This window comes from Tengunoibacter tsumagoiensis, assembly GCF_003967535.1.
GTDB lineage: Bacteria > Chloroflexota > Ktedonobacteria > Ktedonobacterales > Ktedonobacteraceae > Tengunoibacter > Tengunoibacter tsumagoiensis.
In genome coordinates, this window is record NZ_BIFR01000002.1 from 288,358 (window position 1) to 346,028 (window position 57,671).

Sequence of the window (57,671 nt, forward strand, 5' to 3'; positions counted from 1 at the left end):
CCATCATTATCTCTGCCCGTGAATGGCCGCATTGGTATGCTCATCTCAGGCAGTATCCGCGCCCAACCGCATTACGGACTATCTTGCTGTATGGGAGAGCGGAGACACAGATTGCTCTCCATACAACGAAGCTACCGGAGCTCTCACTGGTGGCGGCATTTCGTCCACAGAAGCCAGGCTTGACAACATTGCTGGCAACGGTACATGAGAATGGTCTTCATCCTCATCTCCTGGCCAATGTCAATCTAGCAATTCTTGATCAGCAAGGTGGCCCCGTCCCCATCGGAGTCATTGGAGAGCTTGCAGTGAATGGGAACTGGCTTGAACGGCAAGCCGCTAGCGATAGCAAAGATTCGCCGATCTTTCCCGCATCTGCGGAGGGGCTCTATCGAACAGGAGAGTGGGGCAAGTTCACGCAGGAGGGTCAGCTTCAGCTCTTTGGCACGACCAGCACACGCGTGCGTCTGCAAGAGAGCATGATCGACCTGATAGTGATTGAACAGATGCTGTCTGAACAAGTTGGAGTCTTGCAAGCCGCCGTGAGTGTTGACGCTGAAGGATCGCTGATGGCACTGATTGCATATATTCTCCCCTATGCGGGTCAACAGCCCGATCCCTTGCAGATCAAAAAAGCCTTACAACAACAGCTCCCAGGTTATATGGTGCCTGAGCACATACTGATCGTCCCCGAGCTCATCTTTCTGCCTGATGGTCAGCTTGATCGTCGTATGCTTCCGCAGCCATCGCGTACCAGACAACAGGTCTTTGCAGCTACAGCTAACGAGCAGCTTTTGCTTCAGATCTGGCGTAAAGTCTTGCAGAAAGAGCAGATCAGCATGCAGGATAATTTCTTTGAGCAGGGAGGGCACTCGCTCCTTTTACTCCAGGTTCATAGCCAGTTGCCGCCAGAGATCAAAGAGGTCGTCAGCGTCGTAAATTTGTTTCAATATCCAACCATTCTAGCCCTTAGCACATTTATCTCTGCCCAACGGCAAACAAAAGGAGTGAAAGACCAGGGAAAGAAAGCGGCCCAATCTCGTTTACAAGCGCTACAACGCAAGCAGCCTTTGAGAAAGCGTCCCTAAGTTGAGCACTGGAAGGAGATACTTGATGCAACCGAGTGAAATGCCTGAAAATGCTATTGCCATCATTGGAATGAGCGGACATTTTCCACAAGCAAAGAATCTAGCAGAGTTCTGGCAAAAATTGCGAGCGGGTGAAGAGCTGATCACCTTTTTTACTGCCGACGACCTCGTTGCCGAAGGTTTTGCCATCGAGACAGTCAAACGAGACGACTTTGTCGGGGCCGCCGGTATTTTAGAGGATCATGCAAGCTTTGATGCAGCCTTCTTTGGCTATAGTCCGCGTGAAGCAGAGGTGATTGATCCACAGCAGCGCCTTTTTTTGATGGATGCCTATCAGGCCTTGGAAAGTTCTGGCTATCTTTCGGATACATACGAGGGGCGTATTGGCGTCTTTGCGGCTTCAAGCATGAACACCTATATTCTGTATAACCTCTTTAGCAATCGAGATTTCATGGCTCACGCCAACTCATTTCAGATTCTTATCAGCAATGACAAAGATTTTCTGGCGACCCGCGTCTCCTATAAGCTGGATCTGCATGGTCCTAGCATGAATATTCAGACAGCCTGTTCAAGCTCGCTTGTCGCAGTGCATGTTGCCTGCCAGAATCTACTCTATGGAGAATGCGATATCGCCATTGCAGGGGCCTCCTCCATCAATTTTCCGCATAAAGGTGGCTATATTTATCAAGATGGTGAGATACTTTCGCCTGATGGTCATTGCCGAACCTTCGATGCCGATGCCCAGGGCACAGTGGGCAGCAATGGAGTTGGCGCAGTTATCTTAAAAAAATTAGAACATGCCCTCGACGATGGGGATACTATTTATGCAATTATTCGTGGCACTGCAATTAATAACGATGGTGCTGGCAAAGTCGGGTATACCGCGCCCAGCGTTGATGGGCAGGCCGAAGTAATCTCTGAGGCGTTAGCAATTGCTGATGTGCCAGCAGATACGATTACCTATATCGAGGCGCATGGAACCGCAACCCCCCTGGGCGATCCCATTGAGCTTGCCGCCTTGCAGCAGGTCTACCAGGAAGCAACGGATAAAGTTGGGTATTGTGCCATTGGATCTTTGAAGTCAAATGTGGGGCATATGGATGCTGCGGCTGGAATTGGTGGCTTGATTAAGACCGTTCTGGCCCTTCAGCATCAAGAGATCCCGCCCAGTCTCCACTATTCGCGACCCAATCCGCGCATTGATTTTACCAATAGCCCGTTCTTTGTGAATACAACCTTGCGTGAGTGGAAGAGCGAGACGAGCCCTCGTCGTGCCGGTGTCAGCTCCTTTGGTATTGGGGGCACCAATGCTCATATTATTCTTGAAGAAGCTCCTCCCCAGCCCGAAGCCGCTCCCGGCCTGCCATATCAGTTGTTGCTCCTTTCGGCAAAGACTTCGTCGGCACTGGAACAGGCCACAAGCAATTTGCAGAGCTATCTTGCAAACTATATGGCAAACTATACGGCAGAGCATCCCAATGGCGAATTAGCGGATGTGGCCGATCTTGCAAACTATACGGCAGAGCATCCCAACGGTGACTTAGCGGATGTGGCCGATCTTGCAAACTACACGGCAGAGCATCCCAATGGCGAATTAGCGGATGTGGCCTATACCTTGCAGGTTGGGCGCAAGCATTATGCCTATCGGCGAACCATTGTGGCCCGTGATCTGCAAGAGGCGCAGCAGGTGCTGGCAACGCAAGATCGCGAGCATCTCCATAGCAGTCTGCAAGAACAGCGCAAGCGGCCTCTTATCTGGCTTTTTTCAGGCCAGGGCTCGCAATATCAGCAGATGGGCTACGATCTCTATGCGACAGAGCCGAACTTCCGCGAGACCGTTGATCGGTGTGCACAGCTTCTCCTGCCACATATTGGGAGAGACCTACGCGAATTACTCTATCCAGCTACGATAGAACAGAAGCAAGAGGCGGCTGCTCAATTGCAGCAGACGCGTTATGCGCAGCCAGCTCTATTTGTGATTGAATATGCATTGAGCCAGCTCTGGTCTGCACTGGGATTGGAGCCGTATGCATTGATTGGACATAGCATTGGCGAATATGTTGCAGCCTGTCTGGCGGGAGTCTTTAGCCTTGAGGATGCGCTCTTCCTTGTGGCTGCGCGTGGACGATTGATGCAAGAGACCGCCCCTGGCACGATGATTAGTATCCCACGATCGGGTGCTGAGATTCAGCCATACCTTCATGGTACCTTGAGCCTGGCGGCCATCAACGCGCCTGGACTGTGTGTGGTCTCTGGCAGCAAAGAGGAGATCGAGCAGCTTCAGAGCAATCTGCAAGATCAGGGGATCGAGACACGCCCTCTTCATACCTCTCATGCCTTTCATTCTGTACTGATGGAACCGATCTTGTCAGCGTTTGAGCAACATGTACGCCGGGTAACGCTGCATCCACCTGCGCTCCTCTATCTCTCCAATGTTACTGGAGATTGGATTCAGCCCTATGAAGCGACCGATCCGCTCTATTGGGTTAAGCAGTTGCGCCAGCCAGTACAATTTGCAGCCGGGATCGAGAGACTGGCTCAGGAACAGGATGCGATCTTCCTTGAAGTCGGACCCGGACGGACGCTCAATACACTGGTGCGACAGAACCTTGCCAGACAGACAACACAGGTAGTTCTTTCTTCCCTTCGCCATCCACAGGATCAGCAGTCCGATCGCGCCTTCTTCCTGGATACGATAGGCCGTCTCTGGCTTGCAGGACTATCTCTGCAATGGAAAGCACTGTGGACGCAAGAAACACGTCGTTTTATTCCCTTGCCCACCTATCCATTTGAGCTGCAAAGCTACTATATTGCACCACAGGCAGGCTCGTTTATGCAAGGATTGCACCAGAGCAAAGAAGCAGCAACCTCCGTAGAGCCTGGTACGATAGAGGCCTCCACCGCCAATAGCAATCTTTATGCGCGACCGCAATTGCAGAGCGATTACGTCCCGGCTGAGACCGTCATCGAGCTTCGCCTGGCAGAGATCTGGCAAGAACATCTGGGCATTGAACAGGTAGGCATTTACGACAACTTCTTTGAATTAGGAGGACATTCGCTGCTCGCTACGCAGATGGTATCTGAGATTCAGCAGAGCTTTCCCATTGATTTCTCACTGAGAAACCTGTTTGAGAACGCGACCATCGCCAAAGCAGCCGTTTTAATTGAAGAGCAACTGCTCGCTAAACTTGAATCTCTACCCGATGACGAATTACCTCTGACACTGTAGCCGTTTTTACCATGAAGATAGCAGAAGATAGCAGTACATTGAGAGAGGAGAGCGGGCTATGTCTTTGTCAGACGGACAAACACAACCACAGACAGATCGTCGCAGTGCCTTATCTGAGCAACAGCAGGCGCGCCTTAGCCAGCTGCTGAGCAAACAGCCGATCAAGAAAGAGGCGACGATTAGTGCGCGGACGGCACAGGGGCCGGTTCCCGCGACATTTGTGCAACAGCGTTTATGGTTTATTGAGCAGATGAATCCAGGGAATACTGCTTACAACCTGTACAATGTATTGCGCATTCGAGGACCGGTGAACGCTGATCTGCTTGAGCGTAGCATCGCCAGGATTATTGCTCGCCACGAAAGTTTGCGCACAACTTTTCAGATTGATGAGAAGGGCAATCCCCTTCAGCATCTTGCTCCAACGCTTGATTGGTTACTTGAGCGGAAAGATCTCAGCCTGGATGAAGAGAGGGAGCAGAGCCTTCAGACAATCTTAGAGCAGGCCACGCGATACCGCTTTGATCTCCAGCGGGGGCCTTTGCTCTATGGGTGTGTGGTTCGCCTGGATGCTCATGAGCATGTGCTGGTGCTGGTCATTCATCATATAGTCTTTGACGGATGGTCCTTTCGCGTCTTTATTCACGAGCTGAAAAGCTTCTACGAGGCCGAGCAAGCTGGTGGATCGCCAACGTTGCCTGCATTGGCGATCCAGTATGCCGATTATGCTCTCTGGCAGCAAGAATGGTTGAAAAGCGAGCAGGTCGCTACACATCTGGCCTACTGGCAGGAGCACCTGAGTGGAACATCGTTTATCTTAGATCTTCCAACAGATCGTCCTCGTCCACAGATCCAGACGTTGCGGGGGACCAGCCTGACCTTTGCCCTGCCTTCCGAGCTTACCGCACAGGTTAAGGCGTTCTGTATTCAACAGGGATGCACACTATTTCAGGCCTTATTAGCCGCCTTTCAGATTGTGCTCTCGCGGTACAGTGGGCAGACTGATTTTCTCATTGGAACGCCGATGGCCAACCGGACCCCACGCGAGACCGAGCCGCTCATTGGCCTGTTTGTGAATACCCTGGTCTTTCGAGCGCAGTTGACCGGTGAACCAGGTTTTCAGGCTATTGTTGCAAAGGTGCGTGAGGAGACATTGGATGCCTCATCGCATCAAGAGCTCCCCTTTGAAAAACTGGTTGAAACCCTACAAAGCGAACGCGATCTGAGCCGTAATCCCCTCTTTCAAGTTATGTTTGCCTTTCAGAATAACCAGCAAGTCTCCTACACGATTGCCGATCTACAGATCCACTCAATACGCCTGCCAAATCCTGCCGCCCAATTTGAGCTCAATCTCTCTATGGCCGATACAAGCGAGGGGATTAAAGGGGCCATTGAATATAATACTGACCTGTTTGACGAGGCCACCATTCAGCGTTTGAGTGGGCATTTTCAGAGCGTGCTTCAGGCAGGCATTGAGCATCCAACGGCATCATTTAAGACGCTGCCTTTGCTGACTGCTTCTGAAAAACAGCAGCTTGCTACCTGGAATGCAACGCACCGGGCATTTCCGCTGGAGAAAGCCTTTCATGAGCTTTTTACTGAGCAGGTCTGGCGCTCACCCCGGCAGATTGCCTTTCGTTATCAACAGAGATCCATGACATATGAAGAGCTCAATCAGCGTGCCAATCAGCTTGCGCATGCACTGCTTGCCCAGAACATCCCCGCTGAAGCTCCGATTGGTCTGTTTATGGAGCGTTCGCTGCCAATGGTGGTTGCGATACTTGCAATCTGGAAAGCTGGTGCAGCCTATATTCCACTTGATCCCGTCTATCCTCGAGAGCGCATCACCCAGATTTTAGAGAATGCCCACCCCGTTCTTCTCTTGACGCAGATGCCGATCGCTTCAGCCTTTCAGGAGATACCGCAGATAGCCATCGCGGATGATTGGCAGGGGTTAGATGAATGGAGCAGTGAAGAGCCTCCAGGCCGAACTTTACCAGATTCGCTTGCTTATACTATCTATACGTCTGGCTCAACTGGTATTCCAAAAGGAGCAATGGTCACTCATCGCGGGATGCTGAATCATCTGTTTGCCAAAGTCTCAGATTTACAGATCAGTGCCGAAGATCATCTTGCTCAGACGGCTTCTCATTGTTTTGATATCTCGGTCTGGCAGTTTTTTAGTGCGCTCCTGGTTGGTGGAACCGTGACCATTTTTCCCGATGAGGTTACGCACAATCCAGAACGTTTGCTGACAGAGACAGTGCACTCGCAGATTACCATTTTAGAGATTGTTCCATCTTTATTGCGAGCGATCCTGGACACAGGCGCTCAGACGTCGATTATTCAACATTTGCGTTACCTTGTTGTCACTGGTGAGGCGCTTCCGACAGAATTGTGTCAGCGCTGGTTTCGCGATGGCTCCACTATCCCGCTGGTGAATGCCTATGGACCCACTGAATGTTCGGACGATGTCACGCATGGGTTTATCGAACCAGCTACCACCATTGCAGGACCGAGCGCACCTATTGGACGTACCATCGCCAATACGCAATTGTATCTTGTCGATGAGCGCTTCCTTCCAGTTCCAATTGGTGTTACTGGTGAGTTATATGTTGGTGGAACCGGGGTGGGACGAGGCTACCTGTCCGATCCCGAGCGCACTGCCACGGCTTTTCTGCCTGATCCATTCAGCGGGGAAGCAGGTGCGCGGCTCTATAAGACAGGTGATCTTGCCCGCTATCTTCACGATGGCACCATTGAATTCCTCGGACGTATCGATCACCAGATCAAATTACGCGGGTACCGCATTGAATTGGGAGAGATCGAAGCCGTCCTCAACTCGCTTGAAGGAGTGCAGAGCAGCGTCATTGTACTCCATACGGAGACAGCGGGCGTTCAGGCTGGACAACAGCGACTCATCGCCTATGTGGTTAATCATGCTGAGTCAGGTCCAACCGCCAGCCAACTTCGGCAAGCGCTCAAAGAGCGGCTACCAGAGTATATGGTTCCAGCTGCCTTTATTTTTCTGGCTGCACTTCCTCTGACCACAAATGGGAAGATTGATCGAAAAGCATTGCCAGCGCCTCAGGAGAACGAACTGGCCCGCATCGTCGAGTATCGACCGCCCCAGTCCGCCCTGGAGCAAGCGGTTGCCCGGGCCTGGCAAGAAATTTTACATATTGAGCATGTAGGAGTGCAGGATAACTTCTTTGATCTTGGAGGTCATTCATTACTCTTAATTCAAGTGCAGCAGAAGCTCAAAGACGTTTTCACAACGAGAAAAGTAACGTTACTTGAACTTTTTCAATATCCAACCATCAGCGCACTCGTCGACGCACTTGCACCTGCCCAGGGAGTAGCGCAGAACCATCGCGCCTCCTCGCAAGGTCAGAATCGCGCTCAGAGCCGGCGTGCAGCCTTGAAACGACTGCGGCAAGAGGAAAGATGAAAACAGAAAGGTGAGGGTTAAAAAGATGTCTACCTCCTCCTCCGATAACTCACAACGACTGGCCAGCCTGTCACCGGCCAAGAAAGCATTGCTTGAGCAGTTGCTCCAGAAGCCCAGACCAGCGACTACCAGTAGACATATCCAGCGAAGAACAGAGTCAGGCCCGGCACCACTGTCTTATATTCAAGAGCATCTCTGGGTTACGCCTACGATTGAGCCAATTGCCGTGTTGATTGACGGAGACATCCAACTTGCCTGGTTGGAGCAAGCTTTTCATGAACTGATTCAGCGGCACGCGACCTTACGCACCACCTATACCAGAGGCAGCGATGGAAGACCGGTTCAGATCATTCAGGAGAAGATGGCCTTTGAACTTCCGCTTGAAGATGTCGAAGCGTGGCCGGAAGCAGAGCGTTTTGAGCGAGCGATGGAGCAACTTAATCAAGAGTCGCGCAGCCTGACCATCGATCTTGAGAAGGGGCCGGTACTCCTGGCAAAGATCTTCCGTTTTACAGAACAGCAGCATCTTCTCTTTGTGGTCATCCCAGGCTTAATTACAGATGGTTGGGCTCAGGTTGTCTTTTTTCGTGATCTGGCAGCTCTCTACACTGCTCAGGCCGAGGGAAAACCTGCAACAATCCAGGATTTAAGTATTCAATATGCAGATTTCGCAAGCTGGCAGCGTCAAACATTGCCATTTGAGCGCTATCACACCTTCTGGAAAGCCAGATTGGAGGACCGTCCACGACTGATCTTGCCAACGGATCTGCCGCGAGAGAGCGTAACCTCCTATCGTGAGAGCCGGGTAAGCGTTGAGGTCCATCCACAGACGGTCGAGCAGATCCGTGAGTTCTGTCGTGCCCAGAATGTCACGCTTTTTCTCTTCTTCTTCACCCTGTTTCACCTCTTAATGCATCACTTCACCGGTCAATCGGAGATCGTCATAGGAATTGAGATCAGTAGCCGTAATCGGCCAGAGACGGAAGATCTGATCGGCATTTTCACCCATATCTTGCCCGTACGGATCTCTCTTGTTGGGGAACACCTAACTTTTCTGGACCTGTTGCAGCGCGTGCGTGCCGAAGCTGCCGACGTCTACGCTCATCAAGGTATCCCCGTTGGACGCCTGATCGAACTGTGTGATCCTGAGCGCGATCTCCAGCGAGAGCCCATCATCTCTGCCACCGTTGCCTATCTTAACGAGCAGACCTTACTCTCCGCTCGTCAGACAACCGCTATCTCATTCAAGCCCTATCGGCTCGCAGACGAAGAAGAACAGGAAGATCTGAATCTCCAGATTTTTGATATTCCCCGTGGCCTGGGTCTCGTGCTGGTCTATAATATCGGCCTGTTCCATCGATCAACTATTGAAGACCTGTTAGGAAGATATACAAGTTTGCTGCAAAAAGTTTTAGCTCAACCACACGTAGAGGTAAAGGATCTGCTTCAATCTGTGGTAGAGGGTGGAACAATGTGGAGTGGGTCGCCACGGCCATCATGAATGATGGGCCCGACATGTTTATGCGATAAATCGCACGTTATAAGTGATTTATCGCATGAGTAGTGTAGGGTTTATTTGGTATCGCGTGGTGGTGATGAGAGTGCCACCATGTGGATTGGGTCGCCACGGCCATCATGAATGATGGGCCCTACGTCATTTATGCGATAAATCGCACGTTATAAGTGATTTATCGCATGAGTGGTGTAGAGTTTGTTTGGTATCGCGTGGTGGTGATGAGAGTGCCACCATGTGGATTGGGTCGCCACAGCCATCATGAATGATGGGCCCTACGTCATTTATGCGATAAATCGCACGTTATAAGTGATTTATCGCATGAGTGGTGTAGGGTTTATTTGGTAAGGCCGGCATCGCGGTCGATCCCGCGCGTCATCTCCATCCAATCGCGTTCACCATTTCCGTTGGCGATCTCGCCCACAAAGCGATTATGAAGCTGGCTGGCAAAAGGCATTGGAACCTGCGACTGTTTGGCCTGATCGAGCACCAGGTCCACATCTTTGAGCCCCAATTTGAGCAGAAAGCCAATCTCATTAAAATCGCGTTCAGCAATCTTTGTGCCATAGTTTTTATAGATTGGACTGGCAAACAATGTCTGGCTGAACATATCAATGACTGCACGACGCGAGATATCATTTTTCTCAACGAGTGCAAAGACCTCGCCCAACGACTCCATTGCCGAAGCGATCAGAAAGTTGCCAGAAATCTTCACAATATTGGCTTTATAAGGCTCTTCCCCAAAATCAAAGATTCCTTGCCCTAACGTATTCAGGATCGCGTGAACTCGCTCTTTCGCAGCTTTTTCACCGGCCACCGCCAGCCACAGTTGGCGTGCGGCAGCAGCTTCAGGGCGACCAAAGACAGGCGATGCTAGATACGTACTCTGATGCTGGGCATGGAGTTTTGTGAGCTTCTGTGCCAGAGCTGGCGAGATGGTGCTCATTGATAGATGGATACCTCCTGGCTCGAGCGACTCCAACAGCCCATTCTCCCCTAACGTTACCGCCTCTAACGCCTCATCATTGGCGACCATGGATAGGACAATCTTGCCTCCTCGTGCCACCTCTCCTGGTTGATCGGCACGTGTTGCGCCAGCGTGTACAAGCGCCTCAGCCTTCTTCGCATCTCGATTATAGACCGTCACCTGGTAACCGGACTGGACCAGATTTGAGGCCATGGCCTGGCCCATATTCCCTAATCCAACAAAGCCTACACGTTCTTGACTCATAGAAATATCCTCTCCTGAAAAAAAATCCTCACTCATCTATCACGTTTCGCTTGTGAGAAGGAAAGACAGGAAAGGTTAGCGATCAAAAGAAAACAGGGCTCTTGATCCAATCTTTGACCTTCTTCTGCACATATTGAACGTGGAATGGCGCTGAAACTCCAGAGAAAACTTTGAAGTTTCAGCGACCGTCTCCCCTACCTATGAGAGTAGGGAACTGAAGATGCTCCTATTCTTAATCTAGCTCGAAGACCGGAAGGCCGTGGACACCAAGAGTCGTGAAGATCTCGCTGCCGTGATGGATATCATGTTCGAGCACATGCCAGATGACAGACTGGAGCGAGACTGAGGGCCTCACGATATGAGCCTGACGCGCCGCCTCTATCCACATTTGAGCGTATGGTTGGAGTGCAGGTTCCACCAGTTCCGCATGCTGAACTCGTTCCGCATCACCCAGGGGCGGGATGACCTGTTCAAGATCAGCAGGAGTCAGGCGGATAAGCGTCTGTTTAATACCCTGCCAGGTCTTCTCAAGTCCGGCAACCAGTTCTGCGGCAGAGTGGCATGGGTCCACGCCCGCCTCACAGACCCCGAGCGCCCATAATTCGTAGGAAGTCAGATCAACGCTCTTCTCACCCATCCGTGCGTGGAACCACCAGGCGCGGCTCGCGACAATATGCGTCACATACATACCAATTGACCAGTGTTGAGGCGTCAGGCGTAAGGCAAGCTGCTCTTCTGTAAGAAGTGTTATGGCCGCAACAAGACGCTGCTGATATCTGTCCCAACCTGCGTAGAAGGGGAGGAGTGAATGTTGATGTTCTATCATGATAGGTATTCCTTGTTTTTTTTGAGAGAAGAAACAACACGATCAGATCAACACAACAAGGAAAAAAGGAGAAGAGAGAAAAGGTGTATCGCTTGCACAATGATTGAACATGCGACGCCGCAAAAGAGGAAAAGATAGCCTCCACCTGCTAATGGCATGATTGATGGGGCACAGTGGTGATATATTCACCTGAAGTTCCAGGCCTGACACCTCTTTGCAGCACGCTTCTCCATCTCTCTTGTCCCATTTCGCTGCTTGTGTGATAACTATCTACCGTCTCGAGCAGGGATCAGACGCAAAACGGCTGATCGCTCATGTCTGCTAAGAGACACGCGATAGTTGAAAGCAAGCATGGGAATATCTGTTTCACTGTTTGAATAGGAAACAGGATGGAGTTAGTTGCACACTGGCATAGATGTCGAAACCTCCCAAAAAAATGAATGAATACTTTAGTAGTATATAAGGAGAGAGATGACGCTGTCAAGGATGGATGGAGTAGCTTAATTCTTTCCTGGTTATAAAAAAATTAAAAGCAGTATCAAGACACCACAGGACCCTTCAATTATAATTTTATCCAGCATGAATTGCTCATCACTTGCTTGTTGTTGATTTTTTAAATATGTGACAAGATCGTTCATCGGAACGAAAAACCGTTGGCCATGCAATAAAATGTTCTCAAATTGGATAGGAGTTACGACATTGTTGGGATGGTCGGCAAGGATCTGTATATTCTGGACCAGGGCTTGATAATCTGCTTGTGTGGTTTGCAGATAACGCTGGACAGCAGGGTCAGGGTTTGTGAACAGGACAGACTGTTCCTGTCGAAACAAGATTAAGGTCGTCTGAAGATCACTGATCGCCTGTATATTATCAGACGTGGAGCGATAGCGGAGTGAATAAGCTGAATTTTCAAATATTCGTTCGCGCTCACGTTGAAAACCAGTATTCACAATATACTGTTCATCTCTTTGCGAACTGGTGGGGACAATCTCAAACCAGATAAGGAACAGGAGAGAACAAAGAGCAAGAACACTAAAAAAACGGTTCAAAAGAAAGACCAGTTCGCCCGTTTTCCCCGCTTGAAAGAAGCTGGCATAAAACACTGCCCATAACTTTCTGCTCGTCGGAAGGGTTTCAATGAATGGCAGGTGAACCTCTTTCATTGCATAGATATACCGATCAAGCAAGATAAGAAAGATACAAACAATGAAGCAAAGAACGATAATGATAATTCGAATAGAAAGAAGCTGAACCATTCGTGCGCTCGCATGTTGTTGCAAAATAGTCACAAGATTTGTAATCGAGGCGAAAAAGGGGCGATCGTGCAACAAAATGATGTTGAACTCGATAGAATTGGCTGGATCATCGGGATGATCTAATAATGCCTGTGAGGCGACAATAAGAGCAAAATAATCCACTTGTGAGCCTTGTAAGTTGCCCTGAACATCTGGATCTGTATTTTTTTGCAACAGATTCATCTCCTGCTGAAGTGCATTCAGGGCCTCTTGAAGCTCATAGTGTGCCTGGACGCGTTCTTCTTGTGGACGATAGAGTAGAATATAGCCTGCCTTTTCAATCTGCTGACTGCGAGCTCGTTGAAATCCAGCCTCAACAATATACTGCTGTGTATCGCGTTCTGAACTTGTTGGTGCAATATCAAAGGCAATGAGAAATAGCAGCAAAACGATAACTATAATCTTGATAATTCGGGAAATTGTGGAGAGAGCAGTTGTTGTGTGCATAGTGTTTCCTTATAGTTAATGTTATAGATGTTATTCAGTATGGTGCTAATTATTAAATGCATGAAATAATCAAGTTAATATAAAAAATCTTTACGATATATAAAAAGACGAATTTTTTGTCATGATGTTAATTACTGATTGCTCTTCTCGCGATTATATGTTCTTCATACAAATTTTCAAAATATTATATGATATGTTATTGATGCTCTATGGCATATAATAATAGATTTGACTCGAAAAAGAAGAAAAAAAGTTTGAAATGGATTAACTGATCCATTTCAAATTGGATATTGTTTGTTTATAGCTGTTATGTTATATTTTTATTATGTTCGATGTGAACAGGAATTAAAAAACATAAAGAAGCATTGGATTGCTTCATATGTGTTTTATTGTTTGAGGAGAAAGACGCAGGAGGCGTAAAAGTGAACATTTTGATTTTAGGAGATCTCTACACCCACGTAGATCGTATTCTGGCCTTATCTGAGATGGGGCATACAGTAGTTTACTGCTACACTTATTTTCCAAAATCACTCAAGAAGATTGAAGGAACGATCCCCTGTTATCCTCTTGCACGGTACAGTTTCCTGGAGCAGATCCATCATCTGGTCGACAAATATGAAATCAATGTTATTTATAGTGGGCTGCATTTCTTTGATGGCTCATTAGAGGCCACCATTGAGTTACTTGATGGTGGGATTACAGTGCCAATTGTGAGACATTATAAAGAGCATCGATGTTCTCCAACGATGAAAGAGCGCCGTACATTAATGGAGACTGCCGGACAGATTTATATCAATGATGAGTCCGTGGAGTACTTTCGAGACGTTTATGGGATCAACCTCTGGAGCACCCATGTCATGGATGCAGAACTGATCTCCCGAGAGTACATGAAAGAGACGCTCACGCCAAAGCTGAGCAGAGTAACGGGGGAACCCCACATTCTGATTGCCGGAAATATCAGTATGGCAAACGATCATCAAGATGTTCGTGAACTTTGCCTGGCGATGAATAAACATCGTATTCATGTTCATCTTTATGGGATCTATCATCATCAAGATGAGGAACACAATATTTTTATTCGCCCTTATGCACCTACATTGCAGGTATACAAGCGCCTTGCGGACCTCTATCCCTACGTCCACATTCATGATTACATTACTCCAGAAGAATTTACGCAGGAGTGGTCTGGTTACGATGCCGGTTTCCTTCATGTTCCCGTACCTCGAGAGCATTATTACGGTCGTTTTGAGCAGCTGAATATGCCCTGTCGCTATGCTGCCTATCTGGCTGCTGCATTGCCATTAGCTGCGCATGAAGGCCAGACAGCCATGGCGAGGTTTGTCAAAAAGAATCACCTTGGGCTTGTTTATCAAAGTTACGATGAACTGGCAGAGCAGCTTCATGATACGCAGCATATGGAGAGCCTTACCAGAAGTGTTGAAGATAAACGCTATAATTTCTCTTTTGAAGCCCAGGCACCTCATCTAATCCATATTTTGAGCCAGTATGCTCGTCTCTAGTATCTTTCATTCTATGTGAAGCATTCAGCGAGAGGACGGCCCTTTCACAAGGGTCGTCCTCTCTGATTTTGCCTTTTCGCTGTTCTACCATCCATCCAATCACAGAATGAAGCGCTTTGTTTCCAGATGCCAGGCCTCTTTACGAGAGATGAGAAAGCATACTTAGCTCTTCCAGAACGGTAATCATCTCTTGCCCAAATGCTTCAATTGTTGTTTCCTGGTATAGCTCTATCCCATATTGCCATGTAATATGGAGCTTCCCAAATAAAATCATGACCACGACCTTCATGGTATTGGCACTTTTATATTCTGAGAAACCAGGTGGATAGGGTAGGACTTCAGGTGCGCTCTTCATTCCTTGCAGCCCCAGGCCGGCAGTTTCAACCTCCTCGTTGTACTGGCCCCGGTAATTGATCTCAACCTTGGCATCATACGGCTGGATAATATCCAGGCTGGCATCGATGTCCTCCGAACCTTTATAGAAGGAGAGGACCAGGCTGGCAATATCTCTTTCTGGCAGTTTACGCCAGTAGGTGAGAACAGATTGTAATGCCACTGCAGGAGATGACTCTTCAGGTATCTGGAAGACCTCATTGAGATAGAAGGCAAAGTTCCCAACGGTATGTGAGAGGTCCATATCTGAAAATGGTGTATTGCGGCCAAAAGAAGGGATACGTAAAGGAAAAACAGTCTCTTTTGTCCTGCGTTGAAGCGCAACAATATATGCCGTGAAGAGTAACTCATTCATTTGAATATGATGTTTTGCTTGCATCGCGACTAAACGCTCTGTTGTCTCCGCGCTCACCTCCTGAGTGATCTGGCCAAATTTGACCCAGGAAAAATCCCCATCAGGATTGTCTGGCGGAAGAATAGTCAGAGTCCCAGGAGCGGGCCATGTTTTTCTCAGCTCATTGAGGGCATGAATATGTTGCAGGCCCTCCTGTGAATGAGCAAACGCAGACATGCGACTGCCATATTCTTGCATCGAAGTCGTTTTAGGTGCCAGGCGCGGTGTGTTTCCCTCACTGTAGGCGCGATAAAACGTGCTCAAGTCATCAATGAGCGTTTCCAACGATAGCATATCTGCAATCAGACGAGATGTAATAAAGAGCAGGCGGCCAGTCTCCTGCTCGCCCCGATAGAAAAAGGCCACATGGATCAGCTTTCCATGAAAGAGGTCCAGCAGCCCCATTGCCTGATGATAGTACTGTTGAATATATTCCCACTGTCCTTCCGCATCGAGATGCGATATATCGATTCTTATGGTCCAGGGGGCACCGTTCAACTCAGATGATGGCAAGATATTTTGCCCCCACTCCCACTGGGTCGCTCCTTCAACGAAGCAGGCTCTTAACTCATCATGATAGGAGATAAGCAATTTCACTGCATCCTCTAAATGTTGGGGATGAATATCTGTCTGCATCTCCCAGAAAGAAGGCATCACATGCATGAGTGGAAGATGTTTGCCCGTATACCACATATGACCTTGCTGATTGGCATTGAGAATGACCGGTCCGGTTACCTCTTCGGGCGATTGCTGGGTTCGGCGTTCCATGAGTTTCGATAAAAACGCTTTTTGCTGCTCTGGAGAGAGCGCAGCCAGACGCTGAGTGAGTTTTTCACCCATTCCTACTACTCCTTTCCTACTGACGCTTAACGCAATTGCCAGCGTACACCACGAACAATGACCACAAACGACACAATGGTACAGATAATCAGCACGCCGATATCAAGAGGCATCGGAATCTCGTTGGAGCCTGATAGGGAGCCCCGAAGAGCATCTGCCACATAGGTGGGTGGAAGAAGAAGGCCGATCCACCGGAGTGCGACAGGGAAATTGTGCAACGGGATCAGGACTGGCGAACCAAAGAGCACACCAAAGAGCACAATTGATGCCAGGGTAGGAACAATCTGTGGGTCTAAGGCCAGCCCAATCACACCACCAACGCCAGACAATGAAAAGAGAGCCAGAAATATAATGATAAAGGTCCAGATACTTGTATTAAAACCGAGATGATAGAGGAAATTTCCTCCAAACAAGATGACCAGGATGCCAGGGAGCTGGATCAAGAGGCGCGAAATGAGCACTGCAATAAGCAAGCTCATTTTTGAAATGGGGAGTGAGGCATAATAAAGAAACTGGCCCTGGATCTTCATCTGCGCCATCTCCTGGGAGAGTGAGACGATTCCAAGCGTCACTAAACTCACAACGGTTGATCCCGTTACGATATAGAGGAGCCCAGAATGGTTTTGTCCGCTTCCCATGGAACCCAGTCCAAGCACCATCACAATGGGAACAATCAGAGAAAAAAGTACCGTAACAATCCAGAATACTCTCATCTCAAGCATCTGAATCAGAAAAAGTAAGGAAAATTCTTTCCAATAGCGTGTGATCATACGTGTTATGCTCCTCTATACATGGGCTTCTATCTGTTTGTTGGTGTGATGAATATACACATCTTCTAAGGAAGGTGGAACGACACGAAAATCGTCAATAAACGAGCTACATTCCAGAACAAGATGGTTCACGATGTTGCCGAGAGCGGTTTTTTCGGTAAAGAGAGAATAGTGCCTCGGTTTTGTGAGGACAAAAGAGCTGATGGATTGAAGTGTCTCCTCAATGATGGATATACCCTGTCGCTCGACCTCCTCTGCTTTCACCACAATATCAATACGCATGTCATGTTTGATACTCCGCTTGAGCTCTTCGGGGCTGCCACTGGCAATAACCCGTCCATGGTCAACGATTGCAACCTGTTCCACAACCTGTTCAGCCTCTAAGACATTGTGTGTGACCAATAGAAAGGTGATGCCATCAGTAGCATTAATCTGCTGAATCGTCGACCAGATCATTCTGCGGCGGACTGGATCAAGCTCATTGGTGGGTTCATCTAAGATGAGGATTCGTGGATGACCCATTAATGCCATCCCTAAAGAGACAGCACGCAGCATGCCTCCTGATAAGCGGTCTAAGTACTGGGTTCTATGTTCGCCCAGATCTAACCGCTCAATCATCTCTTTTGTCTGGATCGTAGCATCGCGTTTTGACATCCCTCGAAGTTGACCTGTAATAGTCAGCGCCCGATAGACTTCCAGATTTTTCATTGCGACGCGCGATTGGGGCATGTACCCGGTGATTTTTTTTACCTGGTCGGGAGATTTTACAACGTTTATCCCTTCGATCTGAATATCCCCTGAATCAGGGACAAGCAGGCCAAGAAGCTGAAGTAAGAGCGTGGTTTTCCCGGCACCATTCGGGCCAAGTAGTCCGAAGATTTCTCCCTGGGCGACATTTAGTGAAAGATTATCGTTTGCCAGAATAATCTCATTCTGTGGCTTCTTCTTGTATGTTTTTGTAACATTCTGTGCGCGGATAGAAAAAGTATCGCGTTCCATTGGAATGTATCCTTATGAGAAGGGAAAGCACATTGCGAGTGTTTGTCGGTGAGGGCCAGTCCTCTGTAACATCCAGTCAATGTGCTTCCCACCCTCTCGCAGAGAGGGACTAGAGGCTCAATAAGAGGTAAGGGCCTTTGCTATTCAAGTTCCTGTAAAAGTTCTGTTAAGAACTCTTCTCCAACCTGTTCTGACAGAGCCTGTAAGATGACTTCAGTGATATGAGCAACCGTTGGTTGTGCATAGAATTGGCGTAATGTAATGGTAACCTGAAATGTTTCCCGTAAGCGTGTGACGATTCTTGTTGCCAGAATGGAATCTCCTCCTAAATCGAAAAAGTTATCAAACACACCAATCTGTGACTTATTTAAGAGTTGGAGCATTATTTCAGCAACCAGAGCCTCTATAGGTGTGCGAGGAGCGACATACGCTTCTGATAAGTCTGGCCGTTCCATGTCCGGGATGGGTAAGGCATCGCGATTCAGTTTGCCATTTGGCATTAACGGCAATTGTTCAAGTTTCACAAAGGTTGAAGGGATCATATATTGAGGCAGCTTTTCGCTTAGGTATGCACGTAGAGCTGTGACTGTAGTCGTTGTTTCATTGGTCACTACCAGGTACGAGACCAGATATTTTTCACCTGGTTGATCTTCACGTGCGATAGTGACCACATCCTTAATATCTGGATGTTGGGCGAGGGTAATTTCAATCTCCTCCAGCTCAATACGAAAACCGCGAATCTTGACTTGACGATCCATTCGCTCAATGAACTCTAATTGACCATTGGCCAGATAGCGGACCTTATCACCGGTCTTATAAAGGCGAGAGGCTGGATCAGTGCTGAAGGGATTGCTGATGAAACGTTCTCTGGTTAATACCTCATCCAGATATCCTCGTGCCAGACCGTCACCACCAATATACAATTCGCCCGGAATACCGATTGGCAGTGGTTGCCTCTGCTCATCGAGGACGTACAGGTCAGTCGTCGGAATTGGGCCTCCCAGCGGCAGCGTTGTTTTTTGCAGATCGACACTATCAATGGGATGGCACGTGGTATAGACAGTATTCTCGGTAGGACCATAGCAATGAATAAAGCGGCAGCCTGGCAGATCCTGGAGCGTCTGTGCTACTTTTGTGGCCGAGACGATGTCCCCTCCTGTAAACAGATAACGCAGACCTTGTAACCGTTGTAAGTAGCCGTTCGCAAGTTGATGATAGAGACCAACCGCAATCCAGAGAACGGTGACATGATTATGCTCGATAATATCGCAGATCTCATCCAATGAAGGCTGTTCAATTGGACAGACTATGAGTTGTCCACCTGTTAAGAGAGGAGACCAGATTTCAAAGGTTGAGGCATCAAATGAGAATGGAGCCATCAACAGAAAAACCTGACTGCTATCCAGGGTGACATAATCTGCGGTGGTTACCAGTCGCACCACGCCGCGCTGCTCAATTAAGACGCCTTTAGGCACACCTGTCGAGCCCGATGTATAGATGATGTAGGCCAGATTATGTGGCCCAACTGGAACAAGCGGATTCGTTGTCGCTTCCTGCGCGATCGCATCGGCATCTCGATCCAGTAGCGTCAGTGGTGCAAACGCTTCAACTCTGTGTGCAAAAACTTGCCTGGTAACGATATGAGAGATATTTGCACTTTGAATGAGTATCTCCAGACGCGTTTCTGGATACTGGGGGTCCAGTGGTACATAGGCTCCTCCAGCTTTTAAGACAGCTAGCAACGTAATAACTGTCTCCAGTTCGCGTTCCAGCGCGATGCCGACAGGACTCTCGATCTGGACACCAGATGCGATTAACCAGTGAGCCAGCTGATTCGCACGCTCATTGAGTTGCCGATAACTCAATGTTGTTTCTCGATAGGTAACTGCGGGAGCCTCTGGCGTACGTTCTACCTGATCTTCAAAGAGAGAGGCAATAGACTGCTGTGGGTAGGATGGCCGGGAGCCCTGCCCCAACTGTAGCAGCTGTTGTTCTTCGACAAGATCAATGAGTGGTAGATTCCAGACAACCTGTTCAGTATCGCGGCAGATCGCTTCCAGGATATGTTGATAGTGTCTAATCATATCTTTGATGAAGCGCTGCGTAAAGAGATCCGTACTGTATTCTACTATTCCTCGTAATGTGCCTTCAAACTCATTCAACGAGAGAGAGAGATCAAACTTCGCTCCGTGTGAATCGAGCTCAAATGCATTCAAGGTTAAGTTTGGCAGATGAAGGACCGGGAGTGGTGCATTCTGAAGGGCAAACACCACCTGGACGAGTGGTTGTCGGCTCAGATCACGGACTGGTTGGAGCTCCTCGACAAGTTGTTCAAATGGGAAATCTTGATGCGCATACGCCCCGACGCATACGGCCTGCATGCGCTTGAGAACATCATGGAATGTTGGTCTGCCGCGCAGATCAGATTTGAGGGCAAGAGTATTGACAAAGAAGCCAATGAGCTCTTCAATCTCCGAATGGGTGCGGTTGGCGATAGGTGTGCCGATCAAGAACTCCTCTTGCCTTGTATACCGCAGCAAAAGAACCTGAAACGCTGATAGGAGCGTGACAAAAAGTGTCACCCCTTCTCGTTTACTTAAATCAAGTAAAGCTGTATGAAGATGGGCAGGAAAAGAAAATGTTTCCAATGAACCACGGAAGGTCTGGACCGAAGGTCGTGGGTAGTCTGTTGGGAGATCGATGATAGTCGGTATGCCTTGCAACTGTTCTTTCCAGTATATGGATTGTTCCTGTAGCACAGCTCCTTGTAACCATTCACGTTGCCAGAGGGCGAAATCCACATATTGAATTGGCAGATGATGTAAAGGCGACGGCTTTTCTTCTCGATAAGCTGAATAGAGTGCAATCAACTCTCGGAAGAGCACTCCCATAGACCAGCCATCCGAGATGCTATGGTGAATATTGATCACTAACAGATGTCTCTCTTCCTCAAGCTTGAGCAAGAGAATCCGTATCAGCGGTCCCTGTGTCAGATCAAAGGGGGTTTCAGCCTCAGCCTGGGCCTCCTTCATTGCCACCTGATCTCGATTAGATGAGGGCTGCGAGCGCAGATCAATAAAACGTAATGGTAAAGGGATACTGGCAGCAATAACCTGAGCAGGTTGCTCATCAAATATTTGAAACGTTGTGCGCAGCGTTTCATGACGTGCAATAATTTCACTCAGTGCTCGCTCAAGAGCCGATTGTTGTAAAACCCCTTTGAGCTCTAGAGCCAAGAGAACATTATAGAAAGGGAGATCAGGAGCCAATTGATCAAGGAACCACAGACGTTGTTGTGCAAAGGAAAGAGGGAATGGTTCTTTCCTCTCCTGTTTAATTAAAGGAGGATAAGTACTGGCGTTTCCTTGCATCAAGAGATGATCCACGTTGCGTGCCAGACCTTCTACCGTTGGAGATGCAAAGAACGTTTGTAAAGGGAGCTCTGCCTGTAAGAGAGTGCGGAGCCGTGAGATGACCTGGGTTGCTAATAATGAATGTCCGCCTAACTCAAAGAAGTTATCATAGATCCCAATCTGTTCAATTCCAAGAAGGTCAGTCCAGATCTTACTGATGGTAAACTCCGTCATGGTACGCGGTGGGACATAGGCATCTTCTAACTCTGGACGGACACGATTCAGGTCTGGGAGCGCCCGACGATCGACTTTACCATTCTCCGTCAGAGGAATAGCGTCCAGGATGATAAAAGCCGCTGGTATCATATATTCAGGCACATACTGCTCCAAATAGTGTCTGAATTGCAGAAATAGAGCACGCGAGCGTGCAGCTTTAAACAGATCGTTCGTGTACTCATGCCAGGGGACTGCTCTTTGCTCAGGCTGTGGAAAATCGGGGATGCTACGAGGAAGCGTCTCCTTTTGAAAGAAGACATCGAAGCGCCCTTCACGTGTATGGTTAGCCCAGCTCATCTGTAGCCTGTATCCGAGTGACTCAGCCAGAGGGAAGAGCTCTTCAGGATCGATACCGGTTATTGGCGTAGTTTCCAGATAGGTACGCAGCTCCGTGACTGTTTGTCCTTCAGTCTGCCCCTGGAGCACCTGCGTGAGAAGAAGATCTTGCGCAAGGCGTCGATTGGCGATATTAACCAGACCGATAGCGTCTGGCCTGTCCGCCTCGAGGATCTGTCGAAGCTGTTCAAGAGCAGGCTGCTCTTTCTGCCAATCCTGCCAGGAGATAGATTGCCGAGACTCTGCGAGGGTATCTAGATGTAAGACAACCTGATAGCGGAAACGCGTTAATTCATTCTGGAAAGAGCCACGTTTGGGGGTAATTTCTACTGCGGAAACGCGTTTCATCGTCTCTTGCAAGGCAAAGAAAAAAGCAGGATCAAGCAAGAGCTCTTTCTCCTGGGCCAAACGTCGCTGAATCTGTCTTTGTACCTGTTCAACAGAAGCGGTTGACGAGGCCTGATAGAATGCAACAGAGGTATGAAAGAGCTCAAATAGAGGCAAGCTACGAATATCGCCCAGGAAAATGCGTCCACCTGGTTTGAGCATCTTGATAGCTCCTTCAAGCACACGGAGAAGATAGAAGCTATCAGGAAAATATTGAACAATGGAGTTCAGAATAATTAAGTCGAATTGCTCGTCTTCCATGCCAGAAAAATCGTCGGCATTCTTTTCCAGCAGAGAGACATGAGCAAATTGGGTAGGATAGAGATCAAGATACTGTTGTAAATTGCGTAAGACAACATGAGAGAAATCCGTTCCCACATAGCGCTTACAATGAGGAGCCACACGTGTCAGGAGCAGACCAGTGCCACAGCCAATCTCAAGAACATGCTGATGATCAAGTTCTAATAGCTGCTGAACAGTGTTTTGCGTCCATTCTTTCATCTCCTGCCCGGGGAACGGTTGCAGCGTATAACTACTATTCCATCCAATGATATTAAAATCATCGTCTTGTGGCGTCTCCTGATGATACGTCTCCTCATACAAACTCTGCCATTGAGAGACATAGTGTGTTGTCTCTGGAGCCTCAATGGATTGAAGATCGGGCGTGAGAGCAGCATCAGTTGTGTCACTGTTGCGTTGAGGGACGACATAGGCCACGAGTTTTTTATCGCCAGGCTGATCTTCTCGCGCAATGACAACGACATCCTTTACCGCAGCATGATGGCTCAGAACGGTCTCCACTTCACCAGGTTCGATTCGATACCCACGAATTTTCACTTGCTGGTCAGTACGTCCTAAGAACTCTACCGTATAGTCATGTAAATAGCGCGCCTTATCTCCCGTATGATACAGTCGTACAGCCTCCTGGTGATAAGGAAAGCGATGAAGAATAAAGCGTTGTCCGGTTGTCTCCGGATCATTGTAGTAACCACGCGCCAGGCCATCTCCGCCGATATACAGATGACCTGGCACGCCAGGAGGCACTAATTGCATCTGTTCGTCCAGGATGGCGATCGATGTATTTGCAATGGGCCGACCAATGGGAACAGTAGAATGAACCTGCGTCTCATCTTTGATCCAATGGCAGCAAGTAAACGTCGTGCCCTCCGTTGGTCCATACCCATTAATGAGCTTGCAGGAAGGTAGATCATTCAGAACCTGCACCACTTTGGAGACAGAGAGCGCATCTCCTCCAGCAAGGATCTGCCGTAGACTTTTTACCTCCTGAAGGTAGCCATCGGCCATCTGATGAAAAAGACCAGCAGTCAGCCAGAGTGTAGTAACTTCGTACCGTTGGAGTAAAACACGGAGCTCATCAAGGGAAGGGCGAGCTATGGGGCAAATAACAAGCTTTGCACCATTCAACAAAGCTCCCCAGATTTCAAATGTTGAGGCATCGAAGGCTAATGGTGCCATAAAGAAAAACGTGTGCTCAGGACTAAAATCAGCATAATCTGCCTCTTTGACTAACCGCACGATACTGTGGTGTTCGACCATGACTGCTTTGGGAATACCAGTTGATCCCGATGTAAAGAGAATATAGGCCAGGTGTTGAGGGCTTACTTCATAGTCAAGGTTGGTGTCAGGGCAAGCCGAAATCTGCTGACTTTCTGTGTCCAGGCGGAGAAGCTGTTCTACCCAGGGAAGTTGAGGTGCAAATTGATCAGTAGTAATGATCAGTTGGATATCCACCATCTGGCTCAACAGGTGTAAACGCCTTGAAGGATACTGTGGATCAAGAGGAACATAGACGCCGCCTACTTTTACGATTGCCAGTAGCGCAATGATCATCTCAGGGCTGCGTTCTAGAAAAACGCCAATGGGCATCTCAGGAGTGATGCGATAGCGTTGTAAATAATGTGCAAGCTGGTTTGCCTGTTGGTTTAGCTCGGCATAGGTAAAACTACGCTGCTCAAAATAGAGTGCAGGAGCATGTGGTGTCTGGAGAACTTGCTCTTCAAAGCAGCTATGAAGAGCTACCTGGGGATAGGGAGTGATCTGTCCATGCCCCATAAAAAAGAGCTCTTCTGCTTCTTCTTGTGTCAGCAGAGGCAGATGCCAGATATTCTGCTCAGGATTTTGCAATACAGTGTACAAAAGATGTTCATAGTGCTGGAGTAGACGACGGATTGTCGTAGCCTCAAATAGATCGGTACTATACTCTGCCAGACATTCTAGTTTGCCCTTACTCTCCTCGATAGAAAGGAAAAGATCAAATTTGGCAGAGAGCGCATCGAGTTCTTCACAAGGATCAAGTTGGAGTCCTGGAAGCTCGAAGTGGGGCTGAGGCGCATTTTGCAGTGCAAACATCACCTGGACAACGGGCTGGCGGCTGAGATCTCGTTCTGGTTGGAGCTCTTCCACGATCTTCTCAAAAGGGAGATCCTGATGCGTGTAAGCTTCGAGGGATGTTTCATGAACCCGTTTTAAGACTTCATGAAAGTCTGGCTGATCTCGGAGATCTGCTTTTAACGCGAGCGTGTTTACAAAGAAGCCAATGAGACGCTCAATATCCGAGTGGGTGCGATTGGCAATCGGGGAGCCAACAAGGAACAGCTCCTGAGACGTATAACGTGCAAGCAAAATTTGAAAAGTAGCCAGGAGTACCGTAAAGAGAGTTTCACCTCTTGCTCGACTGAAAGAGAGCAGCCTGTCTCGGAGATCTGGTGAGAGCGTAAAGGTTTCAATAGCACCTTTAAAATTCTGTACAGTTGGACGAGGATGATCAGAAGGAAGCTCTAAAATAGTTGGAACGTCTTGTAACTGTTTTTTCCAATAAGCCAGTTGCTCTTCAAGAACCTTTCCCTGTAGCCACGCGCGCTGCCAGAGGGCAAAATCTGCATATTGGATTGCAAGCTCTGGCAGAGGAGATGGTTGATGAGAGACGTAAGCCGAGTAGAGCTCAATAATCTCCTGCTTTAATATTCCAACTGACCAGCCATCTGAAATAATATGATGCATATTAATCACCAGCAGATATTCATCTCCGGTTGTTTGCACAAGTAGAATGCGGATGAGCGGTCCTACCGTCAGATTAAAAGGAGTCTCTGCATCGGCATATGCTAATTTGAGTGCTTCATCATAGCTTTGATCAGATGGCCGAAGATCTTGATAAGAAAATGGCACCTCAAGTTCAGGAGCAATCACCTGAATGGGTTGATTGTTTTCGATTTGAAAGGTCGTACGTAACGATTCGTGGCGTCTGATAATCTCAGCAAAAGTGCTCGCTAATGCATCTAACTGAAGGGTTCCTTTCAGGCGCATAGCGAAGATGACATTGTAGAATGGCAGGTTTGGAGCCCACTGATCGAGAAACCATAAACGTTGTTGGGCAAACGATAATGGCAAGTTTCGTTGCTCTTTCGAGCGGGGACGAGGCCCTGATGAGTGTTCAGGAAGGCGCTGTTGAAGCCGGCTAATTAATTTTTGTCGCTGTTCAGCAGTCACACGAGGAGATGTTTTTTCGGTTGGTCGTAGATGCTGTTCTGTCATAGTTGACATCCGCCTCCTTACGGATAAAAATTATGCTTTCGACAGAGAGACTGAAAACAAGAGCTATTACCCAAATCTTTTTGTTCATAGCCTGTTTGCTTCTTGCATATGGTAAGAAATCTTACGATCTCTCAGCCCAAAAGAAGCCCCTAATTCGCATAAGTTCTTCAGCTCTCTATCTTTCTATGAGGCAAAAAAAATTTCTCAAATGAAATTACCTTTACTTTTGATACAATAACATATAAAACCTACTGAAATCAAGATACACTTTGTACAGCATCGTATTCAATTTTAGAACTGATAGTAAGTGGATGAGTTGGCATATCTGAATGGAAGAGTGAATAGCATAATCATTCATCGTTGAAGGAGTCGATCTAGAGCGAAGATATGATTGTACTTTATGTAAGGTGGACCACAGTTGTGTTAAAATAACAAAAAGTGCTATGAAAGGTGAGGATTTGGAACGATCTCTTCTCTCTATGCAAATGATGGTGATCTATCCGCATCGCTATCGCCGTCGCCGAGCTCTCATTGGCTTCGGACTCTGTTCTCTACTCGTTCTTGGGCTCGATGCCCTCGTTGTCTGGAGTTTCGGGATATTTGTTTATAGTAATATGCCACCGCCTATTTTTGTCTTTTGGGCACTGGTTGATGTCCTTTGGCCACTGGTGCTTACTGTTTTTGTGGGGTGGTCGGGATGGAGTTGTGCCGTCTATTGGAGGAAATGGCGGTCGGATCAGCCTCTCCTCATGATTGATACTGAGGGCATGCACATCCATTTCTTGCGAGGTGTAGACAATGTGTTGCTTCCGTGGGAGGAGATCGCGTGGATTGCGGTGTTTCCCATTGTCGACGAAACGTTTCTTTCTGTCAGTCTCAAGGATGTGCGGCGTTGGTGGACCAGGTATGGCAATGGAAAATCACGTTTTTTTTGGCGCGATCCTCTCACCCATGCACAGCTAAATCTCCGTCAGGCCGGGCTCTCTTTACCAGTCGAGCATATCTTCCGCTTCATCGAGGAGAACTACGCTCAAGAGTGTGCAGCCTCCAATGTCCACCTCCGACCAGATTCATTCTCGCTGCTTCTCAAATTCGCAAAATGCTGCAAAAAAAGTTTTACAGCATTTTGTAGAGACTGGTTATTCTCTTGAGTTGGCTTATAAAGCTGATTTGACAGCAGGACAGCAGAGGATAAACTCCTCGATCTCCGCGCCACGGGCGTTGGCGTAGCCTCGTCCTTCGCCGCAGATCGTGAAACCACATTTCTCCAGGACGCGGCGCGATGCCAGGTTGTCCTTTGCTACGCGGCCAAAGATGGGGCGCACTTGCACAATATCCAGCAAGGCTGTGAGTGCCCGGGTAGCGATGCCCTGGCCCCAGTAGGACCTGCCAAGCCAGTAGGTGACCTCTGGCCCCTCCATCTCTTCATCTCGATAGCTCGAGACGCTTCCTGCGACCTGTCCCTCAGCAATAATCGTCTTTATCGTGTTGCTCTCATCATTGAGAATCTTCTGCCAATGGCGCATAAAGGCTTCGCGGTCAGCCGGGTCTCTGGCTGTAAAAGCCGCCATATAGTTGGCCTCGGGGTCCAGCTGCTGCTCATAAAAAATAGGCAGATCGTCAGCGACCACATCTCGCAGGAGAATGTTGGGGACAGAATTTGGGATGTTCTTGCTCATGTTGCTGATGACTTCCTTGCAATTATTTTATAAAGGCTATTAGATCTCATCACGAAAGCCAGAGGTCTGATACCTGCGCTCTGTTGAGATCAGTCTGTTCATAGCTCTCTACATCTGATTCTTATTCACATGAGCTAACATGGAACCTCGAAGTGCCTATCAGAGAAAGAGATTATCCATCAGGAAGAAGCCCTTTTCAGAAAAGCTACCACGGTCATCATTTCTCATGACCGTGGTGGGTCGTTTACATCTCTTCTAGAATGAGCTTATTGTAGGGGAGCCAGTGGAAGTACTGTTCCACAGAAGTGAAGCCCGTTGGTAGCTCCATGACCGAACGAAGCAAGGATTCGCTAGATTTTAGGGGCTATCTGGACTTCAGCACCAGGAGTGGGAGAAGACTTACGCCTCAGTTTGTTGCTGACTGATAGCTTCCATATGCTTGCGTAAGCTCAATGGCCGCATATCTGTCCATACCTCTTTAATATACTCCAGACATTCTTGTTTCAAACCGCTTTTGCCAGCGTCACGCCATCCCAGGGGATTCTCTCTTTCAAGAGGCCAGATTGAGTACTGTTCCTCATGATTGAGGACAACTTTATAAATACTTGTGTCTTCCTGCTCATCGAAAGGCATGTACTATCTCCTCTTCTGTGTTAGAAAGCTTTCAACGTACCAGAACAATTTGCTCTTACAATAATAGTATAAGCAAAAAATTAGAAAAGGCAATCCTTGTTGTTTTCGTGTCGCTGGAATTTCTCTGCATTCCAGCGACGCCATTGTTCCAGTGGTCCAATACGATTATAAATCAATGACCACCTCATCCTGCGGCTGCGAGCAACAGATCAGCAGATTTCCGCTTGCTGGAGCTTCAAGTGGATCAGGTTGATAGTGGACGGTACCTGAAATCAGACCACTTTCGCAGGTATGGCAGACTCCAGTTCGACATGACCATCGTACCGGGACATCACATGCTTCAGCCAGTTCAAGTAAGCTGTGCAGTGCAGGATCCCAATGAGCAGTCAGATTACTGCGGGCAAACGAAACCAGGACGCCTGTTTCTGTTGTGTGATCTGGCACGTGGGGCGCTCGTCGAGCCGTATTGACTATTCCAGGTGTTAGCGAGGGACCCTGTCCAAAAATCTCTGTAAAGAGAGAGGAAGACGGGATACCCTGAGCAATGAGACCACTCTGCAACTCCTGGAGGAAGCTTCCAGGTCCGCAGAGATAAAAATCCGCCTCTCGTGGTACGCCAAGACTGGAAAGAAGCGATGCACTCAGGCGGCCAGGAGCATCGAAATCTATGCCTTGCCGATCCTGCGGAGTAGGTCGGCTATAACAGATATACTTGTGGCTGTTCGGCAGCTTCTCGAGTAGCTGGCAGGCCTCCTGTGCAAAGGGATGTTCCAGACTGTTCTGAGCCCCATACAGCCACCATATATCCCGCGATGAGCCCTGATTTGCCAGCGTATGGAGCATCGCCAACACAGGGGTTGCTCCTACGCCTGCACTTAAGAAGACAACTGGACGATTTTCCGTCGCTCGATACACAAAAGTTCCTCTTGGTGCGCTTACATCTAGAATATCTCCCACACGTGTATGGGTATGAATGTATGTGCTGCCTCGACCATTGAACTCTTGCTTGATACTTACACGATAAGAATTGATAGCGGGTGCGCTAGAAAGAGAGTAATTGCGCAAGAGCGGCGAGGCATCGGACTGTGTTTGCAAGCGTAAAACCACAAATTGACCAGGGAGAGCCAGAGCAAGAGGATGTTCATCCGCTGAGACCAGCACTAAAGAAAGGACACTCTGGCTCTCCCGCTCAATGCGCTCCACTTTTAAAGGGCGAAAACCCTGCCAGGCGGGCGGAGAACTGACAGCAGGGCCAAGGCCTGCGTTCCCACCCACTCCATTCCCTTTCTCCATCTGTTCTAACAGCGCCTGAAAGGATGTCTTCCAGCCAGGGCTGAGCGGTGGGATACGGAGAGCGCGCTCAACTTGAGCACGTGAATGATTACTCAGATAGAGCAATGCACTTATCTCTGCTACCGTCATGCGTTCGGGACCATCGGCGATCTTTATAATATCATCGCCAGCCTCAACAATCCCTTCTTGCAAAACACGTAAATAGAACCCTGGTCGTTTATGCGCAACAAGTAATGCAGGGATAGTGGGCTCATTCAACCTTATACCAACACGGAAGCACGTCACGCGAGGCTGTGTGACCTCAAAGAGAGCAGTACCAATACGATACTGATCGCCAATACAGACCTCCTCATCGGATACACCATCCACCGTAAAATTCTCACCAAATTGCCCCATGACAAAGTCATTGCGGTGTAAATACTGTTCCCAATAATGATAGGAATCAATCTGATAGACAAAGACTGCGCGATTCTCACCGCCATGCCCACCCAGATCGCCTTGCTGATCGCCCTCTATGTTCAATCTTCGAACCATCCTCCCACCCTGAACAGGCTGTTTCCAGACAGCAGTACGTACAGTCTCCCCATGCCAGTTAATATCCTGGGGAATGCCAACATTCACAGACAGTAATTGTGACATACGGATGACCTTTCTTCTCTGTTCAGTAACCAGAAGCACCGTTTCTTCAGGTTGATAGATCCATCATGACCGGGTTCCAGCGAACGATAACGGACACATACTGCTTTATAGTATTGTGTCTGCTCCGTAATATCAAGCAGAAGCAAACGGCAGGTGGAGGAATGGTTGTGTCTGAAGATACGTAGTAGCTGTGCTTCGTTGGTGATGAAGAATGTTTGGGTTGTGATCAAAATGTGATGGTGAGCAGATATGCTCATTATATGACGGCAGAGAGGCCATATACGCATGTCAGACTCTCCCAGATGAAGCTTGAAGCGTCAAGAGATCAAGCCCGGCATAAGCAAGAGAGAGCCTGAACTGTTTTAGGAGGAGACACATGGAACGCAGTATCGCAATGGTGGATGGGAATGAGGCCGTAGCGCAGATTGCTCACGCGCTCAGCGAGGTAATGGCGATCTACCCTATTACCCCTTCGACCCCCATGGGGGAACTGGCGGATGCCTGGTCAGCGACAGATCGTCCAAATCTATGGGGAACGACCCCGCAAGTAATCGAGATGCAATCCGAGGCTGGAGCGGCGGGGGCTATTCATGGAGCGCTTCAGACTGGAGCACTGGCGACCACCTTTACAGCCTCTCAAGGGCTCCTCTTAATGATTCCAAATATGTATAAAATTGCCGGTGAGCTGACGCCGGTTGTTTTTCACGTTGCCGCCCGTTCATTGGCAACGCAGGGGCTCTCCATTTTCGGTGATCATTCGGATGTGATGGCGACACGAGCAACCGGTTTTGCTCTTCTTTCATCGAACTCTGTCCAGGAGGCGCATGATCTGGCACTGATCGCACATGCATCCACCTTGAAAGCACGTATCCCATTTCTGCATTTTTTTGATGGTTTTCGCACCTCACATGAAATTAATCGTATTGAGCAACTGACCCTGGCGGATATTCAGGCAATGATTGATCCAGCCACAGTCTTAGCCCATCGCGCTCGTGCCCTATCTCCAGATCATCCATGTATTCGTGGCACCGCTCAGAATCCCGATGTCTATTTCCAGGCCAGGGAGACAGGGAATGTATTTTATCAGCAGTGCCCGGCCATTGTTCAAGAGACGATGGACTGTCTGGCCCAGCATGTTGGCCGCCAATATCACCTGTTTGATTATATTGGAGCGCCAGATGCAGAACGCCTGATCATCATCATGGGCTCTGGAGCAGAGACGGTAGAACAGACAGTGAACTATTTGCAACGTCAGGGAGAGAAGGTTGGAGTGGTCAAAGTTCGCCTGTTCCGCCCGTTTTCCGTTGAGCATTTCTTGCAGGCATTACCTTCAACCGTTACAGCGATTGCTGTATTGGATCGCACAAAAGAGCCTGGAAGCGTGGGAGAACCATTATACCTGGATGTGAATGTCGCTATCAACGAAGGCCACGCCAGAGGTCTCTCTCAAGTGCCACGGATCATCGGAGGGCGTTATGGCCTCTCGTCCAAAGAGTTTACCCCAGCCATGGTCAAGGCCATTTACGATGAACTGAAGCAGACCGAGCCCAAAGAACATTTTACGATAGGCATTCATGATGATGTGACTTATAGCAGCTTGAGCTATGATCCTGCATTCTCTATCGAGCATTCGCAGACGGTTCAATGTGTCTTCTGGGGCCTGGGTTCTGATGGCACAGTTGGCGCGAACAAAAACTCAATTAAGATTATTGGAGAAGAGACCGAGAACTATGCACAGGGATACTTTGTCTATGACTCAAAGAAATCCGGCTCCGTAACAATCTCTCATTTACGCTTTGGCCCTCAGCCTATCCATGCTCCCTACCTGATTGGTCGCGGTCAGGCTGACTTTGTTGCCTGTCACCATTTTGCATTTCTAGAACGTCTGGATGTGCTAAAGTATGCCAGACCGGGTGGTATTTTCCTGCTTGATAGCATCTATCAGCCAGAGGAGGTATGGGAGCATCTGCCCCAGGAGATTCAGCAGGAGATCCTGGCGAAAGATCTGCACCTGTATATCATTGATGCGCACAAAGTCGCGCAGGATATTGGCATGGGGGGGCGCATCAACACGATTATGCAGACCTGTTTCTTTGCGATAAGCAGAATCTTATCCCGTGAAGAGGCGATTGCACAAATCAAAAAGAGTATTCAGAAGACCTATAGCAAGCGTGGAGAGACGGTTGTTCAACAAAACTTCCGCGCCGTCGACGCAACCCTTGCCCATCTCTATGAGGTCCCTGCATCTGCCATGAGGGCCGTCCAGACATCGCAGCGTGAACCAGTTACTCAAACTGCAAGCACTGGAGCAGCTTCAAAGCATGGACGGGGCGTTCCTCTGCCGGTCCTATCGCGCTTGTCGCCCGTCCCTCCAGAGGCGCCAGCCTTTGTGCGCGACGTCCTTGGTCCAATGATTGCCGGGAATGGCGATGATCTGCCAGTAAGCAAGCTTCCTGTAGATGGTACATACCCATCAGGGACTGCATTGTGGGAGAAACGCAATCTAGCATTGGAGATACCAGTCTGGGACCCCACGATTTGCATTCAATGTGGAAAATGCACCATGGTCTGTCCGCATGCAGTCATCCGGATGAAGGTATATGATCCCGCCGAATTGAAAGGTGCCCCGGAGACATTTCAGTCAACCGACGCCCATTTTAAAGAATTTTCGCATCAAAAGTATACGCTTCAGATCTCACCAGACGACTGCACGGGCTGTGCACTCTGCATCGAAGCCTGTCCCGTCAAAGATAAGAGACAGGTTGGACGCAAAGCCATCAACATGGCTCCTCAGCCTCCATTGCGGCAAGCGGAGAAAGCGAACTGGGAGTTCTTCCTCAAACTTTCTCAAGTAGATGCAGCCGCAGTGAATACGAATGCCATTAAAAATGCTCAACTATTAGAGCCACTCTTCGAATTTTCAGGAGCCTGTTCCGGTTGTGGAGAGACCCCATATCTCAAGCTGGCAACGCAGTTGTTTGGCGATCGTATGCTTGTTGCCAATGCGACTGGTTGCTCATCGATCTATGGAGGGAATCTTCCCACGACCCCCTGGACCATGAATGCTGCCGGACGTGGCCCGGCATGGTCCAATTCATTGTTTGAAGATAATGCAGAGTTTGGTCTTGGCATGCGCGTCACCCTGGATAAGCAACAGGAGTATGCCTGTGAATTGCTGGCCCAGAGCGTCGAATACATTGGAGAGGATCTGGTGGAAGCGCTTCTGGATGCGGATCAATCGACGGAGGCTGGTATTCAGGTCCAACGTGAGCGGGTCGCGGTACTTAAAGCCCATCTTCGGCAGGTCAAGACCCTTACCCCCCTTGCCGAGTCACGTATTCAGAACCTGCTTAGCCTGGCCGATGTACTCGTCAAAAAGAGCGTCTGGATCATTGGTGGTGATGGCTGGGCCTTTGATATTGGCTTTGGCGGACTGGATCATGTGCTTGCCTCAGGTCGCAACGTCAACATCTTAGTGCTGGACACAGAGCTCTATTCCAATACAGGCGGGCAGGCATCGAAAGCAACCCCGCGAGCTGCTGTAGCGAAGTTTGCGGCACGAGGTAAAGCCACAGCCAAGAAAGATCTTGGTCTGCTTGCAATGGCATATGGCTCAGTCTATGTCGCCCATGTCGCCCTGGGAGCAAACGATCAGCAGACGTTAAAAGCCTTCCTGGAAGCCGAAGCGTATGATGGACCCTCCCTGATTATTGCCTATAGCCACTGCATTGCCCATGGTATAGATATGCGCAGGGGATTGAATCAGCAGAAGCGAGCCGTCCAGAGTGGTTATTGGCAACTCTATCGCTACAACCCGTTGCTGATTGAAGAAGGAAAAAACCCGTTAATACTTGATTCAAAAGAGCCCACGCTTCCTCTAGAGGAGTTTGCCTACAATGAGGCGCGTTATCGAATGTTATTGCAAGGGCATGGATCGCGTGCGGATGCATTAATCCAGCTGGCAAAAGACGACATCCGGCAGCGTTGGGACCGTTATCAGCAACTGGCGCAGGAAGAACCACCTACCACAAAATAAGAGGAGCACACCAGAATGACCACACGAGATATGACAACGACTTATCTGGGCTTGCAGCTTAAAAACCCATTAATAGCCTCTGCCTCTCCCATCTCAAAACAAGTACAGCAGGTGCGCCGACTGGAAGATGCAGGGGTCGCTGCTCTTGTCATGTATTTGCTCTTTGAAGAGCAGATTAATCATGAAAGCCTCGAACTTGATTATTATCTGAATCGTGGCACCAATACCTATGCTGAAGCATTGAACTACTTTCCAGATCTCATGGCCTATAATCTAGAGCCAGATGCTTACCTGGAACATGTACGAAAAGTGAAAGAGGCTGTGGATATTCCCGTCATTGGGAGCCTCAACGGTATCTCGACAGGGGGCTGGGTTGAATATGCCCGTAAGATCGAGCAGGCAGGGGCTGATGCACTTGAACTGAACATTTACTATCTTCCCACCGACCTCAACGTAACGAGTACGGAATTAGAGGAAGAGTATCTTCGACTGGTAAGAGATGTGCGGGCATCGATCTCGATCCCGCTAGCACTGAAGCTTAGCCCTTTCTTTACAGCCTTTCCCAATATAGCCCACCGTTTTGTTGAAGCGGGTGTCAATGGACTTGTCCTGTTCAATCGTTTCTATCAACCAGATCTGGACCTTGATCAACTGGAAGTTGTTCCTAATCTCCAATTGAGTACATCGCGGTAGCATGAGTCAACGTTCCGTGGCTGAGCCAGCCGCGTTCAAACGCGCAAACTACATGAAAGCACTCAACTCCTTCCATGTATAATTCAGATATAATCTAGATATAATTCAGTCATAATCGAGGTTTCATCTTGAGTGAAACTTAAAGAGTTAAAGAGGCCTTCTAGCCCGGCAGATGATTATAGTGACAGAGCTGTAATCATCTGCTGAGCAGCTGAACGAGTAGCAGCTTTCTTTGATGCTTCGTTTCCAGAAGTACTCATCACAGTTCCTTGAAGAGTGGTAACAGAGCACAGACAGCTGAAACTTCTATCTTGAGGGGTACCTTGTTCATTATAGGTATAGCTCACAGCTTGTATCTTGCCACGCTGTTTCATCTCATTGAGAATACTGATAGGATTGTCTGCTGAGTTCGAGGGGCGAACTAAAGAGGTATTGATCTGTGACAGAGCCTGTAGAAGCTGGTCTGCTGCATGATGATCAGCCTCTTTTTTAGTCAGGCCCAGACCTTTTGCGATCAATGTATCGTTATTAACAACGATCTCACATTCAATTAGAAATAGTGGGCGATGAATGGGATTGATCATCTGTAGTGTGCGGTAATCAACTTCTCCTTTCCGTTGAGCAATCAGTTCATAAAGTTTACCCTTTGCATTCTCTTGCGCAGGGACATCCTCTCTCCATCCTTCTTGTTCAAAGACCAATAGGTGTTCTTCAGTCTTAATCTGAAGATCATCCTTCATGAGCCGTTGAAACAGGTCTATAGCAGCTAATAGTTTTGCCTGCTCTTTTTGAGGAGCACTATTGATGATGGACTGACAAACTTTGTCATCTTTCTTAGTAATGGCAATGACCTGAAAATCCTCACCTGGATGATGCTTTATATAATAAGAGGGAGCTTGCCACCGTTCATACTGCACCCCCGCAAGGAGAAAGATGAGAGCATTTGCAGAGTGTTTATGGAAGAGATCCAGGAGTGTCTTATTGGTTCTCTCAAGTACCTTGTCGCCAATCAGGTTTAAGCAATTAGTAATGTGTTCGGCAAGGCGCCGCTCTTGAATATTTCTACGTAATTCGTAGTAAAAACCTCTATCATGAAAAACATTCTGATTGTCACCTGTTTTTTCGATCTCCATTTTTTATCCCCTCAATGCATTTTAAATAAAATAAATTTTTTCCTCGATCAAGAGAGGATATTCTATCGTCAATCATATATAGTATTAAATTGTGTCACATTCTGTAGTAGGATGTGGCTCGGTGCTCAATACTTTTCAATGAAGGATTGTCAAGAATAAGATTTATGATCTCAGTAGAAGCAATATTTTGTCACACATCTAGAGCACATAGCACTTAAAATTTGTTTAAATGATGCATAGTCTAGATGTATGACAGAATATCGCTTCTATCTCTCTCCCATTGCTCTTAATTATCAAAAAGAGATTAAGGAGCGACCGGTTTAGAGGCCGTGAAGGTTACAGGTAAGTGTTGAAAGCCGAATAAGTTGCGGCCCTGAAAGAGTTGCAAGGGTTCTTTGTGGCTGATCTGTAGATCTGGCAGCTGCTGAATAATCATGGGCAAGGCAATCGAGGCCTCCTGGCGCGAGAGGGGGGCACCGATGCAGAAGTGAATGCCATGACCAAAGGCGATATGACGATTTGGGGTACGTGTAATATCGAAGCGCGCTGGTTCCGAAAATTGACGTTCATCTCGATTTGCAGAGGCGAGCCAGCCGAACACGAACGAATCTTTTGGAATAGTCACTCCCGCCATTGTGACATCCGCCGTTGTTGTACGAGCGAGCCGCCAGACGGGTGAGGCATAGCGTAAGACCTCTTCAATCGCACCCGGGATAAGTTCGGGCTGCTGACTCAGTTGTGCGCGTGCGTCCGGATGTTCGTCCAGGCAGCGGATCGACTGGCTTAACAGATTTGTTGTCGTGACATGACCGGCAAGCAAGAGCAGAATGCAGAAGCTAATTACATCATCAATGCTTAGATGTTCGCCATCAACCTCAGCAGCCAATAGAGCGCTCATCATATCATCACGTGGCTGGAGACGCCGCTCCTCTAACTTTGCCTCAAAGTAATCGGACATCTCTTCAAAGAGCGTTTGCAGGCGCTCCATCTCGGGGTTGTGGGCGGCTGTCTCATCGGGTCGAAAGAATTCAGCGTCACTCAATTGGCGATTGAGGAGACCATCGGCCCATTGTTTGAACAGAGGACGGTCAGAGGTTGGAACGCCTAACATCTCCGCGATGACCATCGTTGGCAATGGATAAGCGATATCGGTCACGAAATCTATCTGCCCGGCAGGGCGAGCCTGATCTAATAATTCTTGAGTGATTGCTGTAATACGATGCGAAAGACGTGACAGTGCACGTGGTGTAAAAGCAGACGAGACAAGATTGCGATACTGCCGATGTTGTGGGGGGTCCATTGCAATGATACTGCGTCCAGTCCGGCGCTCACGTTTCTCTCCAGTTGGGGATGTCCTGGTACCAGGGCGTGCAAAGGGGCGTTGTCGGCGCTCGGATGAAAAAAGCGTCGAGTCAGTAATGAGCGTATTGACATCCGCATAGCGAAATACGTGCCAACATCCACTATTTTCATCTAGCCAGACAGGTTGAGTGTCTCTCATACGTTGAAACCACTCATACATGCCTTGAACATCTTGCAATGCTGTAAGTTCCTGCTGCATCTGTGGCTCTCTTTCTTCAGCTGACAATACGGTTGAGCATTTTGTCATCACTGCAAAAATTATGCTGAGATAGCTATATAAAGTACTATAGCCATCTATAAACGCAAAGTCAAGCAAAGATACGCTGTTTACAGCATCATCGTAAAAAAATTATACTCTTACTCTAAGAATAATTTTAATATTCCTGGCTGTTCGTGTTATTGTGCAGTTGGAGTCCTTCACAAATAGCGACAGTGGATGTATAGTTAACCCCTAATCGATGGCAGCCCATCTGAATAAATTTGAGCGCTTTTTCCGCATCTCTAATTCCTCCCGATGGCTTTACCTTTATCTCTCCCTGCGCCGCCTCAAGCATAGCCTTTACAGCCTCTTCAGTCGCTCCTGGCCCATTGAAGCCAGTCGAGGTTTTGACAAAATCCGTCCCAACGCCTCTGGCTATTATCGTTGCTTGCTTGATCTCATCCAGCGTAAGCATACTGGTCTCCAGGATAACTTTTAAGGTCACGCCTGCTGCATGTGTAACGGTATAGACGGCCTGGATATCCTGCTCCACTTTATCCCATGCGCCGGATTTAATATAGCTATAGTTAACAACCATATCGATCTCTGCGACGCCCAGGGCTACATATAATTTTGCCTCTTCTGCTTTGATTGAGCCTGGTACCACCCCATGGGGGAAGCCAAGCACACAGCAGACAGCTGTCTCGGTTCCGCTGGAGAGTTGGAGGGCAAGTTCAATATCACAAGGTCGCACGCAGACTGTTTTGACTTTGTACTCTATGCCCAATTTGATTGCCTGAACGACCTCTGCATTGGACATCTCAGGTCTCAAAATAGCATGATCAAGGTAGCGATTAATCTGTATCTGGCTCATAAAAGCATCTCCTTCAAGGTTAGAAGCGGGTTTATCTCAACTTATCCGCATACATTTTGTGTTCTCTCAGTATGGTAAGTGCGCTTACCCAACCGGCGCTGTGAGGAATCCAATCTTCATCGGTGAACAACCAGGGGCCATCAGCCTCCTGCGTTGGCTCAACGGTGAGTTGAAATTGCGGATTGACCGAGAAGCCATTGGGGATACTTCCTCTGATATCCGACCAGCAGCCCACATACCGTGTGCCTATGCCATAGATCTGGCTGTAAGGGATAACCTGAGAGGGCTCTATCTCCTCATGCCAGAACTCACATCCTTTGAAGGAATGTTGAGTTATCCCGGCATTCAGTCCAGCAATCCACTGGAGATTACCGACAGAGATCTTTCTAAAGGCGCGATCACCGGTAAATGTTTCCAATTTTGTGGCCAGGGTCGCAGTAAAAGCAATTGAGGTATTCATGCCATGCCATGGTCCACAGAAGACCAGAAGCCCCTGACCTTTAAAATAACCCTCCGGTAACAGATAGAAAGGGTTCTTAGAACAGGCGGGAAGAAAATATCCGTAGGCAAAGTCTTCAACCGCCTTGCGCCATATGGGGGCCTCTGGATCGTCATACCATCTTCTGGTCATCTCGATCAGGCCTACGATATAGTTGGGGAATGTTCCCCCAGTATCATGCCCAATATGATGATGAATATTCGCTTTTTCGGTAAAGTCGCAATGATCAAATGTATAGAAGTGGCCATAGAACTCCCCTTCAGGGCGATCTCTGGGGACCTGTCGCTGTAAGACCTGGCGGGCCATATGAATAACGCGCTCTTTATAGTGTGTTTTGCCAGAGATCCAGAGCTCCATACCTCCCCAGATCATCATCAGAAGATCTCTGGTCATCCACTCATCAGGAACCTGAAAATCGGCGGATGCGCCATGGTTAAGGGGCGAGAAGCCGGACTGTCCGAGCGGATGCGCTTGTTCCAACAGATAATCATAGGCGGCCACTGCGCGTTCAAGATACTCGTCGCTCTGGCTGGGATAGCGCTCAATGATAAGCCGCGAAGTGCGTGCAAATGCAACCACACATTGTGCTACATCGCCTGGTATCACTACCATATCATCGGGAATCTCATGGACAATTGACCCCTTGCCAAGGCCAAGCTTTTCGGCTTTATCCTGGCAGGTTGCAAGATAATTACAGCCAATGAGCAACTGTTGTGCGAGTCTCTCAATCTCACTGTGGGTTAGCCATTGAAAGCCCGTATTCATAAGATCACACAGGCCAATCAGACAGGTAGCATGGCTATTTACTTCGCGTATAGTTGAGCCACAATCTTTCCAACCATTCTGATTGCGTGCCAATCGTGCTCGCTCTTCCATCTGATCGAGTGCGACAATGGTGAGTGTCTCGTCCCATAAAAGATGTGTGGCTACATTAAAAGGGTCGCTTTTGCAGAGCTCTTTTCCCTCTGCTTGAACGGAGAGAGTGTAGGTTCCTGCGTCATCTAGCTCCGAAAAATCCAGCTCCCACCACGAACTCTTCCAGAGCTCTCCCCAGTAGCTGACAGGCTTCTGGATCACAACCTGTTCAGTTGAAGTATTGACAAGTGTAAAGAGGGCACCCTCAGGCACGTATGAAGGATTGGTACTGCGTATAAGTGCTCGCATAGGATCTTTTATATCGTACCCAATCTGTGAATAGAGTAGACCGGTCATATCCATTGCTGCACTCCTTTATAGATGTTGTTGCGATAAAAATGCCTGTACCTGCTGTAGAGTGGGCATCCCATTCTGAGCGCCAATGACTGTCGTAGAGAGAGCCGCCACTGCATTCGCGAATCTGATACTCTCGACCTCGTTTTTTCCTTCGGCCAGAGCGTAAGCAAAGCCAGCATTAAAAGAATCTCCAGCGGCTGTCGTATCTACCGCATTGACGTGGTAGCCTTCAAGGTGAAGAGACATCTCAGCGTTGAAGAGATAGGCACCATTTTTGCCAGCCTTGGCAATAACGGTCCTGGCTCCTTTTTCGATCAAGAGGCGTGAAGCCATCTGGAAATCTTCAAAGCTACTGGCTGCAACTCCCGTAAGAAGCTCTAATTCAGTCTCATTGGGTGTAACATAATCTGTATATTGCAACATATCTTCATGATAATCGGTAGCCGGAGCAGGATCGAGAATCACAGTCTTGTGTAATTCCTTGAGCTTCTTCAGGGCATAGAGATTGGTCTCAAGTGGAATCTCCAATTGGAACAGAAAGATATCGCAGGCAGAGATAGCCTCCCAGTGACGATCAATAAACGCGGTATCAACCTTTTGATTGGCTCCCGAATACACAAATAAAAGATTATCTCCATTGCGATCGACCGCCACAACCGCCGTCCCAGGAAACATCCCGGGCTCGATCTCGACAGTGTCACATTGAACCTGGTGCTTTTTGAGCACCTCTAAATAATCGGGCCCATAAAAGCGATCGCCTAATTTGCCAACCATTCTCACATCAGCATCAAGTTTGCCCAATGCGACAGCCTGATTCCCACCTTTTCCGCCACCAACAAAGACATCGAAGGTGTTACTAAAGACGGTCTCACCTAATTTCGGCATGCGATCGGTAGTGGTAATAATATCGATATTAAAGCTTCCTATCACGCAGATTTTCTTCATTGATATCTCCCAATAATAGCGCCAGTCGTTGTTAACATTCATGATCCGATTTCGCTACAATGATAGAGTGCAAAAAATTGCCGAGCAATTCATGATCGGAATCTGTAATGATAGTGCATTCCTGAAGTTCAAAGACTTTACAGAATGTCGTGACCTCTGCTTTAGAGCTATCCATTAACAGATACATCGCCTTACTATTTTGCTTGACAATCTGTTTCTTTCTGGCCTCACGGTAATCGGGAGTGTTGATGCCACCCAATTGAGAGAAGCCATTTGCACCCACAAAAGCTTTATCAAAAAACATGGTTGATAACAGATTTTCGGTGATAGAGCCAACAATGGAACCTGTCTGTATTACAACCTCGCCACCCAGTACAATACAGGTGATGTTCTCGTCATCAAGCAAGGAGAGGAGTCTGGCGCTGGAGGTGATGATCGTAATTTTTTTGCCCTTCAGATAGTGCACCATGGGTAAGACTGTTGTGCTCGAATCCAGATAAATGACATCCCCTTCAGAGACGAAAGAGGCGGCCGTTCTGGCAATGGCGTCTTTTTCCGTCTTGTTCAGGGTCAGTTTATCTTGAATGGGGAGATCCACCGTTGATCCAACCTTCAGCTTGACAGCGCCCCCATGCAGCAATGTGATGTGCCCTGTGGTAGAGAGTATTTTTAGATCTCGACGCAGGGTGGACTCGGACGCATCCGTAAAGATCTCGAGAAGTTGGGGAAGATACACGATCTCGCGTTGACCGATTATTTCAAGAATCTTTTCACGTCGAATATATGGAATCATATCAATGCTCTCTTGTAACTGACAGGAAGCGACAGAATATCATTTTTGTGCAACTCTTCCATCTCACTATACATCCACATTCATTTTCTGTCAATTATTTTTATTTTTTTTCACGAGAGTGTCAAAAAATGTCAATTTTAATAGAGCTCGCACAGAGCAGATGTGTTCTGTACGAGCTGCGATTGTATGATAAGGGTCAGGGTCTTCTTCGCGTATTCGAAAGGCCCTGCTAAAGAAGGTGGAGTGCGACAAAGGTTCTCAAAATATAGATAGTATAAAGAACGGTCCAGTCTGACCTTAAAGACAAGCATCTCTTTCCCAATACAAGAGGAATAAGGGGCGCTCGTATCTGATCAAAATATATTAAGAATCGAGGATGTGGGGTTGGAGTAGTTTAACAATTTCACTACGCAAGAGATAGACTTTCCTATCCCCAGCAATCTTCGTCCTATGTAGTTTCCCTAATTTAATTTGTTTGAGAAACCATTCGCGAGAGCGGTTGAAAACGCTTTCTGCATCCACAATCCAGATAAGGTCGTTTACATCTAACATAGAAAGCTCCATTTGCTTTGTAATCAAAGGAGGTCATCTCTCCCTTTTAATAGCAATTAGTAGACAGTTTTCATTATACTTGCACAGCTTTTTTTGGACAATGTCCTTGTTCATGACCTTTTCAACACTAGAAAGTATGGTTTATCTGGCCAAAATCTTCAAGCTGACACAATGTATTTTTTATTCCTATTATCTTCTAAAAGGTACCACATTTGTCAATAATCCAGGCTAAGCTATGTTTACTTCTTAATTTCCTATCCTTTCTTTCCTGTTTTTCTGCATATTTTTTGCGAGAATAATTTTATTTAACGTGAAAAAAGAACAATGGGGGATTGACATAGAAGAGGTTTAATTATATATTCCTATTATCATGGATTTTTAAGAGTATAGCGTGACTGGGACTTTATGTGAAATGTTATATTTTTGCTGGTTTTGGCACCATTCTTTGTATAGTTCTTTTAGAGTTTGTTTCCAGGAGAATGCTATGCGATTGAAGGCAGCTCGTAGTAAATTGCGCGAGATCATCATAAAAACAAACGATGATGAAGCATCTCGCCTTCAGCTTCATGAAAACCCTATGCGCTTTCTTGTCAAAGAAGGATTACCCTATGATGTTATAGAAGACTACTTACGTGAAGCGGCAATCATCTCAGATACTCCAGAGAATCAGATCCCTCCTTGCGCCAATACCTGTGCCCTTACCCGGTGGTGATCCACATATAAGCTCGGTTCAGGCTTTCGTTCTATCAATCGAATGAATAAACGCGTCTTCCTTTCAATCTTTGCAGATCAGTTTACGTTATACCAATGGCGCCTGGTTAAGCAATGCTATCAGTGGTAATTGAGTGTTCCATTCAGATTAACTTTACACAGGTTGTTTGCGGTACTTCTTTTTGTATTCATCTCCCTGATTTCGCATATGCAGATATTCGTCCGAAGCGAGAGGTCCTTTTTCAATCGCGGCCAGCGCGCTATCAATTTCCTCTCGCTTCGTGGGGCCAGTCAGAACAACATCGACAAAAGGGTTTGTGAGCGCAAAGCGATACTGCTCGGCAGTTGGGGGCCGCGTATCGCTGGTAAATGTATGTGTGTGCAGCTCTTTTTGAAATGCTTTCGCAGCATGGGCGACATTAAATGCAACAATGCCAGGATCTTTCCGTTTCTCGCCCTGGAGCGCTGGAAAGACGAGCTCTTCACAACCGCGTTCGAGGAGATTATACCGTAGCATCATCACATCAACTGCGTCTATACAGGAGCGTGCTTTCTGGAGGGAGTGAAAGGATGCTCCGACATAGCGGACCAGCCCTCGATCCACGATGTCTTGATTGATGTCGAGGACAAACTTTTTATCATGCCAGGCTTGTTGTTGGACCCATAGCCAGCGTTTCAACTGCTGATTATCGCGAAGGTTGTGGACCTTTGCGGTCAGTTCTGTGATCTGATCAGATTCACCCAGACAGCCCCAATGAAAAATATCGATGTAATCGATGCCCAGTTCTACGAATTGATCGAGCAAGACTGACTGTAAGCGTTCTGGATTGGTAATGTATGAGACAGTAGCCAGGATAACTTTATCGCGCCTTCCACTACGTGGATTGCAAAGCTTGCGGATAGCTTCAACAGAACGCTGATAGGCAAAATGATGGAGATCTGATGAAAAAAAAATATAGTTGATCCCACGATCAACAGCATAGAGAAGATCGTTACTTGAGATACCATTTCCGCCACCAATACCGAGGGGGCTGACCATCATCCCGGTCTTGCCCAATGGTCGTGCCGTAAAACCAGGCATAGGGTTCCTCCTTCACTTGCTCTGTTTGTCGATGTACCTGCTAAAAGAATGAGCAATCTTCCTTCCTTCTCGTGGTGCATTCCCGGCACACTATTATCGTGTGTCGGGAATGCATCACTGACACTGAAGAGAAACTTTTATTCGGTGCTGTCACCAGATTTGGGTTGAATGTATGCATGTACCTCATGACCGATATGAGGTACAGCTACCGATGGAGCATATGGCTGTGCAAATGATGGTGAGGCGTTCTGTGTTTGTGCCTTCTTTTTACCAGTAAACATCACATAAAGAGTTGGCACAAGCAACAGTGTAAGCAGTGTAGAAGTAGCCAGACCGCCGATTACAGTGAGCGCGAGTGTTGAAGAGATGAAACCACTTGATCCGCTCAAGCCCAGGGCAAGCGGCAGAAGTGCGCAGATAGTCGCAATGGCCGTCATTAAAATTGGGCGTACGCGATGTCGTGTTCCTTCCAGCACCGCTTCTTGTGCACTCATGCCAGCAGCGCGATAATGGAGAATGCGATCAAGCAGAACGATCGCATTGGTCACAACAATGCCAACCAGCATAAGCAATCCAATAAAGGCAGGTACATCTAATGGACTTCCTGTGACGAGCAACAGAAGCACCGAGCCAATGCTGGCAAAAGGAATAGCGACCAGCAAGATTAATGGATACAGGATACTGCGGAATGTTGCGACCATCACCAGGAAGACGAGTAGGATGGCAGCCAGCAGTGAGAGGCCCAGGCCTGCGAACGCGTCAGATTGCTGTTGGGCGACACCACCGATAGCAGCTGTTACCCCTGAAGGTAACGTAACAGCCTTCAGTTCTTTCTGGAGATCAGCAGTTACAGCGCTGGTATTATTCGTCGTTGGGGTCAGACTGATTGTTGCAGTGCGTGTGCCATTCAGATGGGTAATCTGGGATGGTCCTTTCGTTTGTGCAATATCAGCGATATCCCCTAATTTTACACTCCCAATCGCTGAAGGAAGGAGGAGATTTTGCATATCATCGATCGTATCCGTCTTCCCATTGATTTGCAGATCAACATCCTGTGGTTTGCCACCCAGATTAATTGTTGTAATTGTCTGGCCGCTATACACCTGACGGAGGAGCTGCCCAACCTGTATCGTTGAAAGGCCATAGCCAGCAGCCTTCTGGGCATTGACTTTCACATCCATCAGATTGGTTGCCGCAGACAGATTACTGGTCACATTGGTTGTATTGGCAGTGCGACTAACCGCATTCAAAATGGCCGTATTCGCAGTAGCGAGATCGGCTTCATTGTTCGCCTGAATATCGATATTGATCGCAGAGTTACCAGAAGAAGAACTGCCACTCACCTGTACCAGGCCAACATCTGGTAAAGCTTTGACACGTGATTGGACCGTGTCCTGAACCTTCTTTGCATCACTGTGCTCATCGGTAATGATTGTAAAGCTTGCGATGTTATTTCCCCCGCTCAAGCCACCACTATTTGGATCATTGCCCATGGTCACTTGATACGTTTTGACGCCAGATGTTGTTTTGAGGATCTGCTCAATGTTCATGGCTGATCGATTGGTACGATCAATGCTACTCCCCACCGGGAGCGTAATACTGAGTGAAAACGTGTTCTGCTCTAAATTGCCAATAAAGCCAAAGCCAAGACGTGAGGTCATAAAGAGCGTTGCGAGCAGAAGAAGAACAGAGATGCCTACAGTAATAAAACGATGGTTCGTCGTCCACCGCACTGGTGGGACAATGAGACGTTCAAGCAGTGCAGGCCGTGAAGCCTTCTGCTCATGCTGAAGCGTTGGGACTTTGAGAAACCAGTAGGCCAGAACTGGAATTACGAAGAGCGCAACAACCAGAGATGCGAGCAGTGCAATAGTGACAACCAGCGCAAAGGGCCGGAAATAGACGCCAATAATGCCTCCTGTAAATCCGAGTGGGAGAAAGACAGCGACCGTCGTCAACGTCGAGGCAATTACTGCAACGCCAACTTCACGTACAGCGATAGGAATAGCCTCCTCGCGTGGCTCTCCCATTTGTAAGTGGCGATAAATGTTTTCAAGCACCACAATTGAATCGTCAATGACGCGCCCAATCGCAATAGTTAACCCTGCTAAAGTAAAGATATTCAGGGTATAGCCCTCAATTTTCAGACCAATGAGCGCCACAACCACTGATAGAGGGATCGAAATGGCCGTTACCAGAGTCGAGCGGATAGAAAGCAGAAAGATCAAAATGACAATAATCGCAAACAAAGCCCCCAGTAATCCTTCTCTAATCAAGCTTTCAATGGAGTTCGTGATAGGCGGGGCCGTATCAGAGATCACGGTTAAACTGGTATGATGCCCAATCTTGTGCTCCAATGATGATAGCTGATCTTTGACTGCTGCTGAAATTGTTACAGTATTGCCATTTGCACCGGGAAAGACGGCAACGCCAATGCTGGGCTCTCCATTGGTTCGGGTCAATGTGCTGGATGGAGCCAGTTCTTGTTGGACGGATGCAACGTCTGTCAGTCTGATTGGAGTACCTGGCTGGCAGTTGCTTCCTGGTACTGCTCGGGCGCAGGTGTGTTGCCCAATCACCAGATCCTGTAAACTTTGAAGATCAGTCGTATTGCCATCAACACGCACTGCCCACGTCTGTTGATGATCGTTGATCTCACCAGCCGGGATAAGCGCATTGCTTCCCTGTAGAGCAGCTTGAATCTGAGCAATCTGGACGCCTTGTTCTTGCAATTTTTGCGGATCCACTTGAATGGATACAATGGAATTGCGCAAGCCAGTGACCTGTACGGAGGATACGCCAGAGATACCCTGTAAAGCAGGAACGACAGTCGTTTTTAGATCTGCCCCCAGAGTTGCGGCATCCTCTGCTGAAGTCACTGAGAGTTGCACAACTGGAATGGATGATGTGCTCTCTGTAATGGTTTGAGGATTTACTCCTGTTGGCAGCGTAGCCTGGACACGCGTAATCTGCTGTGCTATTTGTTGACTGGCTGCATTGATGTCTGTACCAAAGTCGTAATAGACAATGATCAATGATGTGCCTTGACTAGAATAAGAGGTAATCTTCTGAACCCCTTGACCGCCAAGCAGGCTTTGTTCAATCGGTTTGGTAATCTCTTGTTCAATAATGGAAGGAGAAGCACCAGCATAAGGAGTTAAAATTCCAACAGCTGGATATTGAATTGATGGGAGGAGTTCTTGCTTTAAAAAGGGGATGGTAAACAAGCCAAACAGAAAGATCCCGACTGTAGCCAGCGCGATCAGTCCTCTGTTGACAATGTTCCATTTCGTTAAATGTAACATCGTACTTCCTTGCTCCTTTCACGAGGTGAGAGTAGATGAATCTTGTAAGAGATGGCAGCAGTATCAGATGTATGGAAGCGACCGGGATGGCTGGATCTGGCCTCTAGCGCTATTAAGGCATTTTTGATTGAATAGTAATACTCAGAGCATCTGCGATGACCTGCTGCAATTTATCGGTGAGACCAGCCTGCCAATAGGCAGTAAAAGAAACTTCTCCAAGTTGATCTTCCAGGGTTTGGATCGCCTGCCCATTGAAAACAGGATCTTCCTGTTGAACCATTTTGTTGAACTGGTTGTACATCTTTTGGGCTCGTGCAAAGAGATGGGCAGCTAACGAAAACTGGTTGTCCGTGAATGCCACCTGCGCCAGACCAGCCAGACAGGTAGCAATACCAAAGCGATCATCCTGCTTTTGAAACAGAGCAAGACTCTGTTTATACAAGGTAGCAGCTTGATCATATACATGCTGATAGAGCGCGATCTCGGCCAGATTGGCCTGTGAGATTGCAATGCCAATCGTATAGTCTAATGCCTGGGAATGTTTCAGCCCTTCCTGATACAGCAGCGCTGCCTGTTCATAATGATGTAATTGCTTTTCAACATCGCCAAGGTTATTGAAGGCTGATGCAATTGCATATTCGTCACCTACCTTTTCAAAGAGAGCCAGGCTTTCTGCATGCAATTTTGCCGCATCGACAAGCTTTCCTTGTTTAATAGCCACATTCCCCAGGTTATTGAGCAACGTCGCCATTCCTCGCTGATCGCCAGTTTCCTGCTTAATGTGCAGGCTTTTCTCCAGCAGCGATGTGGCTTGTTGGATAGCACCTTGATGGAGAGCCGCATCGGCCATTGTCACATAAGCTCTACTTATCAGTTCTTTGTCTTGTAAGTGCAAGCTCAAGGCCAGTGCCTCTTCTGCCAGGTGCGTTGCCTGTTGTAAATGTCCTTGATGTATAGCCAGAATGCCCATACCATGGAGTGCTCTCGCCTTGACTCTCATCGAGGGAGGCTGCTGAATATCAAGTTTTAAGAGCTCCTCGAGCGTTTGTTTGGTATCTTCCGTCTGGCCAACGATCAGCCAGAATCTCCAGAGGGCACTGACCATGCGAAGCCCTGCCTCCACCTGAAGATGTTGGACAGACCAGCTAAAGGCTAACTGAAGATTCTCTTGCTCCGTTTTGAGTATCTGCATCCAATATTTCTGTTCGGCTCCGATGAGCCCTGGTTCTGCCTGCTCTGCCAGTTCCAGATAGTAGGTAGCATGCATCTCTCTAAGGGGTGGGTAGTGTTCAGATGCCAGGGTTTCTTGTGCAAATTCGCGAATAGTCGTGAGCATTTCAAAACGTGGCTCTTCGTCGATCTGCTCATGTTGTTGAATAAGGCTTTTGGTAAGTAATGAATGAAGAACATTAAAAATATCGACCTCTTTACTTACCGTTGATTGGCAGATCTGCTCAATTGCCTCAAGAGTGCATCCACCTGCAAAGATAGATAATTGTGCAAAAAGCTGTTTTTCATTCTGATCGAGCAGATCGTAGCTCCAGGCAATAGCATTGCGTAACGTTCGTTGTCGTTCTGAGCGATTGCGTTCACCTCCTGTCAATAATTTCAAGCTATGGCTGATCCGTTTGAGCATTGCCTGGGGGGGAAGGATATTGATGCGTGCTGCTGCTAATTCAATGGCAAGGGGGAGCCCATCCAATCGGCAGCAGATCTCAACGATTGCAGCGGCATTCTGTGCAGTCAACTCAAAGTCGGGTTTAATGGCTCTGGCCTGCTGCAAAAACAAGGCAATGGCATCCCAGCGCAGGAGCTCTTGCGGACTCTGTGACGTATCATAGAAAGGAACCCTTAATGGAGAGACGTGATATTCATGTTCACCGTCGATGTGTAAAGCCTCTCGACTACTGATAAGCACTTTCAGTTGTGGGCAGGCCAGAAGTAATTCTGTAATGAAAGCTCCAGCCTGTACCACCTGTTCAAAATTATCCAGGATAAGGAGAATAGCGGCATCTAAATGCTCTTTAAGCAGATCGAGAAGGGAGAGATTCCAATGTTTGGATACGCCAATAGCTTGAGCAATAGTGGGGATCACAGAACTGATATCCCGCACAGTTGCCAACTCTACAAAGTAGACCCCATCGGGGAAAGATTCGGCGAGTAGTGAGCCAACTTGTATGCTCAGCCTGGTTTTGCCAGTACCACCAGGACCAATCAGCGTAACGAGCCGTATCTGTTGATCTCCTAATAGCTGACTGATCGCCGTAAGCTCCTGTTCCCTTCCAATAAAGGCAGTCAGTTGTAACGGAAGATTCTGTCTCCGATGCCCGAGCGTCTTAATCGGAGGAAACTGAATAGATTGATGAGAATACACGAGTTGAAAGATATGTTCAGGCTGCTGAATATCTTTGAGAAAATGAACACCAAGATCGACTACTGGAATGTTTGCCTCAATGAGTGCGTGGGTGCTGCCTGTTAAAAGAACCTGCCCGCCATGAGCTGCTGATAGCAGGCGTGCAACATGATTGAGTGTCTGACCAAAGTAGTCGGCTTCCCGTTGTTCTGCCTCACCAGTATGTACCGCGATCCTCACCCGCAAAGGAGTAATTTCCAGGGCCCATGGCTCGGCAGCCAGAGCATTTTGGGCGTCAATGGCAGCTTGAACGGCGTGTCCTGCGGTGCTAAAGGCAACACAGAAGGCATCTCCTACAGTTTTGAAGACAACTCCTCCATGAAGGTGCATAACTGCATGTAAGAGCTGATCATGGCGAGCAATAGTTCTCTTCATGATATCTGGAAAGCGCTGCCAACGTCTGGTACTCTCTTCAATATCTGTAAAGAGGAATGTAATAGTCCCTGTAGGCATCTGCATCGCTATCCCTCCGTTCCTTCTCCTCACACCTCTTCAGCCGTTCAAACATCTGAACTACCATAGTTCTAATATACATAAACCTGGTTTAAATGTCAATGATTTTTAATATTTCCTGATTATATTTTATTAGTTCCAACAACTTCCAACAAACTTCGTAAAAATTAAGGTATTTTTGTATTAGCTCCAAAAAGCATTGACAATGTTTGATTGGTATGTTATAAGTACTTGTGTAAAACATCAACTAAGTGTAACGCTCTTAATGAGACTGAAATATCGGTAAGAGTATCCTACATTGAAGGTAGTTTCATTGGGTTCTTACTTGAAGTAAAGCGTAAGCAGTTCTTTGTGCAATGGATAAGGAGCTCAAAAGTGCGTCTTCATGTTGCTCGTAAGAAGTTACGTACCATTGTTGCACAAGCTTGCAATGACCGATATTACATGAATGTGCTACGTAACGATCCTGTAGATGTTCTGGTCAATGAAGGTCTCCCTTTCGATGTGATTGAAGATTTTCTACGTGAGACTGGCTTGCAGGCCGATGTCTCCGGGTATGCCATGTCTGGGCAAATGTGTGCAAATTCCTGTGCACTCTCTCATACAAATGCTTATCCTCCTGGGGAATGTTATTTTCCTGCGTTATCTTCCCTATAATGTGTTTACGAATTTTCTTGCTATAATGTGTTCGATGTGCCCAGGAATCTTCTTGCCTCCAACATTTTTGTAATTGGCAGTGTAAAATCTGATCAATCTTTTTTTCCGTTATCGCGTAGTTGCCCTATGTTATCTCTATGAAGAAGGAGGCACTGATGAACACTTATCCTGAGCATATTAGAGCACTTGCCCGTCAACTCGGTGCTCGGCTCAAGACAGATGCGACATTTAAAGAGCAAGTGGAGAAGAATCCTATTGATGCGCTTGGTGCAGCAGGCTTGCAAAAAGAAGTGGTCGCAGATTTTTTGCGAGAGACTGGTCTGGGTGATGTCGCTGGCTATTTGGGCTCAGGTTTTTGTAGTTTGACTGTGTATTGAGTGCCTATGTCATTGTCGGTTGCAGAACAATGACATGGCACGTACAACGTTTGCGATAGTGTGGCCATAAAGCAGCTTTAAAGGAGGTACATATGAGTGAAAAAGATATGGCTCATCTGCGGGTTGTTGCGCAACAATTAGTTGAACGTCTGGGTGCGGACCCTACATTCAAGACCCAGGTCCAGCAAGACCCGGTTGCCGTTCTCAGTGGTGCAGGCCTTCCTCAAGAGTATGTGTCGACCTTTTTACATGAGACAGGGCTTGAAGAAGTAGCGGGATATCTTTCCCCTAACACCACCCATTATTGTTTAATTACCTGCTTGTTGAGCAATATTATCTGATTTACTCTTTACCTGCCATATCTCGTAATATGGCGGTAAATCCCTGCGGTTGGCATAGGCCCACGAAATTGTTACGTTGGGTACAACCGTAGAGAATTGCCGCTATGTGAGCCTCTCTCCATAGTTGTCGCAAATAGTTATTAAAGGAGAAAAAGATGAGCAATCAGGAGTTTGAGCAGGCCCGTGAGGCTGCCCGTCGTCTTGCAGAACGTGCGAAGGCTGATCCCGCTTTCAAAGAAAAGCTTCAGAAAGATCCCAAAGGGACCCTTACTTCTGAGGGATTGCCTGAAAACTATGTTGACACATTTGTGAAAGAGACGGGCATTGGCGATGTCGTAGGCTTCAGCGCTGATACCATCACCATCTGCATTGCTTTCTCGATCAGTCTGTAATTTCCCTGGCTATCTCCTGAATATGAATGGCATGATGGCAGGTAATGGACCTGTTGAAAGGACATACTTATGAGCGATCAGAATAATCAGCAACTACGCGCACTTGCACGCCAGCTCTCCGAGCGTATGAAGACCGAGCCAGATTTTAAGGCTCAGGTAGAAAAAGACCCTTCTGCCACGTTGACAGCCGCAGGCCTTCCTACTGATGCAGTAAAAGAGTTTTTGCAGTTGACCAGTACTGATGATGTCACTGGCTATTCTGCGGACACCATCTGGATCTCTATCTGCATTCTCTCTGGTCTTTAATGATTCTCTGGTCAATGCGGTCCAGGTATCTATTCTATTCACTGGCGCTTTTTGTGTTTGTTCGTCTCTACCAATTTACCTGTATAAAAAAGGAGTTTCATCATGAGCGATCAGAATCTTGAACAGATTCGTGCGACGGCTCGTCAATTAGTTGAGTGCATCAATAGCGATAGCAGCTTTAAAGAGAAGGTAGAAAAAGATCCAAAAGGCACACTGGTGGCAGAGGGATTGCCAGAGAATGCAGTAGGAGAGTTTCTGCACGAGGCTAATCTGACCGATGTCGCTGGCTATAGCGCAGACCTTACCATTTCAATTACCATTTGTGGTCTTAGCTGTCTTCTTTCATTATAGTAGCATAGCATGTGCTAAGAAGGAGTTTCATCATGAGCGATCAGAATCTGGATCAATTACGTGCGACGGCCCGTCAATTAGTTGAGCGCATCAATAGCGATAGCAGCTTTAAAGAGAAGGTAGAAAAAGATCCGAAAGGCACGCTGGTGGCAGAGGGATTGCCAGAGAATGCAGTAGGAGAGTTTCTGCACGAGGCTAATCTGACCGATGTCGCTGGCTATAGCGCAGACCTCACCATTTCAATTACTGCATGTTTGCTGTCTTGCCTTATCTCTTTATAAGAGCGACGAATTATACTTTGAGCAGAGAACAAGAGCTGATTTTTGTCATACCAGGAGAATGAAGGAAATTCTTTGTCAGGGACGTTCCATCACCTCTCCTAGCACTTCGTTACCTCATACTATAGCAGATAGATAGAAATCAGGTCAATAGGAGCTATTGCGGGAGGAAGCCTCTTCCTTCCGCTCTCTCGGTTCTTCAACGGCTACAGTATAGTATCACAAGCGAGCACACCTGATAATATGTTTTTGAAGGAAGGGAAGTGCGCGATGGTTGTTCATCATGCAGATAATTCTTTGAACTCTCACAATGATGAGGTCTTAATTGCAGTAGCGCGCGAGGTTTGTGCTCAGAATGCACCACTTACACAGCAATGGAATATAAATTATGCGTATGATGCACAGAAGCCATGGCTTCGCTTTGTGCGTCAGAACACAACCCTCCCTTCGCAAGGGTGGAAACTCCATGTGTCAGCCAGTATTGATTCGGCAGCTGCTTTATTGCGCTGTGTTTTACCTCTTTTACTAGCTGAGTCTTCAGCCTTCAAATGTGCTGCAACGATTCAGCATCTGAATTATTTAAATCAGGGGCAAGGAGGGAACAGTCAGTTAGGAAAATTTATTACCATCTATCCTGCCAATGACGAAGAGGCAGTTCGTCTTGCCCTTCTTCTCGATAACGAGACGCGCAATCGAGGGCTGGGAGGTCCGAACATTCCATCAGACCATATTTTGTGCCCTGGGAGCCTGGTCTATTATCGGTATGGGGGCTTTGATGGCAAAACGTTTGTGCAACAACAAAATGGTATGATTAGCCACGCGCTTATGACTCCAGAGAATGAGCTGATCGTAGATCGCCGGACTCCCCGCTATAGTGCTCCCGAGTGGGTGACGGACCCCTTCAAAGCAGCTGGCATCTCGGTCGATCTACCCCCTATGGAGCGACTTCTGGAAAAACGTTATCTTATATTAGCGACCATTTCTGCAAATATCAGCCATATTGTCTATCTCGGAGCTGATTTAGAGAATTCTTGCTCTTGTATCGTGAAGGGATTGGGATATGGATGGCAGTATAATACTACAGATAAACTGGGTCGTACCAAATTATTGCACGAAGGTGAGATTATGGCGCGCCTGCATGGTATCCCCTTTGTGCCTGAGCTCTATGCGGTCATTGAGACTGAATATGATGCCTATCTTATTATGGAAGATATTGAAGGAAAGACGTTAACAAACTATGTATCGCAGATCTCAGCCAGGGGAGAGCAGCTCCCATTCTCCACAATAGTGCAATGGAGTATACAGCTTGCTCAACTGTTTGCAGCGATTCATGCACGAGGAATTGTCTATGGAGATATTAAATCAAGCAATATCATCCTGGGCGATCATGAACAGCTCTATCTGATCGATTTCGATACTGCTCACGAATCCGGCGATACAACCAGGCGTTTTGCCGGTCGGGGAACACGTGGATATATGTCACCACAGGTCTGTCAGGGACAGACGGCCACCATTGCCGATGATATCTTCTCTCTAGGTGCTCTCTATTACTTTTTGCTTACGGGCATTGAAGTATCTACGTCTGTTGATCCATTGAAGCCTTTGATTCGGCCACTTGAGTGGATTCGACCAGATATTCCCCATGCTCTCCAGCAGATTATTCTCCGTTGTACAGCCGAGCAGCCAGAGGATCGCTATGCTTCTATGCGAGAGTTACAGACGGCTCTAGAGCATGTTACGATTATTGATGAAGTTATTCCTTTTGGCTGTGAGCTCACTTCTACCTATATTGTAGAAGCTAAAGAACGTTATCGGCACCTGGCCAGCCGCTTATTAGAGACACTGTGTGCTCAGGCTCAAAAAGTACCAGGAGAGCCCGGTCTCGCCTGGATGAGCTTGCACCATACTGCGCCGAACTTTTTTTCACGTGATTTGAATACTGGAAATAGTGGGACGCTTCTGGCTCTGGCCGAATTAACCTGGGTTTTGGATAGTGCGCGTGGACGTGAGGTACTGGCTGAAGGGGCTCTCTGGCTTCGTCAAGCACAGCCATTGAGGAAGCCTCCTCTGGCTGGATTGTATGCTGGCATAGCCGGTTCTGGGGTAGCTTTATTAAAAGCGGGTCAGGTATTGAAAGATCCTTCCTTTATCGATGCCGCGATTGAGCGCTCTCGCATTGTTGCCTCTTTACCATTGCAATCACTGGATATTATCCATGGAGCTGCTGGCCGCCTGCGTTTTCATCTTTTACTCTGGGATGAAACGCATGATCAAGAACATCTGGAGGCTGCTCAGGCCTGTGGCGAATACCTGCTCTCAACGGCTACTTTTGAACCATCAGGGACTGTCTATTGGGATCATGTGTCCGTGCTGGATGAAGAAAGTAAAAAGCCTCTGCTTGGCTATGCGCATGGAACCGCAGGTATTGCCGATGCGTTGTTGGAGCTCTTTGAAACCACAGTTGATGAACGATATGTGCCCGCTATCGTTGGCGCTGCTGCCTGGTTACAACTTCAACTGGTGAGTAGTGAGAGCGATCCACAGTTATTGAGCTGGCCACGAGCGGTGGGTGGCGAACCAGCGGCTGCTTTCTGGTGCCATGGAGCAACAGGAATTGGGCGCTTCTTTCTCCACCTTGCTAAAGGGAATTTGTTTGCCAGTGCAGCTGCCATAACCGCCAGGGTGGCGAAGACCGTGGCTCGTGGTCACCGCTGGGCCTCGACTACTCAGTGTCACGGACTTGCTGGGAACATTGAATTCTTGTTAGATCTCTATCGCTTTACGGGCGATACACTCCTCTGTGAACAAGCTTTTGTCCTTGGTAGATTACTGGAAACGTTTGCTGGTGAGCAAGATGGTCTCCTGGTCTTCCCTTCAGAGTTTCCTGGTGTGTTTACACCTGATTATATGATTGGTTACGCTGGCGTTGCCCTTTGCCTGCTCCGTTTGAGCGCTCCCGAGCTCCTTCCCCATGCGTTAAGCCGTGCAGCTTTTCGTGCATATAGCCATACTGTACATCATACAATGCCTATTGCCTGATGAAGAAAGGCAGAAGTGGAGAAACTCTATGGATCAGCATCGCCTAGAATCAGTTCAAGAAGAACTTGCCAGGGCTTATGAGACGATTGCACAACAAAAAGATGTAGTGGAACGGCTCCAGCAGCAACTGGAAAGAGAACAATTTGCGCAAGAGTTAAGACAGTTGATGGTTCGTTCATCTACGGCAAGCCAATTGCTTTCCCCTTTTACTCATTCGCGGCTCTTAGAGATGGTTGTCCAGACGGCTGCTGAGGTTATTTCTGCCGATGCTGGCTCGCTTTTTTTAATTGATGAGGAGGCACAGGAGCTCGTTTTTGAGGTTGCCATTGGACCAAAGGCCCGGCAAGTGAAGCAGTTTCATGTGCCATTGGGGCATGGTATTGCTGGACTGGTTGCAGTAAGCGGACAGCCAATGGCGATTGCGCATGCTGATCAGGATACACGCCTGGCACTTGACATTGCATTCTCTATTCAATATGTACCGAAGAGCATTCTTTGCGTTCCTCTTTTCTACAACGATAGAGTTATTGGCGTGATCGAATTACTGGATAAGCAGAAGAATGCGCTATTCACGCCAGAGGATATGTATATACTTGGACTCTTTTCGCATATGGCCGCCGTTGCTATTGGGCAATCGCGTTCGTATCACGATCAACAATCGTTGCTTCAATCACTTATTCATGCGTTTACCCAGGACAATGTACAGCAGCGGCAACAACTCTATCAGCAGGCCGAATCTTTTTCTCATTGGGTAACTACAGAGGACCCTTCTTACGCCAGAATGCGCGAGCTGGTCACGCTTGTCAATGAGCTTTCACTTTATGGTGAGCAAGAAGCTGCCCTATGTAGTACTGTGCTCCAGGGGTTTGCACAGAGCCTTCGTCTGCGGAATCTCGCCGTTTTACCGTCATAAGACAGTAGCTAGACAGAAAAAGAATTGACAAAGGAGCAGTTATGAAGATTGTTCCAGCCTGGAGTGCGCAATTTGCAGAGGATGCACTCCGTACAGTTGATCCCCTTCCCCCCCTTGAAGATAGCGTGACCTGGGAAGGCGTTTTCGGTAACAGTACAGGCAAGGGCGTAAGAGTTGCTGTTATCGATAGTGGGATAGATAGTACCCACCCTGCCTTTGACAAGGGCGTGAGCGGATATGTGGCAATTCATGAGGATAACGGATCAATTTTGTATGATACCGAGCCCCATGAAGATGTGTTTGGGCATGGCACCGCCTGTGCAGGCATTATTCGTTCTATTGCACCTGACTGTGAGCTGTATAGTGTTCGTGTGCTGGGCTCAGCATTAATTGGACGTGGAAGTACGTTTATGGCGGGTCTGCGTTGGGCCGTAGAAAATAATATGCACGTCTGTAATTTAAGCCTGGGAACTACAAAAAAAGAATTTTATGCAAGCTTGCACGAGATAGCTGATAAAGCTTATTTCAATAATGTGCTGCTTGTCGCAGCGGCTAATAATCTTCCGATTCCAAGCTTTCCTTCCATGTATTCCTCTGTTATTTCGGTTGCTGCTGATC

General features: G+C 47.8%; 38 protein-coding genes (2 of these 38 only partly in view). 19 read left to right on the forward strand and 19 right to left on the reverse strand.

Going from position 1 to position 57,671, the window contains the following annotated elements; all coding sequences use genetic code 11:
* The 4 genes in view from EL628_RS22015 to EL628_RS22030 are tightly spaced (at most 58 nt apart) and all read left to right on the forward strand, a layout consistent with a single transcriptional unit that may run on beyond the window.
* Positions 1-1,085 carry the final stretch of a non-ribosomal peptide synthetase gene (locus EL628_RS22015; protein WP_126582167.1) on the forward strand. Its footprint begins 5,152 nt before the window's first position, so the window shows 1,085 of its 6,237 coding nt (coding positions 5,153-6,237); its start codon lies beyond the left edge, outside the window; the stop codon is at positions 1,083-1,085.
* A 25-nt stretch (positions 1,086-1,110) separates the two neighbouring features.
* Positions 1,111-4,314, forward strand: a complete 3,204-nt coding sequence (locus EL628_RS22020) for a type I polyketide synthase (protein WP_126582168.1) — start codon at positions 1,111-1,113, stop codon at positions 4,312-4,314.
* 58 nt (positions 4,315-4,372) lie between these two features.
* Positions 4,373-7,762, forward strand: coding sequence for a non-ribosomal peptide synthetase (locus EL628_RS22025; protein ID WP_126582169.1), 3,390 nt, complete (start codon positions 4,373-4,375; stop codon positions 7,760-7,762).
* Between the two features lie 25 nt (positions 7,763-7,787).
* Positions 7,788-9,263 carry a condensation domain-containing protein gene (locus tag EL628_RS22030; protein ID WP_126582170.1) on the forward strand — a complete coding sequence of 492 codons (1,476 nt, stop codon included), beginning with the start codon at positions 7,788-7,790 and terminating at the stop codon, positions 9,261-9,263.
* A gap of 349 nt (positions 9,264-9,612) precedes the next feature.
* Here the strand turns inward: EL628_RS22030 and EL628_RS22035 are convergent, their stop codons facing one another.
* The 3 genes from EL628_RS22035 to EL628_RS22045 all read right to left on the reverse strand — a co-directional run bounded on the left by EL628_RS22035 (position 9,613) and on the right by EL628_RS22045 (position 13,074).
* On the reverse strand, positions 9,613-10,506 hold the full coding sequence (locus tag EL628_RS22035) for an NAD(P)-dependent oxidoreductase (protein ID WP_126582171.1): 894 nt from the start codon (positions 10,504-10,506) through the stop codon (positions 9,613-9,615).
* 232 nt (positions 10,507-10,738) lie between these two features.
* Positions 10,739-11,332 (reverse strand): DinB family protein, encoded by a 594-nt coding sequence (locus EL628_RS22040; protein WP_126582172.1) that lies wholly within the window; start codon positions 11,330-11,332, stop codon positions 10,739-10,741.
* Between the two features lie 515 nt (positions 11,333-11,847).
* Entirely contained in the window at positions 11,848-13,074 is a 1,227-nt protein-coding gene (locus EL628_RS22045) for a hypothetical protein (protein ID WP_126582173.1), read from the reverse strand.
* Positions 13,075-13,496: 422 nt separating this feature from the next.
* Between EL628_RS22045 and EL628_RS22050 the strand changes: the two genes are divergently transcribed.
* Positions 13,497-14,594 carry a glycosyltransferase gene (locus EL628_RS22050; protein ID WP_126582174.1) on the forward strand — a complete coding sequence of 366 codons (1,098 nt, stop codon included), beginning with the start codon at positions 13,497-13,499 and terminating at the stop codon, positions 14,592-14,594.
* Between the two features lie 139 nt (positions 14,595-14,733).
* On the opposite strand, the gene EL628_RS22055 is transcribed toward EL628_RS22050, so the two are convergent.
* The 4 genes from EL628_RS22055 to EL628_RS22070 all read right to left on the reverse strand — a co-directional run bounded on the left by EL628_RS22055 (position 14,734) and on the right by EL628_RS22070 (position 25,894).
* On the reverse strand, positions 14,734-16,221 hold the full coding sequence (locus EL628_RS22055; protein WP_126582175.1) for a condensation domain-containing protein: 1,488 nt from the start codon (positions 16,219-16,221) through the stop codon (positions 14,734-14,736).
* A 26-nt stretch (positions 16,222-16,247) separates the two neighbouring features.
* Positions 16,248-16,991: an ABC transporter permease gene (locus EL628_RS22060; protein WP_126582176.1), complete on the reverse strand. Its 744-nt coding sequence runs from the start codon at positions 16,989-16,991 to the stop codon at positions 16,248-16,250.
* Between the two features lie 15 nt (positions 16,992-17,006).
* Positions 17,007-17,990, reverse strand: a complete 984-nt coding sequence (locus EL628_RS22065; RefSeq protein ID WP_126582177.1) for an ABC transporter ATP-binding protein — start codon at positions 17,988-17,990, stop codon at positions 17,007-17,009.
* 140 nt (positions 17,991-18,130) lie between these two features.
* The gene (locus EL628_RS22070) at positions 18,131-25,894 is read right to left on the reverse strand and encodes a non-ribosomal peptide synthetase (protein ID WP_161975672.1); all 7,764 of its coding nucleotides are present in this window, start codon (positions 25,892-25,894) and stop codon (positions 18,131-18,133) included.
* Between the two features lie 458 nt (positions 25,895-26,352).
* Between EL628_RS22070 and EL628_RS22075 the strand changes: the two genes are divergently transcribed.
* A complete protein-coding gene (locus tag EL628_RS22075) occupies positions 26,353-27,045 on the forward strand; it encodes a hypothetical protein (RefSeq protein ID WP_126582179.1) in 693 nt (230 codons plus the stop codon).
* 6 nt (positions 27,046-27,051) lie between these two features.
* On the opposite strand, the gene EL628_RS22080 is transcribed toward EL628_RS22075, so the two are convergent.
* The 3 genes from EL628_RS22080 to EL628_RS22090 all read right to left on the reverse strand — a co-directional run bounded on the left by EL628_RS22080 (position 27,052) and on the right by EL628_RS22090 (position 30,138).
* Positions 27,052-27,573, reverse strand: a complete 522-nt coding sequence (locus EL628_RS22080) for a GNAT family N-acetyltransferase (protein ID WP_126582180.1) — start codon at positions 27,571-27,573, stop codon at positions 27,052-27,054.
* A 399-nt stretch (positions 27,574-27,972) separates the two neighbouring features.
* Positions 27,973-28,206, reverse strand: a complete 234-nt coding sequence (locus EL628_RS22085) for an MbtH family protein (protein WP_126582181.1) — start codon at positions 28,204-28,206, stop codon at positions 27,973-27,975.
* A gap of 165 nt (positions 28,207-28,371) precedes the next feature.
* A complete protein-coding gene (locus EL628_RS22090) occupies positions 28,372-30,138 on the reverse strand; it encodes an MOSC and FAD-binding oxidoreductase domain-containing protein (protein WP_126582182.1) in 1,767 nt (588 codons plus the stop codon).
* Between the two features lie 376 nt (positions 30,139-30,514).
* Between EL628_RS22090 and nifJ the strand changes: the two genes are divergently transcribed.
* Together nifJ and EL628_RS22100 are read left to right on the forward strand one after the other, a co-directional pair.
* The gene (gene nifJ, locus EL628_RS22095) at positions 30,515-34,174 is read left to right on the forward strand and encodes a pyruvate:ferredoxin (flavodoxin) oxidoreductase (RefSeq protein WP_126582183.1); all 3,660 of its coding nucleotides are present in this window, start codon (positions 30,515-30,517) and stop codon (positions 34,172-34,174) included.
* A 15-nt stretch (positions 34,175-34,189) separates the two neighbouring features.
* Complete coding sequence (locus EL628_RS22100) at positions 34,190-34,867, forward strand: dihydroorotate dehydrogenase-like protein (protein WP_161975673.1); 678 nt, start codon at positions 34,190-34,192, stop codon at positions 34,865-34,867.
* 176 nt (positions 34,868-35,043) lie between these two features.
* Here EL628_RS22100 and EL628_RS22105 read toward each other — a convergent pair whose 3' ends face one another.
* The 6 genes from EL628_RS22105 to EL628_RS22130 form a co-directional block, all read right to left on the reverse strand.
* The gene (locus tag EL628_RS22105; RefSeq protein ID WP_126582184.1) at positions 35,044-36,000 is read right to left on the reverse strand and encodes a double-stranded RNA binding motif domain-containing protein; all 957 of its coding nucleotides are present in this window, start codon (positions 35,998-36,000) and stop codon (positions 35,044-35,046) included.
* Between the two features lie 304 nt (positions 36,001-36,304).
* Positions 36,305-37,561 (reverse strand): cytochrome P450, encoded by a 1,257-nt coding sequence (locus EL628_RS22110; RefSeq protein WP_161975674.1) that lies wholly within the window; start codon positions 37,559-37,561, stop codon positions 36,305-36,307.
* 175 nt (positions 37,562-37,736) lie between these two features.
* The gene (gene deoC, locus EL628_RS22115) at positions 37,737-38,435 is read right to left on the reverse strand and encodes a deoxyribose-phosphate aldolase (RefSeq protein ID WP_126582186.1); all 699 of its coding nucleotides are present in this window, start codon (positions 38,433-38,435) and stop codon (positions 37,737-37,739) included.
* Between the two features lie 31 nt (positions 38,436-38,466).
* Positions 38,467-40,152 carry a cellulase N-terminal Ig-like domain-containing protein gene (locus tag EL628_RS22120; protein ID WP_126582187.1) on the reverse strand — a complete coding sequence of 562 codons (1,686 nt, stop codon included), beginning with the start codon at positions 40,150-40,152 and terminating at the stop codon, positions 38,467-38,469.
* Positions 40,153-40,164: 12 nt separating this feature from the next.
* Complete coding sequence (gene rbsK / locus EL628_RS22125) at positions 40,165-41,091, reverse strand: ribokinase (protein ID WP_126582188.1); 927 nt, start codon at positions 41,089-41,091, stop codon at positions 40,165-40,167.
* Positions 41,092-41,122: 31 nt separating this feature from the next.
* A complete protein-coding gene (locus tag EL628_RS22130; RefSeq protein WP_126582189.1) occupies positions 41,123-41,884 on the reverse strand; it encodes a DeoR/GlpR family DNA-binding transcription regulator in 762 nt (253 codons plus the stop codon).
* Between the two features lie 1,036 nt (positions 41,885-42,920).
* Here EL628_RS22130 and EL628_RS22135 point away from each other — a divergent pair.
* Positions 42,921-43,148 carry a hypothetical protein gene (locus EL628_RS22135; RefSeq protein WP_126582190.1) on the forward strand — a complete coding sequence of 76 codons (228 nt, stop codon included), beginning with the start codon at positions 42,921-42,923 and terminating at the stop codon, positions 43,146-43,148.
* Between the two features lie 153 nt (positions 43,149-43,301).
* On the opposite strand, the gene EL628_RS22140 is transcribed toward EL628_RS22135, so the two are convergent.
* From EL628_RS22140 to EL628_RS22150, 3 genes are all read right to left on the reverse strand, one after another.
* On the reverse strand, positions 43,302-44,228 hold the full coding sequence (locus tag EL628_RS22140; protein ID WP_126582191.1) for an aldo-keto reductase family protein: 927 nt from the start codon (positions 44,226-44,228) through the stop codon (positions 43,302-43,304).
* A 137-nt stretch (positions 44,229-44,365) separates the two neighbouring features.
* On the reverse strand, positions 44,366-47,533 hold the full coding sequence (locus tag EL628_RS22145; RefSeq protein ID WP_126582192.1) for an efflux RND transporter permease subunit: 3,168 nt from the start codon (positions 47,531-47,533) through the stop codon (positions 44,366-44,368).
* Between the two features lie 112 nt (positions 47,534-47,645).
* Entirely contained in the window at positions 47,646-50,405 is a 2,760-nt protein-coding gene (locus tag EL628_RS22150) for an ATP-binding protein (protein WP_126582193.1), read from the reverse strand.
* A gap of 369 nt (positions 50,406-50,774) precedes the next feature.
* Between EL628_RS22150 and EL628_RS22155 the strand changes: the two genes are divergently transcribed.
* The 10 genes from EL628_RS22155 to EL628_RS22200 all read left to right on the forward strand — a co-directional run.
* Positions 50,775-51,056, forward strand: a complete 282-nt coding sequence (locus tag EL628_RS22155) for a hypothetical protein (RefSeq protein WP_126582194.1) — start codon at positions 50,775-50,777, stop codon at positions 51,054-51,056.
* A 155-nt stretch (positions 51,057-51,211) separates the two neighbouring features.
* Positions 51,212-51,433: a hypothetical protein gene (locus EL628_RS22160; protein ID WP_126582195.1), complete on the forward strand. Its 222-nt coding sequence runs from the start codon at positions 51,212-51,214 to the stop codon at positions 51,431-51,433.
* A gap of 92 nt (positions 51,434-51,525) precedes the next feature.
* Entirely contained in the window at positions 51,526-51,774 is a 249-nt protein-coding gene (locus EL628_RS22165) for a hypothetical protein (RefSeq protein WP_126582196.1), read from the forward strand.
* A gap of 155 nt (positions 51,775-51,929) precedes the next feature.
* Positions 51,930-52,166: a hypothetical protein gene (locus tag EL628_RS22170; protein WP_126582197.1), complete on the forward strand. Its 237-nt coding sequence runs from the start codon at positions 51,930-51,932 to the stop codon at positions 52,164-52,166.
* A 69-nt stretch (positions 52,167-52,235) separates the two neighbouring features.
* Positions 52,236-52,472, forward strand: a complete 237-nt coding sequence (locus EL628_RS22175) for a hypothetical protein (protein WP_126582198.1) — start codon at positions 52,236-52,238, stop codon at positions 52,470-52,472.
* Between the two features lie 102 nt (positions 52,473-52,574).
* Entirely contained in the window at positions 52,575-52,823 is a 249-nt protein-coding gene (locus EL628_RS22180; protein ID WP_126582199.1) for a hypothetical protein, read from the forward strand.
* Positions 52,824-52,855: 32 nt separating this feature from the next.
* Positions 52,856-53,104 (forward strand): hypothetical protein, encoded by a 249-nt coding sequence (locus tag EL628_RS22185; RefSeq protein WP_126582200.1) that lies wholly within the window; start codon positions 52,856-52,858, stop codon positions 53,102-53,104.
* Positions 53,105-53,371: 267 nt separating this feature from the next.
* A complete protein-coding gene (locus tag EL628_RS22190; RefSeq protein WP_161975675.1) occupies positions 53,372-56,140 on the forward strand; it encodes a class III lanthionine synthetase LanKC N-terminal domain-containing protein in 2,769 nt (922 codons plus the stop codon).
* Between the two features lie 28 nt (positions 56,141-56,168).
* Positions 56,169-57,053, forward strand: coding sequence for a GAF domain-containing protein (locus EL628_RS22195; protein ID WP_126582202.1), 885 nt, complete (start codon positions 56,169-56,171; stop codon positions 57,051-57,053).
* Between the two features lie 41 nt (positions 57,054-57,094).
* On the forward strand, positions 57,095-57,671 hold the 5' portion of the coding sequence (locus EL628_RS22200) for a S8 family serine peptidase (RefSeq protein ID WP_126582203.1). 275 nt of this gene lie beyond the right edge of the window; only the first 577 of its 852 coding nucleotides appear in the window; it begins with the start codon at positions 57,095-57,097; its stop codon lies off the right edge, out of view.

What these genes read in the sequence shown, in the direction of transcription:
- EL628_RS22020 (WP_126582168.1), top strand. Translation starts at nt 1,111, where the DNA reads ATGCAACCGAGTGAAATGCCTGAAAATGCTATTGCCATCATTGGAATG.
- EL628_RS22025 (WP_126582169.1), top strand. Translation starts at nt 4,373, where the DNA reads ATGTCTTTGTCAGACGGACAAACACAACCACAGACAGATCGTCGCAGT.
- EL628_RS22030 (WP_126582170.1), top strand. Translation starts at nt 7,788, where the DNA reads ATGTCTACCTCCTCCTCCGATAACTCACAACGACTGGCCAGCCTGTCA.
- EL628_RS22035 (WP_126582171.1), bottom strand. Translation starts at nt 10,506, where the DNA reads ATGAGTCAAGAACGTGTAGGCTTTGTTGGATTAGGGAATATGGGCCAG.
- EL628_RS22040 (WP_126582172.1), bottom strand. Translation starts at nt 11,332, where the DNA reads ATGATAGAACATCAACATTCACTCCTCCCCTTCTACGCAGGTTGGGAC.
- EL628_RS22045 (WP_126582173.1), bottom strand. Translation starts at nt 13,074, where the DNA reads ATGCACACAACAACTGCTCTCTCCACAATTTCCCGAATTATCAAGATT.
- EL628_RS22055 (WP_126582175.1), bottom strand. Translation starts at nt 16,221, where the DNA reads ATGGGTGAAAAACTCACTCAGCGTCTGGCTGCGCTCTCTCCAGAGCAG.
- EL628_RS22060 (WP_126582176.1), bottom strand. Translation starts at nt 16,991, where the DNA reads ATGATCACACGCTATTGGAAAGAATTTTCCTTACTTTTTCTGATTCAG.
- EL628_RS22065 (WP_126582177.1), bottom strand. Translation starts at nt 17,990, where the DNA reads ATGGAACGCGATACTTTTTCTATCCGCGCACAGAATGTTACAAAAACA.
- EL628_RS22070 (WP_161975672.1), bottom strand. Translation starts at nt 25,894, where the DNA reads ATGACAGAACAGCATCTACGACCAACCGAAAAAACATCTCCTCGTGTG.
- EL628_RS22080 (WP_126582180.1), bottom strand. Translation starts at nt 27,573, where the DNA reads ATGAGCAAGAACATCCCAAATTCTGTCCCCAACATTCTCCTGCGAGAT.
- EL628_RS22085 (WP_126582181.1), bottom strand. Translation starts at nt 28,206, where the DNA reads ATGCCTTTCGATGAGCAGGAAGACACAAGTATTTATAAAGTTGTCCTC.
- EL628_RS22090 (WP_126582182.1), bottom strand. Translation starts at nt 30,138, where the DNA reads ATGTCACAATTACTGTCTGTGAATGTTGGCATTCCCCAGGATATTAAC.
- nifJ (WP_126582183.1), top strand. Translation starts at nt 30,515, where the DNA reads ATGGAACGCAGTATCGCAATGGTGGATGGGAATGAGGCCGTAGCGCAG.
- EL628_RS22100 (WP_161975673.1), top strand. Translation starts at nt 34,190, where the DNA reads ATGACCACACGAGATATGACAACGACTTATCTGGGCTTGCAGCTTAAA.
- EL628_RS22105 (WP_126582184.1), bottom strand. Translation starts at nt 36,000, where the DNA reads ATGGAGATCGAAAAAACAGGTGACAATCAGAATGTTTTTCATGATAGA.
- EL628_RS22110 (WP_161975674.1), bottom strand. Translation starts at nt 37,561, where the DNA reads ATGCAGCAGGAACTTACAGCATTGCAAGATGTTCAAGGCATGTATGAG.
- deoC (WP_126582186.1), bottom strand. Translation starts at nt 38,435, where the DNA reads ATGAGCCAGATACAGATTAATCGCTACCTTGATCATGCTATTTTGAGA.
- EL628_RS22120 (WP_126582187.1), bottom strand. Translation starts at nt 40,152, where the DNA reads ATGGATATGACCGGTCTACTCTATTCACAGATTGGGTACGATATAAAA.
- rbsK (WP_126582188.1), bottom strand. Translation starts at nt 41,091, where the DNA reads ATGAAGAAAATCTGCGTGATAGGAAGCTTTAATATCGATATTATTACC.
- EL628_RS22130 (WP_126582189.1), bottom strand. Translation starts at nt 41,884, where the DNA reads ATGATTCCATATATTCGACGTGAAAAGATTCTTGAAATAATCGGTCAA.
- EL628_RS22135 (WP_126582190.1), top strand. Translation starts at nt 42,921, where the DNA reads ATGCGATTGAAGGCAGCTCGTAGTAAATTGCGCGAGATCATCATAAAA.
- EL628_RS22140 (WP_126582191.1), bottom strand. Translation starts at nt 44,228, where the DNA reads ATGCCTGGTTTTACGGCACGACCATTGGGCAAGACCGGGATGATGGTC.
- EL628_RS22145 (WP_126582192.1), bottom strand. Translation starts at nt 47,533, where the DNA reads ATGTTACATTTAACGAAATGGAACATTGTCAACAGAGGACTGATCGCG.
- EL628_RS22150 (WP_126582193.1), bottom strand. Translation starts at nt 50,405, where the DNA reads ATGCAGATGCCTACAGGGACTATTACATTCCTCTTTACAGATATTGAA.
- EL628_RS22160 (WP_126582195.1), top strand. Translation starts at nt 51,212, where the DNA reads ATGAACACTTATCCTGAGCATATTAGAGCACTTGCCCGTCAACTCGGT.
- EL628_RS22165 (WP_126582196.1), top strand. Translation starts at nt 51,526, where the DNA reads ATGAGTGAAAAAGATATGGCTCATCTGCGGGTTGTTGCGCAACAATTA.
- EL628_RS22170 (WP_126582197.1), top strand. Translation starts at nt 51,930, where the DNA reads ATGAGCAATCAGGAGTTTGAGCAGGCCCGTGAGGCTGCCCGTCGTCTT.
- EL628_RS22175 (WP_126582198.1), top strand. Translation starts at nt 52,236, where the DNA reads ATGAGCGATCAGAATAATCAGCAACTACGCGCACTTGCACGCCAGCTC.
- EL628_RS22180 (WP_126582199.1), top strand. Translation starts at nt 52,575, where the DNA reads ATGAGCGATCAGAATCTTGAACAGATTCGTGCGACGGCTCGTCAATTA.
- EL628_RS22185 (WP_126582200.1), top strand. Translation starts at nt 52,856, where the DNA reads ATGAGCGATCAGAATCTGGATCAATTACGTGCGACGGCCCGTCAATTA.
- EL628_RS22190 (WP_161975675.1), top strand. Translation starts at nt 53,372, where the DNA reads ATGGTTGTTCATCATGCAGATAATTCTTTGAACTCTCACAATGATGAG.
- EL628_RS22195 (WP_126582202.1), top strand. Translation starts at nt 56,169, where the DNA reads ATGGATCAGCATCGCCTAGAATCAGTTCAAGAAGAACTTGCCAGGGCT.